This window comes from Herpetosiphon sp. NSE202, assembly GCF_042688385.1.
In the GTDB taxonomy this organism is placed as follows: Bacteria; Chloroflexota; Chloroflexia; order Chloroflexales; family Herpetosiphonaceae; genus Herpetosiphon.
Genome location: NZ_JBHUPY010000026.1, coordinates 57,672 through 108,204 on the forward strand (window position 1 = coordinate 57,672; position 50,533 = coordinate 108,204).

The following is a 50,533-nucleotide window of genomic DNA, read 5'->3' on the forward strand; positions in this document are numbered from 1 at the left end:
TCCCAACCCAGCCCGTGGCGAATGTGTGCTCAATAATGGCAATGCTCAAGGCCTGCCAACGCCACCAAACTACAATCCACCAGCCTTGACCTACGATTTCCGGCCATCAACCAACGGCATCACGGCCTACATTAGCAATGCCTTTGGTGGCGCGTTGCAAGGCAATTTGATTGTGGCAACTTATGGCCAAAATCAAGATGTTAGCCGCGTACAGCTCGATGCAACTGGCAAACCAAGCAGCATCCAGACCTTAGCCAAGTTCAATCAACCGCTCGATGTGGTGACCGATGCTAAGGGCGTGATTTACGTGGCCGAATTTGGCAGCGATGCAATTACCATCCTTGAGCCAGAAGATTTGCCCAATTGTCCGCCGCCGCCGCCATATTCGAGCGCGGTCGATAGCGATAACGATGGCTACTCCGATTTTGATGAAGATCAAAATGGCACCAACTTGTGTAGCCGCGCCAGCGTGCCCAACGATTTCGATGGCGATATGCTCTCCGATTTGATTGATCCTGACGATGATAACGACGGAATTCTTGATGTCAACGACCAGTTGTATTTTGATGCTGCCAACGGCACGAATACCAAATTGCCGGTTGAATTCAATTGGAATCCTGGCGATGCACCATTGGGCAAAGTTGCCAACACGGGCTTTACCGGGGTGCAAATTACCAACGGCGTAACTCGTACTGCCGAAGCCAAAATTGCGGTTGGCGCTGCTGGTGGTTTTACCAACATCATCACTACCGAAGGCACCAATGCTGGTTCGATCAATACCCAAGCTAATGCTTTGCAATTGGGCTTTGATCCCCATCGCAACTTCCGCGTCGAAACCCGAATTACGGAAATGTTCCTTGGGCGCACGCCTGAGGGCAATCAAGCGGCGGGCCTGTTCTTTGGCCCCAACCAAGATAACTACGTGAAGTTGGTGGCGACAGCCAATTTGAATGGCGATGGCACAAGTGGCGACACTGGGTTGCAATTTGCCATGGAAGTTGCAGGCAATCTGCAAATCAACCCAACCAATAATAACCCAAGTATCGTTTTGCCTGGTGCAAGCAATATTGACCTGCGCTTAGACGGAAATCCTGCTGCGCAGACCATAACTGCCTACTATAAAACCACTGGTAACACATGGATATCAATTGGCACGATCAATGTTCCATTGTGGTTCTTCAATACCGGAACCCCAACAGGAATTTTGGCAACCAACCATGGCACACCAAACACGATCTCATTTATTTTCGATTTCTTCCGTTTGAGCTATCGCGATATTGTAGCGCGCATCAACAGCGGCGATCGTGATTGGACGACCAACGACGGCGCTGTTTGGAGTCCTGATACCAACGCCAGCCGCCCATATTCAACTGGTGGTGGCACCTATGTCTTGATTCCAGGGGTTTCGTGCCCGCAAATTTACAATGTGACCCGCGACTTTGATCGTTTGTACTGTTCCGAGCGCAATACAGGCGGTTCGCCGGTGCAATACACAATTCCGGTGAGCAGCACTGGAACGTATGCGGTGCGCTTGCACTTTGCCGAACTCTATTGGGGAACTAATGGGCGGCCAGGGCCGAACCAGCGTAAATTCAATGTCCAAATTGAAGGTACGACCGTGTTGACCAATTTTGATATTTTCAGCGAAACTGGCGCAACCTTCCGGCCAATTACCAAGACCTTCACCACCAATATTAGTGATGGAGCGGTCAATATTAGCCTGCCAAGCGGTCAGCCGGGCAATGTTGATCAAGGCAAAATTTCGGCGATTGAGGTTTGGGGACCAATTCTCAACATTGCCAATGTTACGCCAACGGTCACGCCATCGCCAACGGCAACCAATACGCCATCGCCGACCGTGACCAATACGCCAACCAACACGCCAACCGTGACGGCTAGCAACACACCAACCAATACCAATACGCCGTCGCCAACCGCGACTGGCACGCTAACACCAAGCAATACGCCGACCAATACGCTCACGCCAAGCAATACGCCGACTAACACGCCAACCCAAACGGAAACGCCAAGCGTAACCGTGACCGTTGACCAGCCGACGTATCGGATTTGGCTGCCATACACGCTCAAAAACTAAGCACGATGGCGTGGAGTCGTCACGTGCTGATGGCTCCACGCTCGATTAAACCGATCGTTGCTGCGTCATGACGTGAATTCCTTAAAAATGTTTTTAAAAACATTAAAATAGTACCAAAAAGCATTAAAATTCATGCAAATTTTGGTGAATCAAACCAAAATATGTACTGTAAAGATTGACAAAATTAGTACCATTGTATATAACAATACCGTACTTTTAGTTAATCTCAACTGATATACTGATCGATAACGATGGCCCGTAGCAAACGCACTTTTTTTGATCGATCGTGATTGATTCGATTTTTTGCGCGTTAAGCGTTTAAAATCACAACTCGCTACGGGTCACAAGCTGTTCCAGGAGGGGTCATGACCATGAAGCGGTCTATCGTTCGTTGGTTGCATGGGGTGCTCGCAGCATTCTTGTTTAGCAACCTTTGGCTTGTGGGCGCACCGCCAACTCAGGTGGCGGCGGCGGTTCCGGCGCACAATCGCCAACCACTCACGCCAGTTCAAGCTAAAGCCCTACTAGAGGCTCCACGGGTAACCGACACCTTGCCACTCAATGGCTCGACCTCGGTTAATCGTGATATTTTCATCGCAGCAAACGTCTATATTCCTAATGGTGGGCTTGACCCCCAAACCTTGACAGCAGCGTCTGTCAAATTGATTCGGGTGGTCGATAATTTTGAAATTGTCGCGCGGCTGACCACATCAGCAGCGGGCGATGTGATTATTCTCAATCCCAACGAGTATCTTGATCCATTTACCCAATATCGTTTTCGGGTCAATGTTGGGGTTGCACCCACTAGTTTGCTGCGCGATATTGCTGGCGAACCATTTGAAGCCTATGAATCTGTCTTTACGACTGGCAGTGCTGGTGGCCCTTCGGCAACTGGCAATATTCGCTTTAACAAGGTTGCGACCGGCATTACCATGCCAAACGATGAAGGCTATACCTCATTGGCAATTGGCCCTGATGGCAAGCTCTACGCAGCCACTGTCAAAGGCCAAATTGTGCGTTACACAATTAACGCCGATGGTACCTTGAATACCGCCAACAGTTTGGCCATTCAAACGGTGCGCACCTACACCGGCACCACCCAAGAGCGCATGATCATTGGTTTGGTGTTTGACCCTGCTGCAACCGCAGCCAACCCAATTTTGTGGATCACCCACAGCCCCTATGCGTTGAGCGGCGGCCCCGATTGGAGCGGCAAGCTGACGCGTTTGAGCGGCGCGAATCTGACAACGGCCCAAGATTATTTGATTGGCATGCCACGTTCATCACGTGACCACCTTTCGAATAGCTTGGTGTTTGGCCCCGACGGTGCATTGTATATGACCGTTGGTAGCAACAGCGCCATGGGTTTTGTGGATAATGGCTGGAACTTGCGGCCAGAGCACAAGCTGGGTGCAGCAGTTTTGCGAATCAATCAAAATGGCTTGGGCACGTTACCATTAAATGTGCAAACTGAAGATGGTGGCACCTACGACCCATTTGCCGCTAACGCTCCAGTGACGATTTATGCTTCTGGTGTACGTAACGCCTATGACCTGATTTGGCACTCGAATGGCCAATTGTATACAGCAACCAACGGCTCGGCTGCTGGCGGCAATACGCCAGCTTCGCCTGGTAATTTGTCGAATTATGGCCCGTGTCAAAATCGGCTTGATGTTGGCACAAACGGGGCATATGTTGGGCCTGATGTACCAAAATTATCATCAAGCTCAAGCACCCGGATTCCCGACCAATCAGATTTCCTTTTCCGCGTTACGCAGGGCGGCTACTATGGCCACCCCAATCCCCAACGCTGTGAATGGGTGATGAACGGCGGCAATCCAAGCTCAGCAGTTGATCCCGCTGAAGTTGCGCCAGGTGGCAGCAATGTTGGCTACCCAGTTGGCACCCAACCAGACCGCAATTATCGCGGCTTCTCGTGGGATTTTGGCTTGCACAAATCGCCAAACGGCACGATTGAATACAAATCGAATACCTTCAATGGCGCACTCAAAAACAAATTGATTGTTACCCGGTATAGCGGGAGCAAAGATTTGGTTGTGCTGACGCTTGGTGCAAACAAAGAAATCATTAGCGAGCAAGGTGGCTTGCCTGGGATGAAAGACTTCTCGGGGCCGCTTGACGTAATTGAAAATACTGCCAACGGCAACTTGTATGTTTCCGACTACTTGGCAGAAAAAATCTACCTGCTGACTCCTGATATTCAGCCAGAACCACGGATCGACATCAAGCCAGCGCGGCGCGTGTTCAACTTGGCGCGGCCTAATGGTGGCTCGGTCGATTCATTAACCCAAACCTTTGTGATTAGCAATACTGGTCAAGCCAATTTGAGCGTGACCGGCGTGCAATTGATTGGCCCTGAAGCTAGCTCGTTTGTAATTACCAATGTGCCAAGCTTCCCCCGCACCTTGGCTCCAAGCGCAACGTTGAGCTTGAATGTGGTGATGCGTGCCAATGCATCAACCAGCTTAGGCACCAAGGGCGCAATTATCCAAATCCAAAGCAACGATCCAATCAATCCTAAGATTGACGGTGCTTTGCGGGGCTTGGTGTATGCCAATGGTACTGAACCATCGTTTCAATGGATTATTGATACCTATGAATTCCCGATGAACGTTGGCGATGATGACCCAACGACCACCACGATTCATAGCACCAATGGCACCTCGTTGCTGCTCGGCCAAGAAGTCTATGCAGATTTCTTTACCCGCGCCACAACGTCGGCAATTACCTTGGAGCCATTGGCAGCCTTTGGCCCAAGCGGCCCAGCTGGAACTGCATCAACCTTGGGTTGGTATCCAGTCAAGAGTGCTGGAGCAAATCGCACACCGATCTTCTCGGTGCCAAACACTAGCGCGCAACGCCTGAACCCAGCTATTGCTGGCAACTTGACCTTTGAACCAGGCTACGAGTTCTTTGATTTCTATACCCAATGGCCAGGTGTGGCCAATCGGGTGGTGTACGGTCAAGATAGCTTGAACACGTTTGATGCGGCGAACCCTCACCATATGCGGGTTTATCCACTCAAAACCAGTAACGATTCGACCGTACCGAACACCTATGTAGTGGTGTTTGAAGAAGCAACCACGGGCTTAGAATATCAAGATTTAGTCTTTATTGTGCGCAACGTGCGGCCAGTGCGCTTGCCAAGTTTGAGCACACCAATCCAAGTCAACTTCCAAAGTGCCTCGACCGCTGTGCCTACTGGCTATATGCGCGATTGGGGTCAAGCCTTTGGCAATCGCAATGAAAAAGATCAAGGCGATGGCTCGTTGTACTATGGCTGGGTCAATCCAGATACAATCACCCCAATTGCCCTTGATCCTAATGGTCGGTATCGCTTTGTTGCAAACGTCGATAAACGTTACGATTCGTTTATGCACATGCGGGCCAACGATATTGCGTTTGGCTTCGGTGGGGTCAAAGCACCTGGCTCGTGGGAAATGGCGCTGCCAAACGGCATTTACTCAGTCACCGTGGCAGTGGGCGATCCTCAAGTGCAACAAACGCCAGAAAGCGATCGCCATACGCTCAATGTCGAAGGGGTCAATGTATTTACCAACTTTACCTCGGTAGGGGCAAGTGGCACACCAACACGGCACGCAACCCAAACGGTCGTGGCAACAGTTAATGATAATCGCTTAACCATCGATGCCAATGGTGGGATTAACACGAAGATCAACTTTGTGATTATTACGCCATACGTGGAGCCACCAACTGCTACGCCAACCGAAACGCCAACCAACACTCCAACGTCGACCAACACGCCGACGGTGACGAATACCCCAACCAACACGGCAACTTCGACGGCAACCAACACGGTTACGCCATCGAATACGCCAACCAATACAACGACGGCTGTGCCAACAACACCAGGCACAACCCAACCAACCAATACCTTTACGCCAAGCCCAACCGTTGATAGCCCAACGATTACGCTAACGCCTGGCACGCCAACCGTGACGGTTACACCAACGATTACGCTAACGCCTGGCACGCCAACCGTGACGGTTACACCAACCGTGACTGTGCCACCGGCTACTAATCTGGTCTTTGTTCCGATGGTAATTTTGGGTGGGCCACGCAGCGGATCTGGTGGCGTAACCTTAGGCCTCAAAGGCATGTATCGGCCTGCGATTGAAGGCGCAGTGAGCACCCGTCAAACCAATGACGAAAACTTCACTTCGGCAATCGAAAGCGCTGTGCGCCAGATCAAAACTCTGATGACAGCTCAAGTGATGGCTGCGGCATGTTTCGGCGCGGGCAAACTTGAGGTCGAAAATGTTGAATCGCATAACGTTCCTTATAACGATTGGTTGATGTTCAGCAAGATTCAAAATCCAGCTGCCCGCAGCGGTACCCGCAACTACTTCCGCAATACGGGCGTTGTGCGGGTTCGCAACACTGGCACTGGCCCATTGATTCTGAGCAGCATGACGATTACTGGGGTTTGGACGTTGAGCGGCACCTTGAGCTTGCCAACGATCATCCAGCCAAATACCTTCCGCGATATTCGACTGGATTTCACGCCACCAGTTGACCCACGCACTGATCCACCAGGGATTGCCTATTCTGGCGAGATGTTGTTGCGCACCAACGATGCAACTGAGCCAAACAAAGTTATTCAATTGCGCGGCTGGTGGCAAAAGCAAAACGAAGGCGACGATGAGCCAAACATCCAACAAATTATGGATTTCTTTGGCTACGACGTGAAGATTGTCTATCCACCCCAAACCTGGAGTGGTGATGGAGGCGCATTAACCCAAATTGGCGAGGAAGTTATCTCGCCATATTGGACGCGCTTCGATTCAAGCAAGCCGGTGCGGGTTGTGCAGTTGGCTGGTTTGCACCAGTGCTGTACCACCAGTACGGCTAGCGATATTGCATGGGCTGCCAAAGGTAGCACCACCCTGCAAGAATCCAGCACCCATCATCCATCAGATGGCCAAACCTATATGCCACGTTTGTATGATGGCAGCGATGTATTTGATATTAACATGAACCCAACCGGGGTCTTCCAATTTATCATTTCACAAACTGCTTGGGGCGATCCTCAGTACAATAATCCAGTTGGCAAGCACTATTTGCGGGCTTGGCCATTGCGCGATCGCAACGGGGTCTTGGTGCCCAATAGCTATGTGCTGTCGATGGACTTCAACGGCATCAACTACGACTACAACGATAACGTCTATATCGTCAACAATATTCGGCCTGAGCTGGTTGAGGTTGATGATTCAACCGTTGGCGCAATGCCCGGCACGCCCAGCCTGAATTTGGAATTCAATCAAAATTACCCAAATACCTTGGTCGATAAAAATAATGTTGGTACGGGTTTCGCAACCACCCAGCGCAACAAGAGCGATTACAAAATGATCACTGTTGGTGCTTCGTATAGCCCAACCTTGTTGACCATAAATACCGCTGGTGCTGGTGCACTAACGATTGCTTCAAATACAGGCACGCAGGATGGCACGGCCAACACCCAAGTCAATGCCTTGCAACTGCCATTCAACGCTCAAGCTTCGCGCTTTGCAATTACCACGCGCATCGAAGGCAGCGTGGCGGGCTTCACCAGCGCCAATCGCCAAGCAGGCATTTTCTGGGGCATGGAGCAAGACAATTATCTTAAATTGATGCTTAGCTCAGCCAGCAGCCAACCAGTGGTTGTCTTTACCAACGAGACCAATGGTACAAGCGCTACCGTGGCAACTAGCCCAGCGATTGCTAGCCCTGCCAATGTGCTGGCAACTGAATTGCGCTTGAGCGGCGACCCCAAAACAGGGGTGGCAACCGCAGCCTATCGGCTGATTACGGCAGCGAATCCAAACCCAAGCTTTACGACGCTTGGCCAAGTGACCCTGACCGGTGGCCGCTATCAACGCTTCTTTGATCGCAAGGTCAATGCAGGGATTGTAACCACCCACAAAACCAACACGACCTTTACAACCGTCTTTGATAAATTTGCAATCAGCCTTGACGAACCAACCGCCGCGCGGCCAGTTGTGGCCCGGGTTGATGTTGGCAGCGCCAGCAGCTTCACCGATAGCGCAGGCAACGTCTGGCAAGCTGATACTGGTTTGTTCGAGCCAAGCAATGCAGCTGCTGAAGGCACTGGCACGCCAGCAATCGAAAATACCGTCGATGACACGTTGTATCAGACTTATCGTGGCAATGTCGGCAATGCAACCCGCACGATTACCTATAACTTAACCGTGCCAGCAACCGTGCAAAGCGTTGATGTACGCTTGCACTTCGCCGAACTCTACTGGGGCGCACCTGGTGGCGGCGCTGCTGGCCCAGGCAAGCGAGTGTTCGATGTGCGTGCCGAAGGCGAAACGATTCTCGATAACTTCGATATTACCGCCTCGGTTGGCGCTGCTCGCGCTGCCTTAATTGTGCCAATCGATGGCATTCCAGTCGTCGATGGTCAGTTGCAATTGGCTTTTGATGCAGAAATGGACTTTGCTTCAATCTCAGCAATCGAAGTTTTTGCCAGCACAGTCAATGGCAATGTGCCACCAACCGCCAACGCTGGCGCTGATCAACAAGTTGCGCTCGGTGCGACCGTCAATTTGGCGGGCACAAGCAGCGACTTCGAAAACACGACCGTGACTGGCGCATGGACTCAGCTTGAAGGCCCAGCCGTCACGCTGACGGGCACTGGCAACAACCGCAGTTTCACTGCTCCAGCCAGCGCAACCAGCTTGGTCTTCCGCTTTACTGCAACCGATGCAGGCGGCGCAAGCAGCAGCGATACGGTTACCATCTTGGTTGGCAATAAACCAATCGAGCAAGTTGTGGCGGTGTCCAACGGCCCATCATCACCAAACGATGCAATTACCTTCCAAGCGGTGGTAGCTTGTGGTAGCAACGTCAACTTTGCTTGGAACTTCGGCGATGGCACACCTGTGGTCAACGAAAGCACTGGCAAGGTTCGCCATGCCTTTGCAACCAAGGGCAATTACACGGTAACAGTCACGGCCAGCAATGGCTCAAGCAGCGTTTCAACCTCGTTGCAAGTGCAGGTCTTGCCATTGCTTACCCGCTTCAATGCAGGCGGATTTAGCAGCGTAACTACACCTGATGGCGTGCGCTGGGCGGCTGATAGCTACTCACAAAACGGTAGCACCTCGAACCCAGGCAACTTGGGTGATGTCGCCAACACCGATAACGATGTCTTATACTACGATGATCGCTTTGCCTCGGGCGCTGCAACTGCAACCTTGGATTATGCGATTCCAGTGCCAGTCAGTGGCCAATACACCGTGCGCTTGCACTTCGCCGAAATCTTCTTTGGCGTAACTAGTGGGGTTGCTGGTGGCACGGGCAAGCGGGTCTTCGATGTTAACATTGAAGGCAACCGCGTGCTCAACGATTATGACCCAACGCTGGCGGTTGGCGCGAAAGCTGCCGATACCCGCTTGTTTACGGTCAATGTCACTGATGGAGTCTTGAATCTGCAATTTGCTCCAGAAGCAAGCCGCCCAACCGTGAGCGCAATCGAGGTCTTTGGGGCGCAAAACTTAACCTTTGCCACCCCAACCGCCTTGCCACCGCCAACCAACACCCCAATTGGCACCTTTACGCCAACGCCACAAGGCACGTTCTTCTTGAAGGTCAACTTCCAGCCGAACGATTCTGGTGCTGTGCCAACTGGCTATGTCAAGGATTATGGCCAAGGTTATGGTTTGCGCCAAGATGCTGGCCAAGGCTCAGGTTTGAGCTATGGTTGGATCGATAGCGCTGGCCAACCCAAGAGCTTGATCAGCGATCCACGGCGGCGTAACGTCAATAGCGATACGCGCTTGGATACCTTGATGCACATGCAGTTGACCACTGGCGGCGGCAAGTGGGAAGCAGCAGTTCCAAATGGAATTTACGATGTAACCGTCGCTGTGGGCGATGCCCAAGCTGGTGGGACTGCAATGTCGCACAATGTAACGATTGAAGGCGTTGTGGCAATCAACCAGTTTGTGCCACCAGCTAATGCCGCTAACGGCTCGGCTAGTTTGCATCAAACCAACACTGTCCGCGTGACGGTCAGCGACGGCAAGTTGACGGTTGATCCCATTGGCGGCAGCAATACCAAGATCAACTACTTGGATATTAATTGGTTTGGATCGTTGGCAACCAACACGCCAACCAACACACCAACCGATGTGCCAACCAACACGCCAACCAACACGGCAACGGCCACCGCAACGGAAACGCCAACCAATACGGCGACCGCAACCGTGACCGAAACGCCAACCAACACGCCAACCAATACCGAAACACCAACTCCAAGCAACACGCCAACCAACACGGCGACCTTGGAGCCGGGCATCACGCCAACCAATACCCATACGCCAACGATTACTTCAACGCCAACTGAAACAGCGACCCCAACGGCAACTGTTTCGGTTACGCCAACCGCAACAACTGGCACGGCAACCTATGTGGTCTTCCTGCCATACACTGCTAAGGGCAACTAAGCGCTGAAGGTCTGCATCCGGTGGAGCTAACCGCTCCGCCGGATATTTTTTTGTTTAATCGGCGAGGCCAAAAAGCTGTTGCGGCGGAAAATGGAGATCGACAGTTTGGCCAATGTCGCGTGGCGTTTGGCCTGCTTCACGCACTGTAATCAGCTGTTCGGCTGCTTGCAAGCGATATTCCCAGCGCTCGCCAAGGTAACGCCGCTCAATAATCTGGGCTGGAATGCTGGGCTGGCTGGCAGGATTATTAATCTGAATATGCTCAGGCCGAATTGCTACATGAAGCGTGTTTGGGCCAAAGTTGCGGTTAAATTGACCAAGCTGGCTCTCAAACGTGGTGCCGTGCATGTGCCCCGCAATGATTGCGCCAACCCCCACAAACTGGGCCGCCGCGCGATTTGGTGGCCGCTCAAACAGCTCAATCGATGGCAAATCGGCGACCAAACTGCCATTGATTAACAAGGCTGTGCGTTCGGCCAAAGCCAAGGCTTCGCTCAAATCGTGGGTCACGATAATGGTCGTCATCTGTAATTCACGATGCAGCCGCGCAATCACGCCTTGCAAACTACCCCGAATTTCTGGATCAAGGCTGCTCAATGGTTCGTCGAGCAACAAAACTTTGGGCTGAACTGCCAAAGCCCGCGCCAAGGCGACACGTTGTTGCTGACCACCAGAAAGTTGCTGCGGCTTGCGTTGCTGCATGCCGCTCAATTCAACCAAATCCAGCAATTCGGCCACTTTTTGGGCAATCAATTTTTTGGCTACTTTGCGCGCTTTGAGGCCAAAACCAATATTTTCGGCTACCGAGAGAAACGGAAATAAATAGGGCTGCTGAAAGAGCAATACAATTTCGCGTTGATGGGCTGCAACTGGATTAAGCAAACGCTCAGCCAAGCGAATCTCGCCAGCATCGGGCGCTTCAATGCCCGCCAAGAGCTTGAGAATTGTTGATTTACCTGAGCCAGATGGCCCAAGCAAGGCCAAAAATTCACCTTGATTGAGATTTAAATTTATATTTTGGAGAACTGTCTGCTTTGCATACGATTTAGTTAATTGATCAAGTTGCAAATAGCTCATGGTCGGGGCGTTGCTCCTGTTGCTGGCGAACCCAAATAGCGCGCTACCAAGCCTAGCAAGAGTAATAACGGGGCGATAAAGATTAGGCTCAAGCTGGCGATTAGGCTCTGGTTTCCGCCGCTGGCCGCCGAGAATAACAGCATTGGCAGGGTGATAATCTTACCGCCGCCGATTAACAAACTCAGCACATATTGGCTCCACGAAATTAAAAATGCCAATACGCCTGCAACCACCAAACTTGGCAAGAGCATTGGCACGCTGACCCGCCAAAAAACAAACCACGGGCTAGCGCCCAACACCGCTGCTTGCAGTTCGTAGTTGCGATCGTAGCGCGCAAAACTGCTGCCCAAGGTCAGCACCACATATGGCAAAACCGGAATCAGGTGCACCAACATTACGCCAAAGAGCGTGCCAGCCAAGCCCAACCGCAAAAAGACAATGTTCAAGCCAATGCCCGTGGCAACGCTTGGCACCACCGTTGGCAAAAAAAACAGGCCATAGATCAAGCCACGCCCGCGAAATGCTTGCAGCTCGAGCACCCGCGCCGCCGGATAGCCAAGCACGAGCGCCAGAATGCTCACGCCTGTTGCGATGATCAAACTTTGGCCAAATGCCCGCCGCAACTGTGGATCAGCCAATTGGCGCAGAAATAGCGCACTATCCCAGCGTTCAGGCCAGAGCGCCGGAAAAAACCAGCCTTGGGCAAAGGCGTAGATCAAAAAAACTGCCATTGGCACAAGCAAAATTAGCGCCAAAACCCAAACAATTAAGCGATAGATCATGGCTGCTGCTCCGCCCGCCGCCAACGCCATGCCAGCCCTATCACCACTAGAATGATCAAGCTCATCAGCAGGCTAACGGCCATGCCTTCGGCTCGCGCGTGCAGATCGGGGTTGAGAAACAGCTCCAAGGCCATGGTTGCCAGCATCTCAGGGTAGCGCACGCCAACCAAGGCTGGCACTTCGTAAGCACCAAAAATAAAGCTCAATACCAATAAACTGCCGCCGACCAAGCTGGGAGCCAATAGCGGCCAAAGCACCAACCGTACGCGTTGCCAACGATTAGCACCCAAGCTTTGGGCAACCAAAAGATATTCGCGGCCTTGTTGGCGTAAACGTGCCAAGCCCATCAGCAGCAAAAATGGCACTTCCTTGGTGATATAAGCCAGAATAATTCCGATACCCCAGCGATCACGCACGAGCACCGGAAAATCGCTAGGCTGATCGAGCCAGCCAAACGCAAAGCCGATGCGTGCGAAAATGCCACTTTGGCTGAGCACTAAGAGCAAGGCCATGGCCCAAACGCTGTGCGGAATCGCCAAGTGCAAATTGCTGATGGTGCTCAAACCACGATACTGCTGTTGGCGTTCGGCGATGCTGCTGAGCAAGCCCAAGCAGATTAGCGCCGAGCCAAGCGTTGCTGCAAGGCTAACCCAGAGCGAAAACAGTAACGCCTGCCACCATTGGCTTCCCAATTGTTCGCCTGCCAATACATTGCGATAGGCGGCCAAACTAAGCTGACGTTGGCCTAAAAATGGCAGCCAGCCAAGGCTTTGCGCAATGCCATAGCCAAGGCTGCCGCCAAATAAACCAAGCATAATGATGCTTGCTGGTGCTAAACCCAACCAGCGCCGTAATTTAGCCATGCCGCTTACTTGCGCAATACATTCGCATCCCAACCTTGCTCAATTAAGCTTTGATATTCGGCGGCAATATCGCTGCGCAACGATTTGGCTAAATCGCTGGCTGGGGTTGCAGCATCGCCAAGTTGTTGGGCGGCATTGGTGAGTTTGGCCGCCAACGCAGGATCGCTGACCTTGGTTGGGTCGATGCCATAGCCCAAGCCAAAGCCGTTTTCTGGCAAAATTTGGGCCGCTTGTAATTCAGGGTCGAGAATCAAATTAGCAAGCACTAAGGCCGCAGCGGGATTTGGCGCGGTACTGGGGATTGCTACATAGTTGAAATCGCCGATCATATTATCATCAAACACAAACGCTCGCGCACTGGCGGGCACCAAATTCTCTTTGATTAACGAGCCAGCGCCAGCAATTGCTTGGGTAATTGAAAAATCGACTTCGCCGTTAGCAAATAGGCTGTGCAATTCGTTTTCAGTTTTGGGGTAGGTGCTGCCTTCGCGCCACAAACAGCCTTCAAGTTGATTGAAATATTCCCACAATTTGGGCGACCATTGATCCCATAATTGCTGATTGAACTTGCCGAGCCATTGTTCAGCACCGCCACTGACCTCAAATAAGGCTTGTTTGACGAAGCGCGTGCCTTGAAATGCACCTGGCCCTGGTGCGATGTAGGTCACTTTGCCCGGATTGGCGCAGGCATAATCTTTCAACGCCGCATACGAACGCGGCAGCTCGCTTGCTTGCAGTTTGGCCGAATCGTAAATAAATTGGAATTGTGCCGATGACCATGGGCTTTCGAGGCTTTCGACTGGCTCGCCAAAATCGAGGTTGACCGCCGGATTGGCCCAGTTGACATATTTGCTGTTGGGCAGGCTCTGGCCCCAATCAGCGCGCAGCAAATTAGCTTGTTTCAACGAGGCAAAATTCTCGCCATTGATCCAAATTAAATCGACAGCGCCAGTGGTTTTGCCAGCCTCTTTTTCGCTGAGCAACTGATTAACCACATCCACAGTGTCGGCCATAGGCACGCGATTGAGCGTAATGTTGTAGCGTTCTTTGAGCGCTTTGCCATAAAATTCATCAACAAAGCGATTGATGCTATCCGAGCCTCCCCAAATATACCAATTGACCGTTTGGCCGTTGGCTGCTTGCTCGATGCCAGCCCAATTGTTGAGATCAAGGCTGGTGCTGCTTGGTGCGCTGGTTGGTGTAGCCGCATTGCTGCCACAGCTGGCGATGATTAAGCTCAACAAGCCAATCAGCACTGCCAAATTCCAGATTCGTTTGCGTGTGTGCATACCGCTGTTGTACCCTCTGCTAGGCTGCTTCTTTGGCGGCTTCACGGCGTTTAAGCCAGCGTGAAACCCCAATACTAAGAATAAAAATAACGATCGAGCCAGCAAAGGCCCATGGATTGAACGAAAACTCGGCCTTGGTAAAATCGCCCTCGAATGATGCTCCAAGCAATACAAACGTAAGCGTACCAGGAAAAGAGCCAAGAATTGTGGCGATCAAAAATTGTTTCCAATTAATGCGCAAAATGCCCGCTAGATAATTAACTAAATCGTAGGGCAAAAAGATCAAGCGCATCAACATAATTGTTTCAAAGCTATTGCGCCTTAAGCGCTCGATATAGCCATTGATCACGCCGGTTTGGTTTTGATGTTGCTCTGGCTGGCCGAAAAATCGCCCAATGATATAGGCCACCATGGCCGAACCATTGGCCCCAATCACGGTGTAAATTAAGCCCCAAACACTGCCAAAAACACTGCCGCCAGCAAGCGTCAAAAACGTGGCCGGAAAGAAAATCAATGGGCGCAGCAGATAAATGCCAATATACATTAACATGCCCAAGTCGCTTTTGAGCAGCTCGATCACTTGGCCGACAGCTGCGGCGGGCGAAAGCTGGTTGCGCCATGAATACCAGAAATAGCCGCCAATCAGCAGCAACCAAAACCCTGCGGCGAGCAATTTTTGCCAATGGCGTTGCCAAAACGATCTGGTTGATGGGCTAGTGGTCATGGCGTGGTTCCTCGCGAAGATAACGGCTGGCCCAAATAACCCGCTGGCCAATCGTAATGCCGACCAAGGCTGTCATGCTATGAAACAGCAGGCTTAAATGGCTGGGCAGCACGATAAAGAGACTGAACAGCAGCACTGTTTCTGTGCCCTCGATTAGGCCGCTGGGCATGGCGATGCTGGTCATAGCTGCTTGAGCTTTGGCTCCTTGCTGGCGTTTTTCTAAAATTGCCGCCAAATAGGCCCAAGAAATTGCATTGACATAAAAGCTGGCGATGAGGCCAAGCGCTGCCAAGCCATTGGCTAGGGTTGGCTGGCCTGCCACCAAGCCAATTGGCAGCAAGGCATAGATCAGTACATCGAGCAGAATATCAATATAGCCACCAAGGTCGCTTTGTTGATTGCTGAGCCGTGCCACCGTGCCATCAAGCCCGTCGAGCACCCGATTGAGCAGCCAACAACCAAGGCTGGCCCAATACTGCTGTTGCCAAGCGCAGGCTGCCGCTGCAAAGCCAACGCCAAAGGCAACGAGCGTAATGCTGGTTGGGTGAATATGGCGCAAGCGTTGGGCCAGCGGAGCTAATAAACGCTCTTTTGGCTGGCGTAAAAATTGATCAACCATCGCCGCTAACTCCTCGCTGTACGGGTATATCAGGTTAAATACGGCCTGATTCCCTCACCCCCTGACCCCCTCTCCCGTCTACGGGCGAGGAGGAATCTATCTCGTCGTACTCCCCTCGCCCGCGTTCAGTGGGAGAGGGGCTGGGGGTGAGGGAATCAATCTGTTGCCAATCCAATGAATCAATCTACGCTGTAACTACCGTCGTTATCGTAGCTTAATCATTGCGGCCGAATTCTTAACAGTTTATGACCGTATTGAGGAATAGACCCTGTTCCACACTTGAAACAGGGTCGAGAGGAATAATTAATGTTGGTGCTCGGATTGCCAATTTTCGCGCACGGCGACGACTTGTTCTTGGTTGGCGCGCACATCACTGGTGCGATCGCTCAAGCTGGCGAGCCAAGCTTGGCCTTCGGGAGATGTGTACCACTGCACCGTTTCCAAAAAGCCTTGTTCAAATGAATAACGTGGTTGCCAGCCCAATTCGCGCTTGATTTTGCTCAGATCCATGGCATAGCGACGGTCGTGGCCAGGTCGATCGGCCACAAATTCAACGCTATTTTCAATCGTCAATGAACGATCAAGAAATTCGCTCATAATATCGAGCATAGTTTCGACGAGGTGAAAGTTGGAAAGCTCAGCTTCGCCGCCAATGCCATAGGTTTCGCCAATCCGACCTTTTTTAATCACCAAGGCAATCGCTTCGCAGTGATCTTGCACATGCAACCAATCGCGGATGTTGCGGCCTGGAATGCCATCGGCATCGGTGTAGAGCTTGACTTTTTGGTTGGCCAACAACAAGGCAATCGAGCGTGGAATGAGCTTTTCTGGGGTTTGAAATGGCCCATAGTTATTGGTGCAGTTGGTGATTGTAATTGGGTAGTTGTAGGTGTGAGCAAAGGCACGCACCACATGATCCGAGGCCGCTTTGCTAACTGCATACGGGCTGCTGGGATTATAGGGATAGGTTTCGTGGAATTTTTGCGGGTCGTCGAAGGCCAAATCGCCAAACACTTCATCGGTTGAAACATGATGAAAATGGCCAACTCCAGCCTCGCGTGAAGCCCGAATCAAGCTAGCAGTGCCTTCAATATTCGAGCGATAGAATTGGCGCTCCAATTCAAACTCACCCAACGAGCGATCAACGTGAGTTTCGGCGGCAAAGTGCACCACCAAATTCACCCCCGCCAAGACCTTGAGCATCGTCTGGTAATCGCAAATATCAGCTTGCACAAATTGGCAATTGGCGCGTTCGTGATAGCCCGCCAAATTGCTCAGATGGCCAGCATAGGTCAAGGCATCAATCACCACAACCTCATCAGCAGGGTTGGTATCCATCCAATAGCGCACAAAGTTGGAGCCAATAAAGCCTGCCCCGCCTGTTACTGCAATTCGCATAAAAACCTTGGAACCTTTCTATCGTTGGAATGCCTGAATTGTCGTCAATAATCGCTGCATTGTGGATGATCGCTGGGGAGTTGTCAACTAACGAGGGGCTAGGGATCAGTGGCGAGGGATCAGTGCCTAGTAACCGCGAAGCGCACGAAGGGCCAAGTTTTGGCTATAGGCTGTTGGCTTTGGGCTATCGGAACATTACTTCGTGCAATTCGTGCAATTCGTGGCTAAAAAAGATTCGTGCATCAAGTCTTTAGCGCAGAGGAAAAGAGCATGTTTAAGGATGAATTATGAGGGATGAGGGATGAAAATCAAGAGCCAACAGCCAATAGCTGTAATGGCTCATCAGGGTAACCACCGCCTGATCCCCTCACCCCAACCCCTCTCCCACGTGGCGGGCGAGGGGCTTTAACGCCGTGGTTCTGGCGCAATGCGTGGTTAAAAACGGGTGCTCCCCCTCGCCCGCGTTCTCGTGGGAGAGGGGGCTGGGGGGTGAGGGAACATGGTTGTCAATCCGATGTACCACTACATATAGCCCATAGCCTATAGCCATTCTTCTGGCCTACCAATTCCCAGCCCCCAATCCCTCGTTTAAAAACAACTGCCGAGCAAGCGCACGCCATGGGTCAGCACATCCTCGGGGTAGCGCGCAAAACAGAGCCGAATGCAATTGTTCTGTTCGGCTGGTTGATTAAGATAAAACGCTTGGCCAGGAAAAATCACAACTCCTCGTTGCAGCGCACGCTGAAATAATGGCATAATTGGCTGCTCGGCTGGCAGACTGAGCCAACTATAAAAACCGCCATCGGCAACCGTTGCCTGCACTTCTGATGGCAAATAGCGTTGAACTGCGTTGAGCAGCGCATCGCGGCGGCGTTGATAGATGCTTGTGACCCATTCTACGTGTTCGTGGTATTCGCCAGCATGCAGATATTCGGCCAAAATCTGTTGGCTAAACGATTCGTTGCTGCCGCTCGTAATGGTTTTCAAACTGACTAATTGCTGAAGCAACAAGCCATTGGCGACGATAAACCCAATCCGCAGCCCAGGCATTAACGATTTTGAATACGAGCCAAGGTAAATCACACTTGAATCGAAGGCGCGCAAGGCTGGTTGGCTTGGGCCAGTCAGGCCTAAATCGCTATAGGTTGCATCTTCGATAATCGGAATCGCCTGCTGATTGGCCCAATTTAAGAACTGATAGCGTTGGGCACTGTTCCAGCGCATGCCGCTTGGGTTGTGAAAATCGGGTGTGACTAAAACGAAGCGTGGATGCTTTGAACGTTGGCCCAAGGCTGCTTCTAGGCTTGCCCAATGTGGGCCTTGCTGATCGATGCCAAAGCCAGCTAAACCAATGCCTGCTTGCTGAAGATTGAGCAGGGTTGTATGAAACGATGGCTCTTCGATTAAGCCATTATCGCCAGCCACAGCCAAGGCCTGCGTCACCAAATTAATCGCTTCATTCGCGCCATTGGTGATAATCAATTGCTCGGCGCTGGTCTGAATGCCATGACGCGCCAAATCATGGGCAATTGCTTGACGTAACGGATAGAAACCTTGTGGATGGGTATAATTCCAAGCGGCTTGCGGGTCGCGGCGGGCAATACGTTGCTGCAAGAGCGCAAAGCGTTGGCTCGGAAACATATCTGGCGCAGGTACGCCCAAGGCCAACGAGATCATACCCTCGGCGTGATTCAAGCGCCATAATTCAGCAATCAATTGATCATTGCCCAGCGCTGGGGCAGTTAACGAACTGGTTGCGGGGGCTTGTAAGGCTTGATCAAAAACCCCAACACAAATATAACTGCCACTGCCATGCAAGGCTTGGATAATACCGCGTGCCCGTAATTCATCAAACGCCGTTACCACCGTTGAGCGATGCAGATTAAGTTGCTCGGCCAATTGGCGCGATGAAGGCAAGCGCTGCTCTGGCTGCAACTGGCCCGAACGCGCTAAGGCCGTCACATGGTCAGCAATTTGCAAATATAACGGCTTCGCCAAATTGGGGTTGAGCGGAATTGCAAGCATGAAACGTCCTTATTGATCCACGAAGGGCACGAAGAAACACGAAGGCTAGGAACCGCGAAGCACACGAAGAGCGCGAAGGCTTCATTTTCGCCAAGAATTGCCCGAATTGCCCGAAGTATGAATGGCTATGGGCTATAGGCTATAGGCTATAGAAATTTTTGAGATACTATTTATAGCCACGAATTGCACAAAGGATGATGGGCTATATGTACTGGTTCATTGGATTAACGACGGTTTGCCCCCTCACCCCAACCCCTCTCCCGTCCGACGGGCGAGGGGCTTTAAAGCCATGGTTCTTGCGTAATTCGTCGGTAAAAACCGGTGCTCCCCTCGCCCGCGTTCAGTGGGAGAGGGGCTGGGGGTGAGGGCATGCTCTGGTTGCCAACCTAATGAACCAGCATAGCTATAGGCTATAGAAATTCTTGAGCTACCATACCATCTTCCGCTAGCCCAAAGCCAATAGCCTATAGCCATAACTCCTCTGCGTTAAAACCTCACCTCTCTCCAGCTCTAACCCCTAGCCCCTGACCGCTGACCCCTCATCATTTTTGCCTTCTTCCTTTTGACTTCTGATTTCTGTCCTTTGCTCTTCATCCCTCATAATTCATCCTTCATAATTTATCGATTTGTTCTGCTGCAACGCGCTCCATGGCTTGCCATGCTAGCTCGACATCGGCGGCGGTTGTGCGCCAATTCGAGAAGGCTGCGCGAATTGCTGGCTGGCCCTCATAGACTGTTGCGGTCATAAAAACCGCGCCTGTCGCGCTGACTGCATTAAGAAAAGTTTGAATTCGCGCGCTATCAGGATGACCAACTAAGCTAAAACAAACCACATTCATGCGCACGGGCGCGACCAACCGCAGCAAATGTGAATCGCTGATGTAATTGCCGAGCATTTGCGCCAGCCCACAATCGCGCTCAACAATTTCTTGGTAGCCAGCCGAGCCATAGGCCATGAGCGTAAACCATGCGGGCAGCGAGCGCCAACGGCGCGAATTTTCCGGTGTGCGATGAAAAAAGCCAGGGTTTTCGCCCATTGGGCCAAGATAGGCGGCGCTGTTGTGAAACACTTCAACTTGCAAAGCCGCATGCCGCGTGAATTGCATGGCTGAATCATAGGGCACGTTGAGCCATTTGTGGGCATCAATTGTCAGTGAATCGGCATGCTCAATGCCATGCACTAAATGGGCGAATTGCGGCGAACATGCGGCAAAGCCACCAAAGGCTGCATCGACATGCAACCAAAAATTGAATTCCTGCTTGAGCGCAGCGATTGCGGTGATGTCATCAAAATCGACGCTGTTGACGGTGCCTGCATTGGCGACCACAATTGCTGGTTGGTTCTTGGGCAAGGCTGCTAATGCTTGCCGTAATGCATCGATGTTCACCGCCTCACGCTCAGGCAGCAGCTCAATTGTTTGGAGTTGTTGCCGACCCATGCCCAACATCGACATGGCTTTGTAGATGCTCGAATGGGCCGCGCCGCTCAACACGGGAATTGGCGCAAGCCCATACAGGCCCATGCGCGCTACATCGTGATTGAGTTGCTTGGCCACCCATTGCCGTCCAATTGCCAAGCTAACAAAATTGGCCATTGTCGCACCCGAAACGAATGTGCCACTGAAGCTCGTGGGCAAGCCAAATAATTCGCGTAGCATACTGATGGCTTCGTTTTCAACTTGAATAGCTGCGGTTTCAGTTGTGCCGCTTGGATTTTGATCAAACGTGCTGACCAGCCAATCGCCTGCTAAAGCTGCTGGGGTTGCGCCACCCGTCACAAAACCCCAATACCGTGGGCCGGTGCTGCCAGTTAATGTGCTGCTGAAGCGGCTCAAAAAGTGTTCGAGCGTTTGTTCTGCGCCTAAGCCAGCGTTTGGTAATGCTTGGAGGTGCTTGGCTGGGTAGGTGACCCCAACTGGGCGCTGGGGTAAATTGTGCAAAAATTGCTTGGCGGTGGCAAGTGTTTGCTCTAAAATCTGGTCGAGTTGGGCTGCATCGTTGGCTAACATTGGGTTCATTAGGCTACCTCAATTTAATTCAGAACTAGCTTGAGCATAGCAAAGCCAACTGGCTTGGTTAAGTACCAGTTGCGAGCGTTTAAGCAGACCACTTTTGATCCACGAAGGGCACGAAGCGCACGAAGCACGGAACCACGAAGCGCGCGAAGAACGCGAAGAATGTATTTTTTAGCCACAGATTGGTTTGATGATGTTTCTCTGATCTTTCATCCTTCATCCTTTCGTAACTCTGCGCCTCTGCGTTAAAGGTTTGCTCCACGAAGGCTTATTTTTAGCCACGAATTGCACGAAGGAAACGTTTTTTAGCCACAGATTGAACAGATTATTTGAATTATATTTCCTGTAGCGTATCGCCAACAGCCGATAGCCCAACGCCTAACCCCTGAACCCCGATCCCCAACCCCCTAGGCTCTATGCTCTTTTCATGCTTGACAATCGGACTGTGGTTTTGTATAGTGTTCATCGAAGCGTTTCGACTATACGCTTCGATAAGCTTTCGCACCGCTACACGCGAGAACGGGGGGCATTGTGCCAACGATGGTCGATGTCGCAAAACGAGCCGGAGTTGCCCTCAGCACCGTCTCATACGCACTCAATGGAACGAGACCGATCTCAGAAGAAACCCGCCAGCGGATTTACGCCGCGATGGAGGAGCTTGGCTACAAGCCCCATGCCTTAGCTCGCGGTTTGGCCAGCAAACGCAGCAAAATTATCGCCTTGCTTTTTCCAACGCCTGAACGTGGCTTGGGCTTAACTGAGCTTGAGTTTGTGACTAGTGCCGCCGAAGCTGCTCGCAACAACGGCTACCACTTGGTGTTGTGGTCGTTGCCCACCGATTCGAGCGAGCTACGTCAATTGCTGCAACAAGGCCTCGTCGATGGCGTGTTGGTGATGGAAGTACATCTCAACGATCCACGGATTGAATTGCTCCGCGAACTCGAATTTCCCTTCAGCATGATTGGCCGTAGCGCCGATAGTAGCGGCATGAGCTATGTTGATATTGATTTTGATCGTACAACCCAGCTCGCCGTAAATTACCTTGCTGAGCTTGGCCATCGCCAGATTGCCTTTATCAATCATTCGCAAGAAGCTTTTGCGGCTGGCTATGGCCCGACGGTGCGGGTTGCCCAACACTTCGATGAGGCAATCGCGGCGGCTCAATTGCAGGGCATAAGCACCTTTTGCCATGATTCAGTCAGCGCTGGCTACGAGATGTTCAATCAATTATTAACTGAATACCCCGGCTTGAGTGCGCTGATTGTGATGAACGAACGCGCTATGTCCGGCATTATTCAAGCAGTCAGCGAACGTGGCTTAAGTATTCCCGACGATATTTCGCTGATTTCGTTGGTTTCTTCGGCGCGGGTTGCCGAAATGACCTTGCCAACTCTAACAACCTTAGAACCACCAATTGCTGAGCTTGGCGCGTTAGGCGTTGATTTACTGATTCAACAGCTCGAAGCCCAAGATCGCGAGTTACCCCAAGCCCTCTTGCCATGTCAATTAGTTGTGCGCAACAGTACCGGTCAAGCACGGCGCACAGAACGATAGTTCACCATCGCTCGCTCGTCGGCTGAAAATTAACAATGGCTATGGTAACGATCCCAAGGAGGACACAGATGTCCACATCGAAGTCAACGTTCCGACTCTCATTTATGCTACTCTTGGTGTTACTCACCAGCATTCTGGCAGCATGTGGCTCGGAGAGCGCAACCACCGCCCCCAGCGGCAGCACCACCACCAGCAACGAGCCACGCACAATCAAGCTTTGGCACTACGAAGGCGCAAACAGCGCCATGGGCATTGCGTGGGCCGAGTCGATCAAACAATTCCAAGCATCACACCCAGGCGTAACGATTCAGTTTGAAGAAAAAGGCTTCGAGCAAATTCGCCAAACCGCTGGTATGGTGCTCAACTCCAACGAAACCCCCGATATTTTGGAATATAACAAAGGCAATGCAACCGCTGGCTTGCTTTCAACCCAAGGCTTGCTGACCGATCTCTCTGATGTTGCAACTCAACGCGGCTGGGATAAATTGCTCAGCTCTAGCTTGCAAACCACCGCTCGCTACGACGATAAAGGCGTAATGGGCGCTGGCAAATGGTTTGGCGTGCCCAACTATGCAGAATATGTCATGGTCTATTACAACAAAGACATGTTTGCCAAAGCCAATTTGCAAGTGCCAACCACCTTCGCCGAATTCGAAGCTGTGATGGATGCCTTTGTGCAACAAGGCGTGACTCCGCTCTCAGTTGGTGGCGCTGAATATCCTGCCCAACAGATTTTCTATGAATTGGTCTTGAGCAAAGCCAACCGCGAATTCGTCAACGCCTTCCAACTCTATCAAGGCGATGTCGATTTCCGTGGCCCAGAATTTACCTATGGCGCTGAAAAAATGGCTGAATGGGTCAGCAAAGGCTATATCAGCAAAGATGCAACTGGCATCAAGGCCGAAGATATGGGCGTGGCCTTCACCAATGGTACATTCCCAATCATGATTTCTGGCAGCTGGTGGTATGGTCGCTTTACCGACGAAATCAAGGGCTTTGAATGGGGCACGTTCTTGTTCCCAGGCAATACCTTGCACCCAGGTTCAAGCGGCAACATCTGGGCCGTGCCAACCAATGCCCAAAACAAAGAACTGGTCTACGATTTCATCGACATCACGATGAGCCAAGAAATTCAGACCTTGTTGGGCAACTCTGGTGGCGTGCCAGTCAACGCCGATGTCAGCAAAATCACCAACGAAAAGAATAAAGAATTAATCCAAAACTTCGATGCAATTTCCAAAGCCGATGGCTTGGCCTTCTACCCCGACTGGCCAGCGCCAGGCTACTACGACATCTTGGTAGCCAATATCCAAGAGTTGATCGATGGCACCAAAACCCCAAGCGAAATGCTTGATGCGATTGCCATCCCATACCAAGAACATCGCGCGACCTTAGGCAAGTAAACCAAGGCTATTGGCTGTAGGCTATAGGCTATGGAATTCATCAAAATCAAAAGCCCATAGCCCATAGCTATACTGATTCATTGGGTTGGCAACCGTGTCCCCTCACCCCCCAGCCCCCTCGCCCACGAAAACGCGGGCGAGGGGGAGCAGACGTTTTTACCACGCAGTGTGGTAGAATCACGCGATTAAAGCCCCTCGCCCGCCACGTGGGAGAGGGGTTGGGGTGAGGGGATCAGGCGGTGGTTAACCTGATGTACCAGTACACATAGCCTATAGCCCGTTCATCATTCTAGCTACCAATCGAAAGGTTACGGCAATGCTGCTTAAACGTTCAACAAACAGGGGCTACTGGTGGTTTTTGCTGCCTGGCTTGATTCTGTTTGTGCTGGTTATCGCCATTCCCTTCTTGATGAATATTGGCACAAGTTTCACCCATTGGCAGGGTGTTGGCACGCCAAAATGGGCTGGGCTAGATAACTATGCCCGCTTGTTCCGTGATAGCACGTTTTGGGCATCATTCCGTAACAATTTGGCGATGTTGGTGGCCATGACGATTGTGCCGACGTTGCTGGGCTTGCTACTCGCCGCCGTGCTCTACGATTATATTACCAACAAATTTGGCTCGCGCACAGCCAGCTTTTTCCGCGCCGCATTTTATCTGCCGCAAATTTTGCCGGTGGCAATTGCTGGCGTGGTTTGGGCTTGGATTCTGCACCCAAATTATGGGGCCTTGAATGGCTTTCTCGAAGCGCTGGGCCTCGATAATTTGACCCGCAACTGGCTTGGTAATCGCCAAACTGCCTTGCCCAGCGTAATGGTGATTATGGTTTGGTTTCAGCTTGGCTATCCGCTGGTCATTTTTATGGCTGGCTTGCAGCGCATCGACCCCGAAATTTACGAGGCGGCGGTGCTTGATGGCGCAAGTTGGTTTGATCGCTTTCGCTATATCACGGTGCATTTGATTCGGCCTGAGATTTTTGTAGTGCTGCTGACCACGACGATTGCCTCGCTCAAAGTTTTTGGCCAAATTTATGTGCTAACTCGCGGCGGCCCTGGTAGCTCTACCTTGGTTCCGTCCTACTTTGCCTACCAAAACTTCTTCGAGAAGGCCAATATTGGCTATGGCTCGGCAATTTCCACGGTTATGACGGTGATCATTATTGGATTGACGATTTTCTTTATTCGTCGCCAATCAGCCGAGGAGCTTTAAGATGACCAGCCTTCCAATGAAATCAAGCTACAAAAAACCACACAAGGCTGGTATCGGACGCTTCTTTGTGCTGGCGGCGCTATTGATCGCGCTCCTGGTTGTGCTGCTGCCATTTGCGATCGTGATTATCAATGCTTTCAAAACGCCCGAGGATTATGCAACCTACGGCCCACTAAGCTGGCCAACCGAATGGTCGATTGCTGGCATCGTGGAGTTTTGGCAGCGGGTTGATTATAGCCAGAAGTTGCTCAATAGCCTGTTGATTAGCGCCAGCGTGGCAGTCATCGGCGTGCTGTTATCGCTACTCAACGCCTTTGCCTTGGGCATCGGGCGGATCAAAGGTCGGATTTGGCTGTTGATTCTGTTTATGGTTGCCAACACCCTGCCCCAAGAATCACTGGTCTATCCACTCTACTACCTTTCCAAGGAATTCGGCCTGTACAACACCCGCTTTGTGGTGATCTTGATTTTCTCGGTCATTCAGAGCGCTTTTGGCACCTATTTGCTTTCATCGGTGTTCAGCACCTTTCCCAAGGAAATGCTAGAAGCGGCGATGCTCGATGGTTGTAACAAGCTTCAACTGCTGTTTAAGATCATTGTGCCAGTTAGTCGCCCAACGCTGGCGGTGCTGTTCACCTTCTTTTTCATCTGGACATGGAACGAATTTTTCTTGCCGTTGATTTTGTTGATTAGCAACGATCGCCAAACCGTGCCGATTGCCGTCGGCGTGCTGCAAGGCCAACGCAACATGGAAGCCACTTTATCTAGCGCTTCGGCCTTATTAGGCATTCTGCCCTGTTTTATCTTCTTCCTGATTTTCCAACGCACCCTGACCAAAGGCATTGCCGCAGGTAGTGTGAAGTGATCAGAGCAAAGAACATAGAGCATAGAACATAGACAAGGATGAGGGATGAAGGATGAAGGATGAAGCCTAAAACCGATTGCCCTTAGCGTTCTTCGCGATCTTCGCGGTTCCGTCCTTCGTGGATCAACATAAGGATTTAATAATGAAATTTACTGATGGTTATTGGATGATGCGTGAGGGAGTTAATGCTCTTTTCGCATCACAAGCCTACGATGGCCAAATTAACGATACAAGTCTGACGGTGTATGCTCCAGGCAAGCGGATCAACCATCGCGGCGATACCTTGAACTTGGGTACGATTACCGCCCGTTTTTCCTCGCCAATGCCCGATGTGATTCGGGTCAAACTCACCCATTTCGAAGGCCAGCGCCCATTAGGCCCCAACTTTGCGATTGCCGAATCGGCCAATGAGAGCGTCAGCACCAGCGAAGATGAGCAAGAATTTCGCTTGACCAGCGGCAAATTGAGCGTGCAAATTCCCAAAACTGGCGATTGGAGCATCAATTTTTGGGCTGAAAACCGCCGCGTAACCAGCAGTGGCCGCAAAGGTGTTGGCTACATTAGCTTGGCTGGCGAAGGCGAATTTATGCACGAGCAATTATCGCTCGGCGTTGGCGAACAAGTGTATGGCTTGGGCGAACGCTTCACCGCTTTCGTCAAAAACGGCCAATCGGTCGATGTTTGGAACCAAGATGGCGGCACTGGCAGCGAGCAAGCCTACAAAAATGTGCCATTCTATTTGACCAATCGCGGCTATGGCGTGTTCGTCAATCAGCCAGAAAACGTGGCCTTTGAAATTGCCTCGGAAAAAGTTTCGCGGGTGCAATTCAGCGTTCAAGGCCAAAGCCTCGAATATTTTGTGATCTATGGCCCAACCCCCAAAGAAATTCTCGAAAAATTCACCGCTTTGACTGGCCGCCCAGCCTTGCCGCCAGCATGGTCGTTTGGTTTGTGGCTCACAACCTCGTTTACCACCTCGTATGATGAAGCAACCGTGACCAGCTTTATCCAAGGCATGGCCGACCGCGATTTGCCCTTGCACGTCTTTCACTTCGATTGTTTCTGGATGCGCGAATTCCACTGGTGCGATCTCGAATGGGATTCACGCACCTTCCCTGACCCTGAAGGCATGCTCAAACGGCTCAAAGATCGCGGCTTGAAGATTTGTGTCTGGATCAATCCCTACATTGCTCAGCGTTCGGCGCTGTTCCGCGAAGGCATGGAGCACGGCTACTTGGTGAAAAAGCCCAATGGCGATGTTTGGCAATCTGATATGTGGCAATCGGGCATGGGCTTGGTCGATTTTACCAATCCTGATGCATGTGCCTGGTATGCGGCCAAACTCAAAGGTCTGCTCGATATGGGCGTTGATTGTTTCAAAACCGACTTTGGCGAACGAATCCCGACCGATGTGGCCTACTTCGACGGCTCCGACCCACAGCGTATGCACAACTACTACACCCATCTTTACAACAAAGTCGTGTTTGATTTGTTGCAAACCGAACGCGGCCTGAACGATGCGGTGTTGTTTGCGCGTTCGGCAACTGCTGGCGGCCAACAATTCCCTGTCCACTGGGGCGGCGATTGCGAATCGACCTTCGAATCGATGGCCGAAAGTTTGCGTGGCGGCTTATCGTTAGGGCTTTCGGGCTTTGGCTTCTGGAGCCACGATATTGGCGGCTTCGAGGGCATGCCACCAGTTGAGATTTACAAACGCTGGATCGCCTTCGGCATGCTTTCATCGCACAGCCGCTTACATGGCAACCATACCTATCGTGTACCATGGATCTACGATCAAGAAGCTGTTGATGTGCTGCGTCACTTCACCAAGCTTAAATCACGCTTGATGCCCTATCTTTACGGCGCTGCTGTGACCGCTTCCACGAGTGGGATTCCGGTGATGCGGGCAATGTTGTTGGAATTCCCGAACGATCCGACCTGCGATTATCTTGATCGCCAATATATGCTTGGTGATTCGTTGTTGGTTGCGCCAGTCTTTGCCTACGACAACACGGTGAGCTACTATGTGCCTGCTGGCCGCTGGACCCAAATCACAACTGGCGCAGTTGTCGAAGGCCCTCGTTGGGTCAACGAAACCCACGACATGCTGAGCTTGCCACTTTTGGCCCGACCCAACAGCTTGATTGCAATCGGCAACAACAGCGAACGTCCAGATTACGACTATACCAACGGCGTGACCTTGAACCTGTACGAATTGGGCGATGGTCAAGCAGCCTATACCATGGTTCCGTCAATCAATGGCGATATTGCCGCCTCGTGGAGTGCCCGCCGCGATGGTGATACAATCAGCATCGTGCAAGAAGGTCAAGCCAGCGATTGGCAAATTGTTTTGGTTGGCATCCAACAGGTGGCGAGCGCCGATGAAGCCTTAGTCGAACAACACCCGCTTGGCGTACAACTCACAGCTCTTGGTCAGGCAACCAAGCTGGTTGTGAAGTTGAAGTAGGGTGTAAGAACAGAGAACATAGAGCATAGAGCAAAAGAATTGAAGATTGGAAAGGGTTTAGGGTACAGATGTGAAGGATGAAAATACACTGTGGGCAATTGAAAAACGCTGGAACAGAATTCTTAGCGTTCTTCGCGCCCTTCGTGGTTTCATCCTTCGTGAATCAAGATAAGGAAGTAATAGCATGACCCAGCATAAGTTTAGCTTCGGATTATGGACAGTCGGCAATGTCGGGCGCGATCCATTTGGCGAACCAGTGCGCAAAACCCTCTCACCAGTTGAGATTGTGCATCTTTTGGCCGAAGTTGGGGCGTGGGGTGTTAATTTTCACGATAACGATTTAGTGCCGATTGATGCTAGTGCCAGCCAAAAAGCCCAAATTGTGGCCGATTTCAAGCAAGCGCTCAACGATACTGGCCTGGTTGTGCCAATGGCAACCACCAATTTGTTCGGCGATCCAGCCTTCAAAGATGGCGCGTTTACCAGCAACGATCCGGCGGTACGGGCCTATGCCTTGCAAAAAACCATGGCTGCGATGGATTTGGGCGCAGAATTTGGCGCTAAAACCTACGTCTTTTGGGGTGGCCGCGAAGGCAGCGAAACCGATGCCTCAAAAAATTTGCTCGAAGGCTTGAAATGGTTCCGCGAAGCGCTGAACTTCTTGTGCGAATATAGCAACGCCCAAGGTTATGGCTATCGATTTGCGTTGGAAGCCAAGCCCAACGAACCACGCGGCGACATCTTTTTGCCCACCACTGGAGCCATGTTGGGCTTTATTCAGACCCTCGATCAACCAGAGATGGTTGGCGTAAACCCAGAAGTTGCCCACGAAACCATGGCTGGCTTGAACTTTACCCATGCTGTGGCGCAGGCGATTGATGCAGGCAAACTATTCCATATCGACCTGAACGATCAAAATAGCGGGCGCTACGACCAAGATTATCGTTTTGGCGCGCAAAACTACAAACAAAGCTTTTTCTTGGTCAAATTGCTGCAAGATGCTGGCTACGATGGCCCATTGCACTTCGATGCTCATGCCTATCGCAGCGAAGATCTTGAAGGGGTTAAAGATTTTGCTCGGGGCTGTATGCGCACCTACGAAATCTTGGCCGAAAAAGTTAAGCGTTTCAACGCCGATGCCGAAATTCAAGCGCTCTTGGCCCAAATTAATGCGCCTAATGCTGAGGTTGAGCCATTCCGTGGCGCATATACGCCAGAACGGGCCGCTGCGCTCAAAGCCTATCAATTCGATCGCCAAGCGCTTGGCGCACGCGGCCTCGGCTACGAAAAGCTCGATCAACTGACCTTCGAATTGTTGATGGGAGCCAGATAGAAGGATGAATTATGAGGGATGAAGTATTAAGTTTTAGCGTACCCGCAGAATGGCTATAGGCTTTTGGCTATCGGAACATTTTTAGCAATATACAATGATTATCCAAGCTAAGAGTGATTTTTTGGGTTCTTTGTGGAGCAATAATTTGAAACCACGAAGAACCCAAATTTGCTTATGCCTAGTATTTGAATTTTCCTAAGGCCGTACCCTTCATAATTCATCCCTCATCCTTCATCCTTATCAATACCTCTGCGTTAAAAGAAATCCCCGATCACTGCCACCCAACAACCGATCCCCAAGCCCTATGTTCTATGCTCTATGTTCTCACTGCCACCCAACATCCGATCCCTGGCCCCTATGTTCTATGCTCTTTGTTCTATGTTCTTTCTGCCTACCCGCAAATTGCCAAGATATGCTATGCTAGGAGCTACATGTTGCTTGCAATGGGGCAAGCGACGAGCTATACAGCACACACGAGGTAGAACAAGCCATGATTGATTGGACCGAAAATTACGGTTTTTTGCTTAACGAACAGCACGATATGCTGCGTAAAACTGTGCGCGATTTTGCTGAAAAAGAAGTCGCCCCCTATATTCGCGAATGGGATCGCAAGGGCGCTGGTGACCATGCCGGAACCGCCGAGCACATGGTGCCAATTATCAAACGAATGGGCGAACTCGGTTTTCTCGGCGTGTGTTTACCCCAAAAATATGGCGGCGCAGGCTTCGACTATTTGGGCCTTGCAGTCGTTTGTGAAGAGCTAGAGCGGGTCGATACCTCGCTGCGGGTTATTCTCAGCGTGCATACTGGCCTCAACTCATTGGCAGTCTTCCAATGGGGCACTGAAGAACAAAAGCAAAAATATCTGGTGCCCCAAGCTACTGGCGCAAAAATTGCTGCCTATTGTCTGACCGAGCCAAACGCTGGCACCGACGTTGCAGGCATGCAATCAACCGCCGTGCTCGAAGGCGATCACTATATTCTCAATGGCGAAAAAACCTGGATTAGCCTCTCGGATTTGGCCGACCACTATTTGGTGGTTGCTTACACCGACAAAGCCAAAAAACAACGCGGCATGACGGCATTTATTGTCGAACGCAGCTTTGAAGGTGTTTCAACGGTGCCAATTCATGGTAAGTTGGGCGTGCGCGCTGGCAACACTGGCAGCGTGATTTTTGAAAATGTGCGCGTCCCAGTCGCCAACCGTTTGGGCGAAGAAGGCGAAGGCTTCAAAATTGCCATGACCGCCTTGGATAACGGGCGCTACACCGTGGCAACCGGCGCAACTGGCTTGATCCAAGCTGCTTTAGAGGCTTCGGTCAAATATGCCAAAGAGCGCGAAACCTTTGGCGTGCAAATTGGCCAACACCAGTTGGTTAAACGTATGATCAGCCATATGGTGCTGAAACTCGAAACCGCGCGCTTGCTCTGCTATCGCGCTGGCTGGCTCAAAAACCAAGGCATTCGCAATACCCGCGAAACCACCTTGGCCAAATGGCACGCCACGGTTGAAAGCTTCAACTGCGCCAACGATGCAATACAAATTCACGGTGCTTATGGCTTTAGCGATGAGTATCCGGTTGAACGCTACTTGCGCAACAGCCGCGGCGCGGTGATCTACGAAGGAACCCGCGAACTCCAAGAGTTGTTGCAAGCAGATTTTGCGCTCTCAGAGCGCGAAAACAAGCCCTTACGCTGTGAGTTGCCAGCCTACGACGAAGAGGCTTGGAACGCTTAAACAGCGCTAGCCATCGGAGCGGAAACCACCGCGAACAAGGTTTTTAGGGCTTTGTTCGCGGTGGTTGTGTTTAAGGAGGAAGTATGTCGCGTTGGCTTATTGTGGTTGCGCTGATCTTTTCGAGCCTTTCGATTCCATTTATTCGCCAAGTTCAGCCTGCTGTCGCCCCCAATGCCGTCCCTGCTGGATTTACCCAAACCGTCGTTGTTCCCGCTAGTAGCCTTGATGCGCCAACCGCGTTTACCTGGTTGCCATCAGGCGAAATGCTTATTACGCAACAGAATGGTCAATTATTAGCTTGGAACGGCACCAGCACGCGCACGGTGCTGAGCCTTGGCTCGCGGGTTTGCTACGATTTTGAGCGCGGTTTGTTGGGCATTGCGGTTGATCCGCAATTTACCAGCGGACGACCATATGTCTATGTCTACTATACCTTCAACAAATTTAACCAAACCCCGAACAATTGCCCTCAACAAAGCGAAACGGTCAATCCAGTCAATCGGGTTTCGCGCTTTACTTGGAGCAATAACGCCCTCGATTTAAGCTCAGAATCGGTCTTGCTCGATAACATCATGTCGTTCAATGGCAATCACAATGCTGGCGATCTTGGCTTTGGCAAAGATGGCAAGCTGTTTGTGAGCGTTGGCGATGGCGGCTGCGATTATCTCGATAGCGGCTGTGGTGGGGCCAACGATGCCTCACGCGAGCGCCATACCTTGCTGGGCAAAATTTTGCGCATCAATTCCGATGGCACGATTCCCAGCGATAATCCATTCCTTGGCACTGGCACGGCGCGTTGTAACACTGGCTCGGTTGCCAGCGGTACAATTTGCCAAGAAACATGGGCTTTGGGCTTTCGCAATCCCTATCGTATGACCTTCGATCCCAATGCAACTGGCGTGCGCTTGTTTGTCAATGATGTTGGTCAGAACGTGCGCGAGGAAATTGACGAAGTGACTGCTGGCAAGGATTATGGCTGGAATTGCCGTGAAGGTACGCGGGTCAATAACACCAGCGGCCCATGTTCGCCAACTCCTGCCAACATGGTCGACCCAGTTTATGAATATAGCCATGGCAATGCAGGTGCGCCATTTACCAACTGTAATTCGATCACTGGTGGCGCGTTTGTGCCTGCCAATACCTTCCCGAGTAATTACAGCGGCTATATGTTTGGCGATTATGTGTGTGGCAAAATCTTTATGATTTCAGCCCAAGCGCCGTATAACTCAGTCGTAACCTTCTCAGATAATCCTGGGTCGGTGACGCATATGGCATTTGGCCCCAACGGTGCGCAACAAGCCTTATATTATGCAACCTATGCTAATGGTGGCGAAATTCGGCGCATTAGCTATAATGGCGCAGCTGGCTTAAACTCAGCCTTTACGGCGAACCCCAGTTTTGGTGCAGCACCCTTGGCTGTGACCTTTAGCGCAACCACGCCAAGCAACGGCGCGACCTACTTCTGGAATTTTGGCAATGGCACGACTCGCCAAACTAGCACTGCCAGCACATCCTACACCTACACCAGCAATGGTACGTACACCGCAACCTTATATTTGCGCGGTAGCAATGGCGATATATCGAGCGTGAGCCAAAGCGTTGTGCGGATTGGCGCAACTGCCCCAGTCGCCAGCATCACCCAACCAAGCCCAAGCGCGCTCTTCGCCGTTGGCCAAAGCATTCAGGTGCGTGGCCAAGCGAGCGATGCAGAACAAGGCCAGTTGCCAGCTAGTGCCTTATCGTGGAAAGTGATTTTGCATCACGATACTCACACCCACCCTTATTTGACCCAACCAACGACCAATAGCTTTAGCTTTACTGCGCCATCGCCAGAAGATTTGCTTGCCGCGAGCAACAGCTACTTGGAGCTAGAGCTAACCGCGACCGATAATAGCGGCTTGAGCCATGTCGTTACCCAAACCATTCAACCACGCAAAGTTAATGTAACCTTGGCTTCAACCCCGAATGCCAACGCAAACTTCGTGGTCAACAACGACCCAATCGATGCCGATGATCCATTTGTTTCTTGGCAGGGCTATGTTTTACGCGTAACTGCGCCAGTCTATACTGATAATAATCGTTGGTGGCGGTTTGTGCGCTGGAGCGACAACAACACCAGTAATCCACGCAGCTTTACAACGCCTGCCAGCGCAACCACCTACACCGCAGTCTACGAAGAATTTACGCCAGAGCAGGTCTACTTGCCAGTGGTGCGCAAGTAAACTCTTGTACCCTCACCGCCCAGCCCCCTTGCCCACTGGACGCGGGCGAGGGGGAGCATCCGTGGTGCACCAAGGAATTGGGAGAGAACCACGAAGTTAAAGCCCCTCGCCCGCCACGGGAGAGGGGTTGGGGTGAGGGGATCTTAACAACCGACCCTCACCCCCCAGCCCCCTCTCCCACTGGACGCGGGCGCGGGGGAGCCGCACGTTTTTTTACCGACGAATTGCACAAAACCACGAAGTCAAAGCCCCTCGCCCGCGTCACGGGAGAGGGGGCTGGGGTGAGGGAACCTAGCAAAATTTAGCATGTTCTACGCCCTTTGATCAGATCGATCAAAGGGCATTTGTTTACGCTACGCCAAAAGGTGTAGAGCTTTGCAATTGACCCATAATTAGGCTCATGATGGCTACATATGCAAGATACACCTTTTGCGGGCTGCCGATTGTGGCCTGAGCCAACTATAGTGTGGCTAGTTTCAACCACAGGAGCTAGCAATGCACGATCAACCATCATCACCTTGGCTTGGGCGATTTCTCAGTATTTGGCTGGGCCAAGTTTGTTCATTAATTGGCAGTCAATTGGTTCAATTCGCGATTATTTGGAATTTGACCTTGCGCACAGGCTCGGCCACTACCCTCGCGTTTGCTTCATTGATGGCCATGCTACCAGCGGTTCTGCTCTCGCCATTTATTGGCACATGGGTTGACCGCATGAATCGCCAAGTTATTATGCTGGTAGCTGATGCCTGCTCGATGTTGGTGACGATTGGCTTGGCGTTGCTCTTCTGGCAAGGCTCGGATGCAATTTGGCAGATTTATGTTGCTTTATTACTACGCTCAGTCTGTGAGCGTTTCCACTCCACCGCGATGGGTGCTTCAACTGTGCTGTTGGTGCCAAAAACCCATTTAGCTCGCGTTCAAGGTATGAACCAAGCCTTACACGGCGGTATGAACATTATCGCTGCTCCATTAGGCGCATGGCTGGTTGCCACATTTCCCTTGCAAGCGGTCTTATCAATTGACGTAATTACGGCGTTGTTGGCCATTTTACCCTTGTTGTTTGTGCGGATTCCTCAACCTCAACGCGATACCAACCGCACTGTCACTTTTTGGCAAGATATGCGCGAAGGCTTTGTCTATGTGATTGGCTGGCGCGGCTTGTTGATTAGCTTGATTATGGTCAGCGTGATCAATTTGGTTATCACGCCTGTTGGTTCGTTGTTGCCGCTCTTGGTGACCAAAATTTTTGGTGGTGGAGCCAGCGAATTGGGCTGGATGGAAGCAGCGCTCTCGATTGGGATTATTCTGGGTGGGGTTTTGCTCAGCGTTTGGGGCGGATTCAAGCGCCGCATCGTCACCGCATTGTTTGGGCTGGTGCTGCTTGGGGCATTTACGCTGTTCTTGGGCATCATGCCAAGCTCATTGGTTTGGGGCGCGATTGTGATGAACGGCTTGGTTGGCCTGAGCTTGCCAATTGTCAATGGCTCGTTTGGCGCGATGATCCAAGGCGTGATTGCTCCTGAATTGCAGGGTCGGGTCTTTTCCTTGGTGGGAAGTTTTGCTACGGCCATGGCTCCAATTGGTTTATTGCTCGCTGGGCCAATCGCCGATGCGTTTGGGCTACGGATTTGGTACATTCTTGGTGGGGTTGTCACGGTTGCGATGGGCGTTTTGGGCTTTGGTCTGCGCTCAGTTATGACGATGGAAAGCCATCAAGCCCAAGAATCTGTGCCAACTATCAATGAACCAAGCCTCAGCCAAGCCCCAGCCGAAGCGTTGTAAACCTGAGGGATCGGTTGTTGGGGATCGGGGATCGGAAGGATGAGAAACGGCAACCACGAAGCGCACGAAGAAGAGCTAAGATTAGGTTAACCGAAGTACAAAGAGCACGAAGTATGGGGAGCAAGGAAACTTAACGATAATCCAGCAAACAAATATTTGGGGGTGCAGGGGGCTGAAAACCCCCTGCGTCTCCCGCTGGCGGGACGGAAGGGTGGTGATCAAACATGCTGATTAACAACCTACCCTTGAAGTGATTGGTGATCGGTAATCGGAACCATGAAACGTTCTATTTCCTCACCATCCAACCCCCTCTCCCTTCAAGGGTAAATTTTGAGCGATTGGTCGGCTGGGAGCGTTCCCTCACCCCCCAGCCCCCTCTCCCACTGGACGCGGACGAGGGGGAGCACCCGTTTTCACCATAAATCATGCAAAAACCACAGGGTTAAAGCCCCTCGCCCGCGCCACGGGAGAGGGGTTGGGGTGAGGGGATCTCAACTTTATTTGATCAGCTGCAAATCTTTATCCCGCAAGCCAACCAAGGCCATATCCCCAGCTGCATTAACTCGAAACTCAGCATACTTGCCAGCATTAAAACGCTCGCCCGTACCTTCCTCAAAGAAAAACGATTCGCCTGCAATCTGCACATCATAGCCATTCGAGCGATATTTAAGCCGCTGTTGGTTGGCAGCTAAGGGTTGCTCACCATATTTAAAATGGCTGAATCTGCCAATGTTCTGCTCATCAAGCGTAATCACCAAGATGCCACGCGGCGAAAACGCTTGATCATACGAGCGGGGAAATGTTTCGTAATTCAAGCGCATATAATCGCCTTGCAACAACGAACGTGGATCAACAGGCGCTAATTCGAGATAGACGACTCGCCCTGTGCTCGCTAATTCTTCGCGTTGCACAACGCTATAATTGACCAAACCGAGACATGCAACCAAGCTGAGAATAATTAATCCAATCCGAATACTCATAATGCTTCCTTTTGATTTAATTTGAGCACCACAGCGCGAATTGCCAATAACGTTAAGCCACTAGCAAATAAGATGATGGATTTGTAAAGCAACGAGATATTAAGGTTGTAATAATACAAGCTCAATGCACTAATCAATACCAAGCAGCCAAACCCAAACATCACCCAATAACCGCGCCAATAGCTGAGCACCAGGATCAATAAAGCAATAATGATTGCTGGCGTGTTGAAGCCAATGAAGGTTATAAACAACAAACCAATGCCGATAGATCCACGTTCAATTGGGTTTAATCGATAGGCAAATTCATTAATAATCATCCAGATGCTGATGCCTAAGCAGATGATACCCACCAGCGCTGGCAGCATGAAAAAGTTGCTGCGTAGCGCGAGATCATCCCAATCAACATTGGTAAAGATGCTTGATGCACCCATAAACAGCAATATGCCATAGCCTATTGGCGCAGCACTTGGCCACAGCTCATCAGCATGAATTTTTGGGTCGAGCCATAGAAAGCCCGCAAACATGATAATTAAGCAACTCAACAGCAAATAGATATAATTGAAATTTTCGCTCCAACCGCTAAGATCTCCAACAATTACATGGATGGCGCTGATAATTGCCAACGTCGAAATCAAGCGTTGAATGAAATCGCGTTGTACTGCAAACAGAACGATTTCGAGCACGATTACGCCAAGCGCCGAGCCAATGTATGACCCATCAAGCATCACTACCCAGCCAATAATTGCCAAACTTTGGCCTGCAATGCTGGTTGCGAGCGCAAATTGATGAACGAACGTTGATGAACTTTTGACGCGATGGAGGCCAACCGCGACTGTACACAGAATCAAGCCGACAATTAACGCCCCAACTTCATTAATGATGATGCGGGTAATCACTAAAAAGCCAATAAACAGTAAGGCTGCGAACCATGCACCAATGCCAGCAAAAATTCGCATATACCACGGATATTCGCTTGGCGGTTGGGCGGCGGGCACAAAGCTTGGTGGCTCAAGCGCAAGGTCGGCAAATAATTGGCGAATGCTATAACGTGCTGTGCTCATGCCTGGCCTCCTTGCAGTTGCTGCCGTTGGCGCACCCAAATAATTGAGCCGATTGTTTGCCCCAGAATGATCATGCCTACGATTAAGAAACTGATTGCAAAATCATCGGAGAGCCATTCGATCAGCCAGCGATCAACAAAAAACCAGACTGTGCCAATACTAGCCAGGGCGAGTAGCCCATCAAACTTAATAAAATAGTGATAGGCACTCATTGCAGCTATTACCACAACTGCCAAAATATAGGGCAAAAGCAAGCTGTTGCTTGGTTCGTTTCCATAGCGCCAGAAAAGGAGTTCGCTAAAGTTGAGGCTGATCAGCAGTGTAACCCAGAGTAAGCCTAGCCCAAGCACCCGATGAAACCAATTCGTTTGCAGCCAAGCAAGCTTGCGTTGGCGCAAAAATTCAACCACGGCAAAACTTAATCCATTGAAGCTGAGTAATGGCAATAGCTCGTTAAAGTCGCGATAGCTGCCCGTTTGCTCGTAGTAAAGCAGAATTGTGGTGTTCCACAGTCCCCACCAGAGCAGCCACAACGGGGCAAAATTACCAGCAATTGCAAAGCCAGTGATAACCAAGGCCCAATTCAAAAACAGGGTGTACGCATCGGCTCCCGTTTGATATATTTGGCCAAACAGCGCCATCAGTGCGCCAACCAAACAAGCGCTAACGGTCAGCAAAATTTTGCCTTCGATACGCTCAAGCCCATACCACAAGGCAGCAACCGTGCTGATCAGCAAGCCGCCTTGCACTAAACCAAGTTTGACAAAGCGATGCATCGTTTGCCAATTAAAGGCAAAGAAGAAAAAGACACCGCAGACGGCCAAGCCCGCCCCAAGTACCAACAACATCAGATTCAAAAATTTGACCCAGGCTTGAGCATTGGGCGTAAAGCCACTCAGCTGTAAGGCTCGTTGCCGCAGCGAACGATCGATAATGCCTTGATTGACGTAATGTTGAATTGATTCACGGGTAGGGGCTTGATCCAGCGGATCAGGAAGTTCAAGCATACAATCCTTTCTTTCTATCACTCTACCGAGGTGTTCAGCATATTCTAGGCCCACAGAGCTACTATCGAATGTAACCAAAGATACAGTTGTGGGATGATTTGGGTGCTAAAAAGTTTGACTAAAATATATTTAGTAGTTTATAGTAAGAGCTTACAAATGGAATGAATATGGCCTAATTACGCTATTCTGGAGGATTAAATGACGTTTGGTACATTTAAGTTAAAGCCAAAGCCAGAGCATTTAGAGGGTGTTTTGAAGGTTCTTGTTCAAAAAGATTTTGCAAGCCCACACATTATTGCGAGAGAAAGTAATTTATCACTTACCGCCGTAAAATGCGCATTAGCCCAATTAGAACAGGAAGATCGATTAATTATTAAACATCAATTGATTAGTCCAAAATTACAAGTGGCTTTAAAAGATAAATCTAGTGATATAGTTATCTCTGATACGTCAGATTCTGAATAAGCATGGTTTACTCTTGAAAAGAGGAATGTTTTGAACTATCAACGCAGTTTTGAAGATTTAGAGTTCAATGCTATTAAATGGTGGCCTCAGGAATTATCTGCTACTGTTGCAGAAGCTAGTGTACTACCTATATTGATCTCATCACAGGATTTATTTATTAGTGCTCTGAAGTTGTCAGGAAATCATCCAGAGCAAATATTTGATGTTATTAATGCTGCAAAAATACCCATTAATCTATTTTTAAAACACCTTGTTGTTTTAGCTGATTATGGCGGCGAAATGATTAAACGTCTAGGTAAAGAATTTCAAGAAATTTTTCCTCAAGATGATTCTACTTTAGAATATTATATGAATTATACCTTCAAAGGGGAGCAATATACCTATACATTTAAAAATCTTCCAATTAAAGGTCTTGATAATTCAAAACTAGCGATTGATGGAAAAGCAATTGTTGAAAGGAAATCTTTATCAAATTTATATTACGATATGATTATGATTTTACTCTATGGCTCGACAACAGAACAATTCAATTTAGCAGGTTTAGAAAAATGCGAAATTGGTACTATTTTAGGTAAAAATGAGATTATTGATACATATATTACACAAAAATATTTATACGTTAGTAGAATAACTAATGGAGCTAATACAAATTCTCTTGGTCAAATCGCACAAACATATGTTTGTAGTATTTTGTCTAAATATCTACCTGAAGAATACATCATTACACGTAATGGTAAAATTCTATTAAGTGATTTGGATAATCAAGATCCTGCTAAAACCTCTTTTGATATTTTAGTAGAGTTAGCGGATAAAAAAGTAGGAATAGAAGTTAGTTTTCAGGTAACGACAAACAGTACAATTGAACGAAAAGCAGGTCAAGCACGCGATCGACAAAATCGTATGCATGCTCAAAACTATTGGATTGCCTATGTTATCGATGGAGCTGGTAATTTTGAACGATCAGCGGCAGTTCGAACTATTTGCCGTTATAGTGATTGTACTGTAGCTTACTCAGAAGGCGAAATAGCAGTGCTGGCAAAATTTATTCAAGAGAAATTCAATGCTTAAGTTTATCGATTTATTCGCTGGTATTGGTGGAATGCGGCTTGGCTTTGAGCAAGCAATGCAAGAATTAGGGATTGATAGTCAATGTGTTTTAGCTTCAGAAATTGATAAACATGCTCAAACTACCTATGTTATGAATTTTGACGAACAACCTGAAGGTGATATAGCCCAAATTCAAGATTTTCCAAGGTTTGATTTTTTATTAGCAGGCTTTCCTTGTCAGCCATTTTCTTATGCAGGTAAGCAAAAAGGTTTTGGCGACACGCGTGGCACGCTTTTCTTTGAGATTGAGCGAATATTAAAAGCCTATAGACCTAAAGGCTTTTTGCTAGAGAATGTGCGTGGATTGACAACTCACGATAAAGGAAGAACTTTTAAAACTATTTTACAAAAACTGCATGAATTAAATTATGGTGTAACCTATTTGATTTTGAATAGCTCGAATTTTCAAGTTCCTCAAAATCGGTTACGCGTATATATTGTTGGAATTGATCAAGATCAGCCAACATTGACGATTAATTCTCATATTGGAGCTACTGATTCACATAAGTTTAAAAAATTATCGACCCAAGCTAATTTCTTTGAAACAAAGAAAATAATGCTAGTAAAAGATATTTTAGAAGATAATCCAAGTAATAAATATGACTGTTCTACTGATTTTATTACTAAATTATTGAATATTATTGATTCTCCATCAGATTTGAATGGAAAGAGATTGATTGATTATCGTAATGGTAACTCTATTCATTCTTGGGAACTTGGAATTAAAGGCGAATGTACATCAGAAGAAATTGAATTTATGAATGCATTGATTGCAAATCGCAGAAAGAAACACTTTGGTAGTGATCAGGATGGTAAAAAATTAACAATTGAGCAAATTAAAACTTTTTTTGATCACGAGAATCTTGAAAAAATTATACAATCGCTCATAATTAAGCGCTATTTGCAAGAGGTTAATGGTCGTTTTAACCCAGTAGCAGGAAATATGTCGTTTGAGGTTTTTAAGTTCTTAGATCCCGATAGTGTTTCTATTACGTTGGTTAGTAGTGATGCGCATAAAATAGGCGTTGTGCATAAGAATCGTATTCGTCGGATCACCCCTCGCGAATGTGCTCGTTTACAAGGGTTTCCTGATTCCTTTAAACTTCACCCCAAAGATAGCCTAGCCTATCGACAATTCGGTAACTCCGTATCGGTTCCTGTAGTCAAGTCTGTCATCCTTGATCTATTTAGATCTGCTAATTTATCTACATTTTTTAGAACGTAAGAACATCATAGCCTCATAACCGTTATCATCACTCTTATGTGATTTAGTATTTGAAGCTCTTGATATAGACGAAAGATACTATATCAGGAGCTATTAAGCGCGTTGATTATTGGCTTGCCATGGGCTATGATGTGATTACCTCTCCGTGTACACCAGCACTTGCCATTTTACAGGAGCACCCGCATGTCGAAGATTCTTTCAATCCACTCGTTTCGGGGTGGCACGGGTAAATCAAACACAACTGCTAATCTCGCTAGCCTGATTGCCGCTACTGGCCGACGGGTTGGCGTTATCGATACCGACATCATGTCGCCTGGCATTCACGTGCTCTTTGGTATGGACGATGCCAGCATGAAATATTCGCTCAACGATTATTTGTGGGGCAAATGCGAAATCAAGCAAGCAGCCTACGATGTGAGTTCCAAGGTCAAGGGCTTGACCGCAGGCCAAATTTTTCTGATTCCTTCGAGCATTAAGGCTGGTGAGATTGCCCGCGTGCTGCGCGAAGGCTACGATGTAGGCTTGCTCAACGATGGCTTTCATCGCTTGGTCGAGGAGCTGAAGCTTGATGTGTTGTTGATCGATACTCACCCAGGCTTAAATGAAGAAACCTTGCTCTCAATTGCGATCTCCGATGCGTTGATTATTATTTTGCGCCCAGACTCGCAAGATTATCAAGGGACTGGGGTGACGGTTGATGTGGCGCATAAGTTGGATGTGCCGCAGCTCTTTTTATTGGTCAATAAAGTGCCAACCTCGTTCAATTTTGCCGAAGTCAAGGCCCGAGTCGAAAAAACCTACAACGCCGAGGTTGCCGCCGTCTTGCCACACTCCGATGAGATGATGACACTGGCAAGCTCTGGCATTTTTGTGCTGCAATATCCCGATCATCCATTAAGCCAATCGTTACGCGCGGTCGCCAATCGCTTAGTCTAATTGTGAAATGATGGCGAGGCATCCATGCCCAAGATTATTTCGATCCATTCGTTTCGCCCAGGCACTGGTAAATCGCAATTAACTGCCAATATTGCGACGATCTTGGCGGCAGCTGGTCAGCGGGTCGCAATTATTGATAGTGATGTTAGCTCGCCCTCGATTCAAGCGATTTTTGGCGTGGCTGACAGTGCAATGACCCATAGCCTGAATGATTTTCTCTGGGGCAAGTGTGGCATCGAAGCAACAGCCGTTGAGCTTAACTCGAGCATTCGCCATCCGCTGAAAGGCCAGCTGTATCTCGTGCCATTTGCCACCCGCAACAGCACAATCGATTATGATATTCGCTTGCTTAGCGATAGTTTCGAGCTGTTGATTAATACCTTGGGCTTGGATGTGTTATTGATTGATACCCAGCCGGGCGTGCAATTTGCCGCCTTGCCTTCGATTGCTTTTTCCGATATTCAGCTGCTTGTGTTGCAATTGCGTGAGCAAGATCTGCAAGGCACTGGCGTGGTAATCGATATTTCCGAGCAGCTTGGGATTGACGAGATGGTGCTGGTTGTCAACCAAATTTCTGAGCATTATAATTTGCGCGAAGTCCAGCAAAAAATCGAACAAATTTATCAACGCCCAGTCTTGGCAGCCTTGCCCTACGCCGAATTGTTGGCTGAATATCAGCCAGCAACCGATACCAATGCCCATATTTTTGTTGTCGACCATCCCGACCATCCTATCTCCCTACTGTTGACTAATGTGGCTGCAACCCTGACCGCTTAATCGCTGCGGACATTGTTGTACTTGCGCAAAGGATGCGAGCTACATGCTAAAACGCTTGGAACAGGGCTTAAAAGTCCAACCGCAAGAATGGCGCTTGCTGCTTGCGCTCATGGGCTTGTTGGCCTTGAATACCTTGGTGCTTGAACTGGCCGACGTGGTGGCCATGGCGGGCTTTATTAGCAGCCTTGGCACCGAACAACTCTTGTGGCTTTGGCCAGTTGGTATGTTGCTGACGATTGTTGCTGCTGGCAGCTATGCGCTGATTGTTGATCGAACTGAGCGGGTTAAGCTGATTCAGCGCTTGTTGGCTGGCTTTGGGGCCTGCTATTTGGGGCTGTTGGCGCTATTTTGGTTCAAGGCTCCTGCCTGGCTGCTCTATCCCGCCTTATCGATCCTCAACGAGCAGCAATATGCCATTTTTCCTTTGGCCTTTTGGGCCTTAGCTAATGATATTTATGCCACGTCCGAGGCCAAGCGTTTGTTTCCCTTGCTTGGTGCAGGTGCAACCATCGGCAGCCTTTTGGGCAACGGCCTGGCAGCGCTGATCGCCACTTGGCTGGTTGGCAACGACCAAGATAATACGAGCTTGGTTTTGGGCTTATGTGCTGGCTTATGCTTTTTGGCGATTGGCTTCGTCTGGCTCATTTTTCATCAATACGAATTGCGCGCACGCCAAAGCAAAAGTGAACGCGAATCGATTCGCGCGACCTTTAATACTGGCTTGGATGTGATTCGCCATGTGCCATTGTTTCGCTTGCTAGCACTGGTGTTATTTACAACTGGCTTGGCCTTGACCGTGATCGAATTTCACTTTTTGCGCAGCATTGACCAAATTGTGGCCGCCGATCCGTTGCGCTTTCAGCAACTATATGGCTTCTATAAATTGGGCTTTGTGCTGGTGCTTTTGCTGTTTCAATGGCTGTTGGCTGGGCGCTTGCTCAGCAAAACCAGCCCCAAACAAGCCTTTATCGCGCTGCCCATCGTTCTGTTGCTGTGCATTCTGGGAGCTTTGGCGCAACCACTGATTGGCGGGTTGGTTGGCCGTTTTGGGGCGCGTTTGGCCCAAACTGGCTGGGACGAACCCTTGCGCAAATCGGTGCAGAGCATTGTTCCCGACGAGCGGCGCGGGCGTGTAAGCGTGTTTCTTGATAGCTATTGTTATTCATTCGCGACAATCGTTGGCTGCGGGGTGATCAGCCTCATTTTGTTGCCAAGCTGGCTTGGTGGGCTAGCCGCTTCGCTGAGCACGCTGCTGTATCTTGGTTTTGCAGTGCTGGCCACGGCTGTTGGCTTGTGGGCCGCTTGGCGCATCCGCCATGTCTACGATAAAAGTCTGCTGAACTGGCGACTGTCGCGCTCTCGTCGAAGGAGCGTCCTCGATGGCATCGAGTTCTGAGGCGCGCTTAGCTCAGTTTGGCGAATTAGAGCCATTGTGGCATAAGTTGCAAGATAGCGTGCGTTGGCCCATGGTTCCGCCGCAAGCCAACCATGATGCGCCCAAGGGCATGCAGCTACGAGCTATTTTGGGGGCTGAAGCCAGCGAGATTGAGCTTGTGCAGGCTCTATTCGCCACAATTTTCCCGCATTTGGCCCATTATGAGCCATTTTTGGCGATGTATGCAGAGCCGTTTTCGCGTAGCCACCCAGCCACGCTCGACCATTTGTGGCTGATCGAGCACAACGGCAAGCCGGTTGGGATGCGTATGTTCAGCTATTTGTATCGGCGCAATTTTGGCCATGGCGCATTTATCGGTATCGATCAGCAAGTGCGCGGTATGGGCATTGGCCGTTGGCTGGTGCAAGCAACCCATCAACAATTGGCGCTCGATGCCTTGTATAGCGGCAATACTGCGATTTGGGGCTATAGCGCTGAAGTCGCGCGGGTTGAGGATGCTCACCATGAAGGTGATCGCCAAGAGCGCGAGGCCCGCTTGCGCTTTCATCTTAATAATGGCGCTGTGCTCCTGCCAGTTGAGTATATCGAGCCGCCAGTGATTAAAAATAGCGATGAGCAGGCAGCGCGCCAATTGACGATTGCGCCGCAACCAATGCACTTAGTGTTTTATCCCAGCCAGCAGCAGCCGTTGAAGCTGACAACAATTCAAGCAATTGTGCAAGCGATTTACCATGATGTCTATTATTTGGATCACGATAATCCTTTTGTGCAGCACGCGCTTGCGTCGTTGCGGTGAGGAATAGCATTCTATGACAGCCGTAGCACCTAAAAGCCGTTTTTTGAGCCTGCGTTGGCGTTTGTTAGCCATTTTTACGCTGTTGTTTTTAAGTGTTTTGACCGGAGTTTTCATCTGGTTTTTGAATTATGCCACCAACAATGCCCAAGCAGAACTTGAAGCCGATTTGATGGCGATTGCCAAAACTGCCGCTGCTGGCATTGATGGTGATGAACATAGCGCGCTGTATACCCAAGGCCAAATCGATGATCCAACCTATCTCAAAATCAATGCCTATTTGCGCGAAGTCAAAACGATCAATCCCAAAGCTTCGGGCATTTATAGCTTTGTACAATTGCCCAACGAGCCAGAACAAGCGCGCTTTGTGGTGAGCGCGGCGATTCCGCCTGGACAAACTCCAACCGCCCGCGAACAGGCCTTGGCCACCGAATCAGGCGCTGGCTGCACAATTCGGCCCGATACGCGCCCGCTGATTAATGCTGCATTTACAGCGGCTGGCGGTTTTACGCCCGATATGGCGCGCGGCTTGCGCGAACCAAGCATCGATCCCAATCCATCGACTGATCAATGGGGCGAATGGATTGCCGGCGCTGCGCCGATTTATAATGCCAAAGGCGAGACGGTTGGCGCGGTTGGCGTTGATATGTGCGTGGCCAAAGTTGCTGCTGTGCGCAATCGAATTAGCCAAACCTTAATTCCCGGCTTTTTAATTGTGACTGCGCTCTTGGCGATTGCGGTCTATTTGATTGCCCACCGCCTAACGCGCCCGATTATTGGCTTAACTGCAGTTGCCACCCAAATTAGCAATGGCGATTATAGCTCGGAAGTTCCCGAAAGTAGCAGTGGCTTGCGCGATGAGGTTGCGACGCTTGCCAGCGTGTTTGCCATGATGGTTGATAAAGTGCGCGAACGCGAAAACAAGTTGCGCCAACAGGTTGCCGAATTGCAAATTATTGTTGATGAGGGCCAGCGCAAGCAGCAAGTTGATGAAATTGTCGATAGCGATTTCTTCCGTAATTTGCAAGAAAAAGCGCGTGAAGCCCGCCAACGTCGCGATCGTCGCCCGCCTGACCAAACGAACTAATTGGAATCAGCGATCACCGTGGAGTGAGTATGGAGCATTCCGACGAAATCCATGCTGGCCTGAGCATCTTGGAGCTTCAGGATTTGAGCTTGGCCGAACGCAGCCTGATTCGGGCAATTTTGCGCCAGCGTGAGGTTGCTGAGCCAAATCTTGGCGAGGCATTAGCTGCATTGCCCGATGTGCAAGCCTTCAGCAGTTTTGAAATTCAGCAGGCACTCACAGCGCTGCTTGAACAGCACTATTTGTTGTTGCTTGCTGGCGAACCACGGCGCTATAAAGTCAATTTGCGCACCAAAGCCAGCAATCTGCCGCGTGCAAACAACCTCGTTTCGCCCAACGATCAGCCTCAAGCTCGACGCAGTATCGACGCGCTTTGGAATGCGCTCGATCAAGCAACAGCCCCGAGCGATCTGCCAAATTTTGACGATCAAGTTTAAGATCCCCTCACCCCAACCCCTCTCCCACGCGGCGGGCGAGGGGCTTTAATATCGTGGTTTTGTCACAATGCATTGGTGAAACACGGCTGCTCCCCCTCGCCCGCATTGAGTGGGAGAGGGGGGCGGGGGGTGCTTTCAAGGGTAGGTTGTTAAGACCCCCTCACCCCAACCCCGCTCCCGTCCAACGAGCGAGGGGCATTTATGCGGTGGTTTTGGCCTGATTCGTTGGTAAAAACGGCTGCTCCCCCTCGCCCGCGTGCAGTGGGAGAGGGGGCTGGGGGGTGAGGGTAAAGCAGCCTAATGGTTTTTTTCTAAAGCTGCTTGGGCCACAAAATGCTCGAGCTTGTAGCTGCCAGCGGCGCTTTGGAAGGTAATTGCAAAGCGGTTCCACATATTGATTGTGCTAATTGCCGTCACCAATTTGACCAATTCGCTTTCGCTAAATGCGCTAAGCAAGCGTTGATAGAATTCGTCGGAAACGTGGTTTTGGGCAATTTGGGTCAGCACTTCGGTTAATTCAAGCGCCAAGCGTTCGCGCTGATTGTAGTAGGGCGTATCGCGCCATGCGTTCAGCCCATAGATGCGTTGCTCGGTTTCGCCAGCGCTGCGGGCATCTTTGGTATGCATATCGAGGCAGTAGCCACAACGATTGATTTGCGAAGCGCGAATTTCAATTAAGTTGACAATCGCTGGCTCTAAGCCGCTGTTGTGCGCAAGGTTACTCAATTTTAATAACGGTTTAAAGGCTTCAGGAACGGTTGCCATATAATCTAAGCGAGCTGTCATTGCTAGAAACCTCACACAAAAGAAATTCGATAGCTCTATTCTAGCAATGGCTGTGGTTCCTACCAGTGCCAATTGTTGATCAGTTAATGGTACCAGTTTGCAGTTGCTGCAAAATCTGGCCAAGCTGCTCAATGCCAGCCCGCATAACTTCGAAGCTAAAGCCTGCATAGCCAAGCAAAATTCCTTGGCGACTGATTGGACGCAACGCAAAATGGTTGACATTCTCGATCATCAGGCCACGTTGCGCCGCTAAACTGCTTACCATTTGGGCATTGATGCCTTCTGGGAGCCATGCCGTGCAATACATTCCCGCAGGCGGTGCATTCACTTCTAAGCCAAGTTCGCTCAGCAATTGCAGCATATATTCGCGGCGTTGAGCATAGAGTTGGCACATCCGATGAATATGGCGGCTGAAATGGCCTGCATTGATAAATTCGGCCAAGGTAGCTTGATTAATCAATGGCGTATGCACATCGGCCAAGCGCCGCAACACCGTGAAGGGCTCGACCAAATTTGGCGGCACAACCAGGTAGCCAATCCGCAAAGCAGGAAACAGCACTTTGCTGAAGGTGCCAACGTACAGCACCCGTTCTGCTTGATCAAGGCTATACAGCGAGGCAATCGGGCGGCCAGCGTAACGATATTCACTATCATAATCATCTTCAAGAATATAGGCTTGCTGCTGGGCGGCCCATTCCAAAAGCTGCAATCTACGGCTGAGGCTCAGCGTGCTGCCAAGCGGAAATTGGTGTGATGGCGTGACATACACCAAGCGAGCGTGCGGGGCGAGCGCCATGCCGCTGGCCACCTGCAAGCCCTCGTGATCAACTGGCACTGGCACGATGCTCGCCCCAGCCCCCAATAAGACCCCGCGCACACCCAAATAACCAGGATCTTCCATCCAAACCTGTTCGCCGCGGTTGAGCAAGCCATGAATGGCTAAATTGAGCGCAGCCTGCGCCCCATTTGTAATCAAAATTTGTTCTGGGCTACATTGCACTTGGCGCGTTAGTGCAATGTGCTTGGCGATGGCCTCGCGTAACGGCGCATAGCCTTTGGCATCTTGATAGCCTAGGCTGGCCTTGCCTAAATGGCGAATTTGTTGATGTTGCAATCGCTGCCATAAGCCGCTCGGGAAATCGGCGATCGCTGGAATACCCGAGCTGAGTGGTTGACCGATTAAGCGCGCGCTGGTTGCGTTGTCGGTCATTTGGGGTGCGTAAATTTGGTCTAAAGCATGGTCAGCTAAACGATGTTGGGTTTGGCTGGGATTTGCTGGGCTATCTGATTGCAGCGTTGGCAGATCAAGCTCAGGCAGATTGCTCGATACAAATGTGCCTTGGCCACTATAGCTTTCGAGATAACCCTCAGCAATTAACTGCTCGTAGGCATTCAGCACGGTATTGCGCGAGAGACTGAGTTGGCTAGCGAGGCTGCGGCTGGAAGGCAATTGCATGCCGCGCTTAAGCTCGCCGTTTAAAATCGCTTGGCGCAAATGTTGATAGAGTTGTTGATAGAGTGGCTGGCTATCGACACTTAACAATAATGGCTTGATCATACTTCACTCCACGCAAGAATCTATTGCTAGTATAGCCAAATGTAGCTCAAATATTCGCTTGTTTTTATGAAATTGCTACTTGACTTTTTGAAGTAAAAGCGTATACTGAAATAGAACATTTGTTTTATTGGCGATGGAGGAACTTGGCCGATGAACGCAACTGAGCAACCAACCGATGACTTTCCGCCTAAGCTAAGCCGACCTGCCTATAGAGCCTTGCTGCATGCTGGCTACACGAGTTTGGCCCAACTGACCCAAGTGACCACTCGTGAGCTTGGCAAGCTGCATGGCATGGGGCCAAAAGGCATCCGCCAATTGCGCGAAGCGTTGGCCGCCAAGGGCCTAACCTTTGCTGATCAAACAAGTGCTCAGGATTGAGTTTGTGTTGAATGTAAGGAGTGACGACGTGAATACTCAAGTCTTTATTAATCTCGCAGTGCAAGACCTCCCCAAATCAATTGAATTTTTCAAAGGCCTCGGCTACGAACAAGATCTGCAGATGAGTGATGAAACTGCTTCCAGCATTGTGATTAGCGATACAATTTATGTGATGCTGCTGACCCATCCCAAGTTCAAAGAATTTATTCCCAAAAATGCTGGGATTAGCGATGCCCGCAGCGCAACCGAAGTGCTGGTTTCGTTGACGATGGACAGCCGCGAAGCCGTCGACAAAATGTATGACAAGGCGCTTTCGCTTGGTGCTACCAGCTTTAGCGAGCCAATTGAAATGGGTGCTATGTACAGCCGCGCCATTCAAGATCTCGATGGCCATATTTGGGAATTCTTCTATATGGACATGAACGCTGCGCCACCTCAATAACGCCTAGCTGTACTGGTACATCAGGTTAACTACCGCCTGATCCCCTCACCCCAACCCCTCTCCCGTCCGACGGGTTTAAGGGCGGACAGGTTGGGGAATGGGTAGTAATTAAGTGTTAGGGGATAGCCGTCCCGAGCCGGCCACC

36 protein-coding genes (1 of these 36 running past the window's edge) are annotated in these 50,533 nt (G+C 50.3%); 22 read left to right on the plus strand and 14 right to left on the minus strand.

What is annotated here, in order from left to right; translation table 11 throughout:
* A protein-coding gene (locus tag ACFMKP_RS23615; protein WP_382296002.1) for a malectin domain-containing carbohydrate-binding protein crosses the window boundary here: on the plus strand, positions 1-2,095 show its 3' portion. 1,055 nt of this gene lie to the left of the window's left edge; 2,095 of the gene's 3,150 nt are visible here — the last part of the coding sequence; its start codon lies beyond the left edge, outside the window; it ends in the stop codon at positions 2,093-2,095.
* Between the two features lie 371 nt (positions 2,096-2,466).
* Positions 2,467-10,587: a malectin domain-containing carbohydrate-binding protein gene (locus ACFMKP_RS23620; RefSeq protein WP_382296004.1), complete on the plus strand. Its 8,121-nt coding sequence runs from the start codon at positions 2,467-2,469 to the stop codon at positions 10,585-10,587.
* A 54-nt stretch (positions 10,588-10,641) separates the two neighbouring features.
* Here ACFMKP_RS23620 and ACFMKP_RS23625 read toward each other — a convergent pair whose 3' ends face one another.
* From ACFMKP_RS23625 to ACFMKP_RS23665, 9 genes are all read right to left on the minus strand, one after another.
* The gene (locus ACFMKP_RS23625; RefSeq protein WP_382296007.1) at positions 10,642-11,664 is read right to left on the minus strand and encodes an ABC transporter ATP-binding protein; all 1,023 of its coding nucleotides are present in this window, start codon (positions 11,662-11,664) and stop codon (positions 10,642-10,644) included.
* Entirely contained in the window at positions 11,661-12,476 is an 816-nt protein-coding gene (locus ACFMKP_RS23630; protein ID WP_382296010.1) for an ABC transporter permease, read from the minus strand. Before ACFMKP_RS23630 ends, ACFMKP_RS23625 begins: the two co-directional genes overlap by 4 nt.
* Entirely contained in the window at positions 12,443-13,309 is an 867-nt protein-coding gene (locus tag ACFMKP_RS23635) for an ABC transporter permease (RefSeq protein WP_382296012.1), read from the minus strand. The genes ACFMKP_RS23630 and ACFMKP_RS23635 overlap by 34 nt, the downstream gene beginning before the upstream one ends.
* A 5-nt stretch (positions 13,310-13,314) precedes the next feature.
* Entirely contained in the window at positions 13,315-14,598 is a 1,284-nt protein-coding gene (locus ACFMKP_RS23640; protein ID WP_382296014.1) for an ABC transporter substrate-binding protein, read from the minus strand.
* Positions 14,599-14,617: 19 nt separating this feature from the next.
* The gene (locus tag ACFMKP_RS23645; RefSeq protein WP_382296017.1) at positions 14,618-15,322 is read right to left on the minus strand and encodes a TVP38/TMEM64 family protein; all 705 of its coding nucleotides are present in this window, start codon (positions 15,320-15,322) and stop codon (positions 14,618-14,620) included.
* A complete protein-coding gene (locus ACFMKP_RS23650) occupies positions 15,312-15,941 on the minus strand; it encodes a CDP-alcohol phosphatidyltransferase family protein (RefSeq protein ID WP_382296020.1) in 630 nt (209 codons plus the stop codon). Before ACFMKP_RS23650 ends, ACFMKP_RS23645 begins: the two co-directional genes overlap by 11 nt.
* Before the next feature lie 303 nt (positions 15,942-16,244).
* Complete coding sequence (gene rfbB, locus ACFMKP_RS23655; RefSeq protein ID WP_204756796.1) at positions 16,245-17,339, minus strand: dTDP-glucose 4,6-dehydratase; 1,095 nt, start codon at positions 17,337-17,339, stop codon at positions 16,245-16,247.
* 588 nt (positions 17,340-17,927) lie between these two features.
* Complete coding sequence (locus ACFMKP_RS23660; protein WP_382296023.1) at positions 17,928-19,364, minus strand: PLP-dependent aminotransferase family protein; 1,437 nt, start codon at positions 19,362-19,364, stop codon at positions 17,928-17,930.
* Positions 19,365-19,975: 611 nt separating this feature from the next.
* Positions 19,976-21,382, minus strand: coding sequence for a pyridoxal phosphate-dependent decarboxylase family protein (locus ACFMKP_RS23665; RefSeq protein WP_382296026.1), 1,407 nt, complete (start codon positions 21,380-21,382; stop codon positions 19,976-19,978).
* A gap of 537 nt (positions 21,383-21,919) precedes the next feature.
* Here ACFMKP_RS23665 and ACFMKP_RS23670 point away from each other — a divergent pair.
* The 9 genes from ACFMKP_RS23670 to ACFMKP_RS23710 all read left to right on the plus strand — a co-directional run bounded on the left by ACFMKP_RS23670 (position 21,920) and on the right by ACFMKP_RS23710 (position 35,953).
* Positions 21,920-22,933 (plus strand): LacI family DNA-binding transcriptional regulator, encoded by a 1,014-nt coding sequence (locus tag ACFMKP_RS23670; RefSeq protein WP_382296028.1) that lies wholly within the window; start codon positions 21,920-21,922, stop codon positions 22,931-22,933.
* A 68-nt stretch (positions 22,934-23,001) separates the two neighbouring features.
* Positions 23,002-24,336, plus strand: a complete 1,335-nt coding sequence (locus ACFMKP_RS23675) for an extracellular solute-binding protein (RefSeq protein WP_382296031.1) — start codon at positions 23,002-23,004, stop codon at positions 24,334-24,336.
* 316 nt (positions 24,337-24,652) lie between these two features.
* Positions 24,653-25,546: a carbohydrate ABC transporter permease gene (locus ACFMKP_RS23680; protein ID WP_382296034.1), complete on the plus strand. Its 894-nt coding sequence runs from the start codon at positions 24,653-24,655 to the stop codon at positions 25,544-25,546.
* Position 25,547: 1 nt separating this feature from the next.
* Complete coding sequence (locus tag ACFMKP_RS23685; protein ID WP_382296037.1) at positions 25,548-26,411, plus strand: carbohydrate ABC transporter permease; 864 nt, start codon at positions 25,548-25,550, stop codon at positions 26,409-26,411.
* A 142-nt stretch (positions 26,412-26,553) separates the two neighbouring features.
* Complete coding sequence (yicI, locus tag ACFMKP_RS23690) at positions 26,554-28,878, plus strand: alpha-xylosidase (RefSeq protein WP_382296039.1); 2,325 nt, start codon at positions 26,554-26,556, stop codon at positions 28,876-28,878.
* Positions 28,879-29,062: 184 nt separating this feature from the next.
* Positions 29,063-30,211 (plus strand): xylose isomerase, encoded by a 1,149-nt coding sequence (xylA, locus tag ACFMKP_RS23695; RefSeq protein ID WP_382296042.1) that lies wholly within the window; start codon positions 29,063-29,065, stop codon positions 30,209-30,211.
* Between the two features lie 490 nt (positions 30,212-30,701).
* Positions 30,702-31,949, plus strand: coding sequence for an acyl-CoA dehydrogenase family protein (locus ACFMKP_RS23700; RefSeq protein WP_382296045.1), 1,248 nt, complete (start codon positions 30,702-30,704; stop codon positions 31,947-31,949).
* An 83-nt stretch (positions 31,950-32,032) separates the two neighbouring features.
* A complete protein-coding gene (locus tag ACFMKP_RS23705; RefSeq protein WP_382296048.1) occupies positions 32,033-34,171 on the plus strand; it encodes a PQQ-dependent sugar dehydrogenase in 2,139 nt (712 codons plus the stop codon).
* Between the two features lie 495 nt (positions 34,172-34,666).
* Complete coding sequence (locus tag ACFMKP_RS23710; protein ID WP_382296051.1) at positions 34,667-35,953, plus strand: MFS transporter; 1,287 nt, start codon at positions 34,667-34,669, stop codon at positions 35,951-35,953.
* A 497-nt stretch (positions 35,954-36,450) separates the two neighbouring features.
* On the opposite strand, the gene ACFMKP_RS23715 is transcribed toward ACFMKP_RS23710, so the two are convergent.
* From ACFMKP_RS23715 to ACFMKP_RS23725, 3 genes are read right to left on the minus strand one after another with little or no spacing between them, the layout of a single operon-like run.
* Positions 36,451-36,933: a GDYXXLXY domain-containing protein gene (locus tag ACFMKP_RS23715; protein WP_382296054.1), complete on the minus strand. Its 483-nt coding sequence runs from the start codon at positions 36,931-36,933 to the stop codon at positions 36,451-36,453.
* Positions 36,930-37,994: a DUF4401 domain-containing protein gene (locus ACFMKP_RS23720; RefSeq protein ID WP_382296056.1), complete on the minus strand. Its 1,065-nt coding sequence runs from the start codon at positions 37,992-37,994 to the stop codon at positions 36,930-36,932. Before ACFMKP_RS23720 ends, ACFMKP_RS23715 begins: the two co-directional genes overlap by 4 nt.
* Positions 37,991-39,001 (minus strand): DUF2157 domain-containing protein, encoded by a 1,011-nt coding sequence (locus tag ACFMKP_RS23725; protein ID WP_382296058.1) that lies wholly within the window; start codon positions 38,999-39,001, stop codon positions 37,991-37,993. Before ACFMKP_RS23725 ends, ACFMKP_RS23720 begins: the two co-directional genes overlap by 4 nt.
* A gap of 198 nt (positions 39,002-39,199) precedes the next feature.
* Here ACFMKP_RS23725 and ACFMKP_RS23730 point away from each other — a divergent pair, with 198 nt between their 5' ends.
* From ACFMKP_RS23730 to ACFMKP_RS23770, 9 genes are all read left to right on the plus strand, one after another.
* Complete coding sequence (locus ACFMKP_RS23730) at positions 39,200-39,466, plus strand: hypothetical protein (protein WP_382296061.1); 267 nt, start codon at positions 39,200-39,202, stop codon at positions 39,464-39,466.
* Between the two features lie 30 nt (positions 39,467-39,496).
* Complete coding sequence (locus tag ACFMKP_RS23735; protein ID WP_382296063.1) at positions 39,497-40,534, plus strand: restriction endonuclease; 1,038 nt, start codon at positions 39,497-39,499, stop codon at positions 40,532-40,534.
* The gene (locus ACFMKP_RS23740) at positions 40,527-41,798 is read left to right on the plus strand and encodes a DNA cytosine methyltransferase (RefSeq protein WP_382296066.1); all 1,272 of its coding nucleotides are present in this window, start codon (positions 40,527-40,529) and stop codon (positions 41,796-41,798) included. The genes ACFMKP_RS23735 and ACFMKP_RS23740 overlap by 8 nt, the downstream gene beginning before the upstream one ends.
* A 183-nt stretch (positions 41,799-41,981) precedes the next feature.
* Complete coding sequence (locus tag ACFMKP_RS23745) at positions 41,982-42,734, plus strand: MinD/ParA family protein (RefSeq protein WP_382296069.1); 753 nt, start codon at positions 41,982-41,984, stop codon at positions 42,732-42,734.
* Positions 42,735-42,758: 24 nt separating this feature from the next.
* On the plus strand, positions 42,759-43,511 hold the full coding sequence (locus ACFMKP_RS23750) for a MinD/ParA family protein (RefSeq protein WP_382296072.1): 753 nt from the start codon (positions 42,759-42,761) through the stop codon (positions 43,509-43,511).
* A 43-nt stretch (positions 43,512-43,554) separates the two neighbouring features.
* Positions 43,555-44,907: an MFS transporter gene (locus ACFMKP_RS23755; RefSeq protein ID WP_382296075.1), complete on the plus strand. Its 1,353-nt coding sequence runs from the start codon at positions 43,555-43,557 to the stop codon at positions 44,905-44,907.
* On the plus strand, positions 44,891-45,703 hold the full coding sequence (locus ACFMKP_RS23760) for a GNAT family N-acetyltransferase (protein ID WP_382296078.1): 813 nt from the start codon (positions 44,891-44,893) through the stop codon (positions 45,701-45,703). Before ACFMKP_RS23755 ends, ACFMKP_RS23760 begins: the two co-directional genes overlap by 17 nt.
* Before the next feature lie 13 nt (positions 45,704-45,716).
* Complete coding sequence (locus tag ACFMKP_RS23765) at positions 45,717-46,787, plus strand: HAMP domain-containing protein (protein ID WP_382296079.1); 1,071 nt, start codon at positions 45,717-45,719, stop codon at positions 46,785-46,787.
* A 29-nt stretch (positions 46,788-46,816) separates the two neighbouring features.
* On the plus strand, positions 46,817-47,224 hold the full coding sequence (locus ACFMKP_RS23770; protein ID WP_382296082.1) for a hypothetical protein: 408 nt from the start codon (positions 46,817-46,819) through the stop codon (positions 47,222-47,224).
* A 297-nt stretch (positions 47,225-47,521) separates the two neighbouring features.
* On the opposite strand, the gene ACFMKP_RS23775 is transcribed toward ACFMKP_RS23770, so the two are convergent.
* Together ACFMKP_RS23775 and ACFMKP_RS23780 are read right to left on the minus strand one after the other, a co-directional pair.
* On the minus strand, positions 47,522-48,010 hold the full coding sequence (locus ACFMKP_RS23775) for a carboxymuconolactone decarboxylase family protein (protein WP_382296085.1): 489 nt from the start codon (positions 48,008-48,010) through the stop codon (positions 47,522-47,524).
* Positions 48,011-48,089: 79 nt separating this feature from the next.
* Positions 48,090-49,568, minus strand: coding sequence for a PLP-dependent aminotransferase family protein (locus ACFMKP_RS23780; protein ID WP_382296088.1), 1,479 nt, complete (start codon positions 49,566-49,568; stop codon positions 48,090-48,092).
* Between the two features lie 150 nt (positions 49,569-49,718).
* Between ACFMKP_RS23780 and ACFMKP_RS23785 the strand changes: the two genes are divergently transcribed.
* Both ACFMKP_RS23785 and ACFMKP_RS23790 read left to right on the plus strand, forming a co-directional pair.
* Entirely contained in the window at positions 49,719-49,946 is a 228-nt protein-coding gene (locus ACFMKP_RS23785) for a DNA-binding protein (RefSeq protein ID WP_382296090.1), read from the plus strand.
* Between the two features lie 28 nt (positions 49,947-49,974).
* On the plus strand, positions 49,975-50,388 hold the full coding sequence (locus ACFMKP_RS23790; protein ID WP_382296093.1) for a VOC family protein: 414 nt from the start codon (positions 49,975-49,977) through the stop codon (positions 50,386-50,388).
* Positions 50,389-50,533 lie beyond the last annotated feature (145 nt).

Excerpts from the sequence above, each read along its gene's own strand:
- ACFMKP_RS23745 (WP_382296069.1), top strand. The coding sequence starts at position 41,982 with ATGTCGAAGATTCTTTCAATCCACTCGTTTCGGGGTGGCACGGGTAAA.
- ACFMKP_RS23620 (WP_382296004.1), top strand. The coding sequence starts at position 2,467 with ATGAAGCGGTCTATCGTTCGTTGGTTGCATGGGGTGCTCGCAGCATTC.
- ACFMKP_RS23765 (WP_382296079.1), top strand. The coding sequence starts at position 45,717 with ATGACAGCCGTAGCACCTAAAAGCCGTTTTTTGAGCCTGCGTTGGCGT.
- ACFMKP_RS23670 (WP_382296028.1), top strand. The coding sequence starts at position 21,920 with ATGGTCGATGTCGCAAAACGAGCCGGAGTTGCCCTCAGCACCGTCTCA.
- ACFMKP_RS23785 (WP_382296090.1), top strand. The coding sequence starts at position 49,719 with ATGAACGCAACTGAGCAACCAACCGATGACTTTCCGCCTAAGCTAAGC.
- ACFMKP_RS23770 (WP_382296082.1), top strand. The coding sequence starts at position 46,817 with ATGGAGCATTCCGACGAAATCCATGCTGGCCTGAGCATCTTGGAGCTT.
- ACFMKP_RS23740 (WP_382296066.1), top strand. The coding sequence starts at position 40,527 with ATGCTTAAGTTTATCGATTTATTCGCTGGTATTGGTGGAATGCGGCTT.
- ACFMKP_RS23640 (WP_382296014.1), bottom strand. The coding sequence starts at position 14,598 with ATGCACACACGCAAACGAATCTGGAATTTGGCAGTGCTGATTGGCTTG.
- ACFMKP_RS23720 (WP_382296056.1), bottom strand. The coding sequence starts at position 37,994 with ATGAGCACAGCACGTTATAGCATTCGCCAATTATTTGCCGACCTTGCG.
- ACFMKP_RS23645 (WP_382296017.1), bottom strand. The coding sequence starts at position 15,322 with ATGACCACTAGCCCATCAACCAGATCGTTTTGGCAACGCCATTGGCAA.
- ACFMKP_RS23660 (WP_382296023.1), bottom strand. The coding sequence starts at position 19,364 with ATGCTTGCAATTCCGCTCAACCCCAATTTGGCGAAGCCGTTATATTTG.
- ACFMKP_RS23750 (WP_382296072.1), top strand. The coding sequence starts at position 42,759 with ATGCCCAAGATTATTTCGATCCATTCGTTTCGCCCAGGCACTGGTAAA.
- ACFMKP_RS23705 (WP_382296048.1), top strand. The coding sequence starts at position 32,033 with ATGTCGCGTTGGCTTATTGTGGTTGCGCTGATCTTTTCGAGCCTTTCG.
- ACFMKP_RS23685 (WP_382296037.1), top strand. The coding sequence starts at position 25,548 with ATGACCAGCCTTCCAATGAAATCAAGCTACAAAAAACCACACAAGGCT.
- xylA (WP_382296042.1), top strand. The coding sequence starts at position 29,063 with ATGACCCAGCATAAGTTTAGCTTCGGATTATGGACAGTCGGCAATGTC.
- ACFMKP_RS23665 (WP_382296026.1), bottom strand. The coding sequence starts at position 21,382 with ATGAACCCAATGTTAGCCAACGATGCAGCCCAACTCGACCAGATTTTA.
- ACFMKP_RS23675 (WP_382296031.1), top strand. The coding sequence starts at position 23,002 with ATGTCCACATCGAAGTCAACGTTCCGACTCTCATTTATGCTACTCTTG.
- ACFMKP_RS23715 (WP_382296054.1), bottom strand. The coding sequence starts at position 36,933 with ATGAGTATTCGGATTGGATTAATTATTCTCAGCTTGGTTGCATGTCTC.
- ACFMKP_RS23700 (WP_382296045.1), top strand. The coding sequence starts at position 30,702 with ATGATTGATTGGACCGAAAATTACGGTTTTTTGCTTAACGAACAGCAC.
- ACFMKP_RS23625 (WP_382296007.1), bottom strand. The coding sequence starts at position 11,664 with ATGAGCTATTTGCAACTTGATCAATTAACTAAATCGTATGCAAAGCAG.
- ACFMKP_RS23650 (WP_382296020.1), bottom strand. The coding sequence starts at position 15,941 with ATGGTTGATCAATTTTTACGCCAGCCAAAAGAGCGTTTATTAGCTCCG.
- ACFMKP_RS23755 (WP_382296075.1), top strand. The coding sequence starts at position 43,555 with ATGCTAAAACGCTTGGAACAGGGCTTAAAAGTCCAACCGCAAGAATGG.
- yicI (WP_382296039.1), top strand. The coding sequence starts at position 26,554 with ATGAAATTTACTGATGGTTATTGGATGATGCGTGAGGGAGTTAATGCT.
- ACFMKP_RS23725 (WP_382296058.1), bottom strand. The coding sequence starts at position 39,001 with ATGCTTGAACTTCCTGATCCGCTGGATCAAGCCCCTACCCGTGAATCA.
- ACFMKP_RS23680 (WP_382296034.1), top strand. The coding sequence starts at position 24,653 with ATGCTGCTTAAACGTTCAACAAACAGGGGCTACTGGTGGTTTTTGCTG.
- ACFMKP_RS23775 (WP_382296085.1), bottom strand. The coding sequence starts at position 48,010 with ATGACAGCTCGCTTAGATTATATGGCAACCGTTCCTGAAGCCTTTAAA.
- rfbB (WP_204756796.1), bottom strand. The coding sequence starts at position 17,339 with ATGCGAATTGCAGTAACAGGCGGGGCAGGCTTTATTGGCTCCAACTTT.
- ACFMKP_RS23710 (WP_382296051.1), top strand. The coding sequence starts at position 34,667 with ATGCACGATCAACCATCATCACCTTGGCTTGGGCGATTTCTCAGTATT.
- ACFMKP_RS23630 (WP_382296010.1), bottom strand. The coding sequence starts at position 12,476 with ATGGCGTTGGCGGCGGGCGGAGCAGCAGCCATGATCTATCGCTTAATT.
- ACFMKP_RS23635 (WP_382296012.1), bottom strand. The coding sequence starts at position 13,309 with ATGGCTAAATTACGGCGCTGGTTGGGTTTAGCACCAGCAAGCATCATT.
- ACFMKP_RS23780 (WP_382296088.1), bottom strand. The coding sequence starts at position 49,568 with ATGATCAAGCCATTATTGTTAAGTGTCGATAGCCAGCCACTCTATCAA.
- ACFMKP_RS23730 (WP_382296061.1), top strand. The coding sequence starts at position 39,200 with ATGACGTTTGGTACATTTAAGTTAAAGCCAAAGCCAGAGCATTTAGAG.
- ACFMKP_RS23760 (WP_382296078.1), top strand. The coding sequence starts at position 44,891 with ATGGCATCGAGTTCTGAGGCGCGCTTAGCTCAGTTTGGCGAATTAGAG.